This window comes from candidate division KSB1 bacterium, from assembly GCA_022566355.1.
In the GTDB taxonomy this organism is placed as follows: Bacteria; Zhuqueibacterota; JdFR-76; order JdFR-76; family DREG01; genus JADFJB01.
In genome coordinates this window covers 1-49,499 of sequence record JADFJB010000017.1, presented here as the reverse complement: position 1 = coordinate 49,499, position 49,499 = coordinate 1, and the positions used below count along the sequence as shown (strand labels likewise).

Annotated in this window: 50 protein-coding genes and 1 pseudogene; 50 read left to right on the top strand and 1 reads right to left on the bottom strand. The window is 38.9% G+C overall.

The annotated features are described in order from the left end of the window. The 48 genes and pseudogenes from IIC38_05155 to IIC38_04920 all read left to right on the top strand — a co-directional run. Positions 1-275, top strand: a 275-nt coding sequence (locus IIC38_05155) for a hypothetical protein (protein MCH8125332.1), incomplete at its 5' end; no start/stop codon positions are given. 29 nt (positions 276-304) lie between these two features. After that, the gene (locus IIC38_05150; GenBank protein ID MCH8125331.1) at positions 305-529 is read left to right on the top strand and encodes a hypothetical protein; all 225 of its coding nucleotides are present in this window, start codon (positions 305-307) and stop codon (positions 527-529) included. A 241-nt stretch (positions 530-770) separates the two neighbouring features. Further along, the gene (locus IIC38_05145; protein MCH8125330.1) at positions 771-1,049 is read left to right on the top strand and encodes a hypothetical protein; all 279 of its coding nucleotides are present in this window, start codon (positions 771-773) and stop codon (positions 1,047-1,049) included. Continuing rightward, positions 1,033-1,377 (top strand): hypothetical protein, encoded by a 345-nt coding sequence (locus IIC38_05140; protein ID MCH8125329.1) that lies wholly within the window; start codon positions 1,033-1,035, stop codon positions 1,375-1,377. The genes IIC38_05145 and IIC38_05140 overlap by 17 nt, the downstream gene beginning before the upstream one ends. 51 nt (positions 1,378-1,428) lie before the next feature. Next, on the top strand, positions 1,429-1,932 hold the full coding sequence (locus IIC38_05135; protein ID MCH8125328.1) for a hypothetical protein: 504 nt from the start codon (positions 1,429-1,431) through the stop codon (positions 1,930-1,932). Between the two features lie 397 nt (positions 1,933-2,329). Beyond that, the gene (locus tag IIC38_05130; protein ID MCH8125327.1) at positions 2,330-3,514 is read left to right on the top strand and encodes a hypothetical protein; all 1,185 of its coding nucleotides are present in this window, start codon (positions 2,330-2,332) and stop codon (positions 3,512-3,514) included. A 19-nt stretch (positions 3,515-3,533) separates the two neighbouring features. After that, positions 3,534-4,520: a hypothetical protein gene (locus tag IIC38_05125; GenBank protein ID MCH8125326.1), complete on the top strand. Its 987-nt coding sequence runs from the start codon at positions 3,534-3,536 to the stop codon at positions 4,518-4,520. Positions 4,521-5,031: 511 nt separating this feature from the next. Continuing rightward, positions 5,032-5,184 carry a hypothetical protein gene (locus IIC38_05120; GenBank protein MCH8125325.1) on the top strand — a complete coding sequence of 51 codons (153 nt, stop codon included), beginning with the start codon at positions 5,032-5,034 and terminating at the stop codon, positions 5,182-5,184. Between the two features lie 13 nt (positions 5,185-5,197). Beyond that, complete coding sequence (gene prmA, locus IIC38_05115) at positions 5,198-6,160, top strand: 50S ribosomal protein L11 methyltransferase (GenBank protein ID MCH8125324.1); 963 nt, start codon at positions 5,198-5,200, stop codon at positions 6,158-6,160. Positions 6,161-6,270: 110 nt separating this feature from the next. After that, positions 6,271-9,423, top strand: a complete 3,153-nt coding sequence (locus tag IIC38_05110; protein ID MCH8125323.1) for an isoleucine--tRNA ligase — start codon at positions 6,271-6,273, stop codon at positions 9,421-9,423. Positions 9,424-9,440: 17 nt separating this feature from the next. Then, a complete protein-coding gene (locus IIC38_05105; GenBank protein ID MCH8125322.1) occupies positions 9,441-9,818 on the top strand; it encodes a TraR/DksA C4-type zinc finger protein in 378 nt (125 codons plus the stop codon). Between the two features lie 48 nt (positions 9,819-9,866). Continuing rightward, a complete protein-coding gene (gene lspA, locus IIC38_05100; protein MCH8125321.1) occupies positions 9,867-10,346 on the top strand; it encodes a signal peptidase II in 480 nt (159 codons plus the stop codon). Positions 10,347-10,351: 5 nt separating this feature from the next. Next, positions 10,352-11,362, top strand: a complete 1,011-nt coding sequence (locus tag IIC38_05095; protein MCH8125320.1) for an RluA family pseudouridine synthase — start codon at positions 10,352-10,354, stop codon at positions 11,360-11,362. Positions 11,363-11,415: 53 nt separating this feature from the next. Next, positions 11,416-12,669 carry a BamA/TamA family outer membrane protein gene (locus IIC38_05090; protein ID MCH8125319.1) on the top strand — a complete coding sequence of 418 codons (1,254 nt, stop codon included), beginning with the start codon at positions 11,416-11,418 and terminating at the stop codon, positions 12,667-12,669. A 44-nt stretch (positions 12,670-12,713) separates the two neighbouring features. Next, complete coding sequence (locus tag IIC38_05085) at positions 12,714-13,571, top strand: hypothetical protein (GenBank protein MCH8125318.1); 858 nt, start codon at positions 12,714-12,716, stop codon at positions 13,569-13,571. A 59-nt stretch (positions 13,572-13,630) separates the two neighbouring features. After that, a complete protein-coding gene (locus IIC38_05080) occupies positions 13,631-14,647 on the top strand; it encodes a DUF4097 family beta strand repeat protein (protein ID MCH8125317.1) in 1,017 nt (338 codons plus the stop codon). Positions 14,648-14,671: 24 nt separating this feature from the next. After that, positions 14,672-14,995 carry a hypothetical protein gene (locus IIC38_05075; protein MCH8125316.1) on the top strand — a complete coding sequence of 108 codons (324 nt, stop codon included), beginning with the start codon at positions 14,672-14,674 and terminating at the stop codon, positions 14,993-14,995. A 90-nt stretch (positions 14,996-15,085) separates the two neighbouring features. Continuing rightward, positions 15,086-15,301, top strand: a complete 216-nt coding sequence (locus tag IIC38_05070) for a hypothetical protein (protein ID MCH8125315.1) — start codon at positions 15,086-15,088, stop codon at positions 15,299-15,301. Between the two features lie 85 nt (positions 15,302-15,386). Next, positions 15,387-15,752 (top strand): hypothetical protein, encoded by a 366-nt coding sequence (locus tag IIC38_05065; protein MCH8125314.1) that lies wholly within the window; start codon positions 15,387-15,389, stop codon positions 15,750-15,752. A 66-nt stretch (positions 15,753-15,818) separates the two neighbouring features. Then, a complete protein-coding gene (locus tag IIC38_05060) occupies positions 15,819-16,217 on the top strand; it encodes a hypothetical protein (GenBank protein ID MCH8125313.1) in 399 nt (132 codons plus the stop codon). A 186-nt stretch (positions 16,218-16,403) separates the two neighbouring features. Continuing rightward, positions 16,404-17,168: a ParA family protein gene (locus IIC38_05055; protein MCH8125312.1), complete on the top strand. Its 765-nt coding sequence runs from the start codon at positions 16,404-16,406 to the stop codon at positions 17,166-17,168. Beyond that, entirely contained in the window at positions 17,158-18,033 is an 876-nt protein-coding gene (locus IIC38_05050; GenBank protein MCH8125311.1) for a ParB/RepB/Spo0J family partition protein, read from the top strand. Before IIC38_05055 ends, IIC38_05050 begins: the two co-directional genes overlap by 11 nt. A 3-nt stretch (positions 18,034-18,036) precedes the next feature. Next, positions 18,037-18,948, top strand: a complete 912-nt coding sequence (locus IIC38_05045; GenBank protein MCH8125310.1) for a M23 family metallopeptidase — start codon at positions 18,037-18,039, stop codon at positions 18,946-18,948. A 34-nt stretch (positions 18,949-18,982) separates the two neighbouring features. Next, positions 18,983-19,429, top strand: coding sequence for a polymer-forming cytoskeletal protein (locus tag IIC38_05040; GenBank protein ID MCH8125309.1), 447 nt, complete (start codon positions 18,983-18,985; stop codon positions 19,427-19,429). A gap of 56 nt (positions 19,430-19,485) precedes the next feature. Then, entirely contained in the window at positions 19,486-19,734 is a 249-nt protein-coding gene (locus IIC38_05035; GenBank protein ID MCH8125308.1) for an AtpZ/AtpI family protein, read from the top strand. A gap of 410 nt (positions 19,735-20,144) precedes the next feature. Beyond that, the gene (gene atpB / locus IIC38_05030; GenBank protein MCH8125307.1) at positions 20,145-20,954 is read left to right on the top strand and encodes a F0F1 ATP synthase subunit A; all 810 of its coding nucleotides are present in this window, start codon (positions 20,145-20,147) and stop codon (positions 20,952-20,954) included. 58 nt (positions 20,955-21,012) lie between these two features. Further along, a complete protein-coding gene (gene atpE, locus IIC38_05025) occupies positions 21,013-21,264 on the top strand; it encodes an ATP synthase F0 subunit C (GenBank protein ID MCH8125306.1) in 252 nt (83 codons plus the stop codon). A gap of 51 nt (positions 21,265-21,315) precedes the next feature. Next, complete coding sequence (gene atpF, locus IIC38_05020; protein MCH8125305.1) at positions 21,316-21,828, top strand: F0F1 ATP synthase subunit B; 513 nt, start codon at positions 21,316-21,318, stop codon at positions 21,826-21,828. Next, complete coding sequence (gene atpH / locus IIC38_05015) at positions 21,825-22,385, top strand: ATP synthase F1 subunit delta (GenBank protein ID MCH8125304.1); 561 nt, start codon at positions 21,825-21,827, stop codon at positions 22,383-22,385. Before atpF ends, atpH begins: the two co-directional genes overlap by 4 nt. Positions 22,386-22,408: 23 nt before the next feature. Then, complete coding sequence (locus IIC38_05010; protein ID MCH8125303.1) at positions 22,409-23,920, top strand: F0F1 ATP synthase subunit alpha; 1,512 nt, start codon at positions 22,409-22,411, stop codon at positions 23,918-23,920. Between the two features lie 6 nt (positions 23,921-23,926). Continuing rightward, positions 23,927-24,796: an ATP synthase F1 subunit gamma gene (gene atpG, locus IIC38_05005; protein MCH8125302.1), complete on the top strand. Its 870-nt coding sequence runs from the start codon at positions 23,927-23,929 to the stop codon at positions 24,794-24,796. Between the two features lie 21 nt (positions 24,797-24,817). Beyond that, positions 24,818-26,212: a F0F1 ATP synthase subunit beta gene (atpD, locus tag IIC38_05000; GenBank protein ID MCH8125301.1), complete on the top strand. Its 1,395-nt coding sequence runs from the start codon at positions 24,818-24,820 to the stop codon at positions 26,210-26,212. A 12-nt stretch (positions 26,213-26,224) separates the two neighbouring features. Continuing rightward, the gene (locus tag IIC38_04995; protein ID MCH8125300.1) at positions 26,225-26,641 is read left to right on the top strand and encodes a F0F1 ATP synthase subunit epsilon; all 417 of its coding nucleotides are present in this window, start codon (positions 26,225-26,227) and stop codon (positions 26,639-26,641) included. A 455-nt stretch (positions 26,642-27,096) separates the two neighbouring features. After that, positions 27,097-29,925, top strand: a complete 2,829-nt coding sequence (locus tag IIC38_04990) for a hypothetical protein (GenBank protein ID MCH8125299.1) — start codon at positions 27,097-27,099, stop codon at positions 29,923-29,925. Between the two features lie 88 nt (positions 29,926-30,013). Next, positions 30,014-34,561 carry a tetratricopeptide repeat protein gene (locus IIC38_04985; protein MCH8125298.1) on the top strand — a complete coding sequence of 1,516 codons (4,548 nt, stop codon included), beginning with the start codon at positions 30,014-30,016 and terminating at the stop codon, positions 34,559-34,561. Positions 34,562-34,574: 13 nt separating this feature from the next. Continuing rightward, a complete protein-coding gene (locus IIC38_04980) occupies positions 34,575-34,934 on the top strand; it encodes a hypothetical protein (GenBank protein ID MCH8125297.1) in 360 nt (119 codons plus the stop codon). 202 nt (positions 34,935-35,136) lie between these two features. Further along, the gene (locus IIC38_04975; GenBank protein MCH8125296.1) at positions 35,137-35,796 is read left to right on the top strand and encodes a MotA/TolQ/ExbB proton channel family protein; all 660 of its coding nucleotides are present in this window, start codon (positions 35,137-35,139) and stop codon (positions 35,794-35,796) included. Beyond that, positions 35,796-36,317 (top strand): biopolymer transporter ExbD, encoded by a 522-nt coding sequence (locus IIC38_04970; GenBank protein MCH8125295.1) that lies wholly within the window; start codon positions 35,796-35,798, stop codon positions 36,315-36,317. Before IIC38_04975 ends, IIC38_04970 begins: the two co-directional genes overlap by 1 nt. A 36-nt stretch (positions 36,318-36,353) precedes the next feature. Further along, the gene (locus IIC38_04965) at positions 36,354-36,848 is read left to right on the top strand and encodes a biopolymer transporter ExbD (protein MCH8125294.1); all 495 of its coding nucleotides are present in this window, start codon (positions 36,354-36,356) and stop codon (positions 36,846-36,848) included. A gap of 54 nt (positions 36,849-36,902) precedes the next feature. Beyond that, positions 36,903-38,006: an AgmX/PglI C-terminal domain-containing protein gene (locus tag IIC38_04960; GenBank protein ID MCH8125293.1), complete on the top strand. Its 1,104-nt coding sequence runs from the start codon at positions 36,903-36,905 to the stop codon at positions 38,004-38,006. Between the two features lie 676 nt (positions 38,007-38,682). After that, entirely contained in the window at positions 38,683-40,473 is a 1,791-nt protein-coding gene (aspS, locus tag IIC38_04955; GenBank protein MCH8125292.1) for an aspartate--tRNA ligase, read from the top strand. Beyond that, the gene (locus IIC38_04950; GenBank protein MCH8125291.1) at positions 40,466-41,299 is read left to right on the top strand and encodes an inositol monophosphatase; all 834 of its coding nucleotides are present in this window, start codon (positions 40,466-40,468) and stop codon (positions 41,297-41,299) included. Before aspS ends, IIC38_04950 begins: the two co-directional genes overlap by 8 nt. Positions 41,300-41,524: 225 nt before the next feature. Continuing rightward, positions 41,525-41,842 carry a hypothetical protein gene (locus IIC38_04945; protein ID MCH8125290.1) on the top strand — a complete coding sequence of 106 codons (318 nt, stop codon included), beginning with the start codon at positions 41,525-41,527 and terminating at the stop codon, positions 41,840-41,842. Beyond that, complete coding sequence (locus tag IIC38_04940) at positions 41,839-42,135, top strand: helix-turn-helix domain-containing protein (protein ID MCH8125289.1); 297 nt, start codon at positions 41,839-41,841, stop codon at positions 42,133-42,135. The genes IIC38_04945 and IIC38_04940 overlap by 4 nt, the downstream gene beginning before the upstream one ends. 268 nt (positions 42,136-42,403) lie before the next feature. Further along, positions 42,404-42,616: a DUF2281 domain-containing protein gene (locus tag IIC38_04935; protein MCH8125288.1), complete on the top strand. Its 213-nt coding sequence runs from the start codon at positions 42,404-42,406 to the stop codon at positions 42,614-42,616. After that, positions 42,616-42,989: pseudogene (locus IIC38_04930) on the top strand (type II toxin-antitoxin system VapC family toxin). The gene IIC38_04935 and the pseudogene IIC38_04930 overlap by 1 nt, the downstream one beginning before the upstream one ends. Positions 42,990-43,096: 107 nt before the next feature. After that, positions 43,097-44,125 carry an isochorismatase gene (locus IIC38_04925; GenBank protein MCH8125287.1) on the top strand — a complete coding sequence of 343 codons (1,029 nt, stop codon included), beginning with the start codon at positions 43,097-43,099 and terminating at the stop codon, positions 44,123-44,125. Positions 44,126-44,416: 291 nt separating this feature from the next. Next, complete coding sequence (locus IIC38_04920; protein MCH8125286.1) at positions 44,417-45,973, top strand: nicotinate phosphoribosyltransferase; 1,557 nt, start codon at positions 44,417-44,419, stop codon at positions 45,971-45,973. Here IIC38_04920 and IIC38_04915 read toward each other — a convergent pair. Beyond that, entirely contained in the window at positions 45,960-46,856 is an 897-nt protein-coding gene (locus tag IIC38_04915) for an MBL fold metallo-hydrolase (GenBank protein MCH8125285.1), read from the bottom strand. The genes IIC38_04920 and IIC38_04915 overlap by 14 nt on opposite strands. Before the next feature lie 144 nt (positions 46,857-47,000). Here IIC38_04915 and IIC38_04910 point away from each other — a divergent pair, with 144 nt between their 5' ends. Both IIC38_04910 and IIC38_04905 read left to right on the top strand, forming a co-directional pair. Next, positions 47,001-48,023 carry a T9SS type A sorting domain-containing protein gene (locus IIC38_04910; GenBank protein MCH8125284.1) on the top strand — a complete coding sequence of 341 codons (1,023 nt, stop codon included), beginning with the start codon at positions 47,001-47,003 and terminating at the stop codon, positions 48,021-48,023. Positions 48,024-48,340: 317 nt separating this feature from the next. Further along, the coding region (locus IIC38_04905; GenBank protein ID MCH8125283.1) for a M24 family metallopeptidase at positions 48,341-49,499 on the top strand (1,159 nt) is incomplete at its 3' end.

Here is a 49,499-nt window from a genome sequence, read left to right as displayed (position 1 = left end):
AAATTGTTCCGAATCTCTATTTCCTAAGACAAATTAAAGAAAGTGAATCCAAACCTGGACAAGGCTGCATTAATTTACTCAATGAAGAAATACCCTTGCCAGCTGAATGGATTAACTTCTTTGTTGTCGCTAAATGGAATCTTAAAAATGAAACGTTAACTGTATTCAAAGAACAAGATAAACAACAGAAAATCCTTTATGAAAAATCTTTTCTTATTAACAAAACTACGAAAAATAAACTTAAACTAACCGGTGCACTTTCATCTTGCATTTGACCTCTAAAAACTATGTTGAACGAAGAGATTTGTGGGCAACACATATTTTTAAACAGATAAAAGATCCGGTACGTCGTTTGATTAGTATTTACATTATTCATCCAAAGATTGAACTATTAAACAAAGACGAATTAAGCGAAGAAGAAATTGCTCTATTAGAAAAATACAAGCGTCAAGAAGAATTATTATTGAAAGGGCGTGAGAAATTCCGCAAAAAAATGTTAGAAAGAGAAAAGAATAAAAAGAAAGAATGAAATGAATATTAGGCCGTAAGACGGATAAAAGGAGAAATAAGAGCGAGCTTTGCGCCGTTATGGAGAAATATCAAAGCGCCAAAGATCGGCGAGTAGATGTTTGTAAAATGAAATTAAGAATATTTACTCTGTTTTGTGTCTCATTAACATTTTCGCAGTAAATGAAGAATGGATATTGAACTAATGATAAAAAACAATAAATTAGAACCGTTTCAACGGTTTTAAATCCAAAGGAATTAATATGAATAAAAACATCAAATCTTTTTTAATTCTATCATTTCTTTTTTTAATACCAAGACCCAGTCTCGCACAAAATCTCCTCCAAACACACAAGGAATACATTGTTGTGAAAGTAGATCAAAATTCTACCACAGCAGATATTATAAAATTCAACAAACCGGCTGGCGAACTTGGCGCTCCGAAAGGACAATTTCTACTGCGCAGTGAAGAATGTGAGAAGATAATTTTTGCTAATGGTAAAGAATTGTTTTTGAAAAAACAAATTGCAAGGAGTACATAAATTTTCTCAAGATTACATAGTTATACGAGATACAAACCATCCGCGTTACCCAACTTTAATTGAACAACAAGTCTATAATATAAAGGGTGAAAAGTTGTTTTCAACGAAAGCAAAATATCTTTATCCAACCGAAGCGGGACTTTTTATAAAGCAAATTTTTAGAGACGGTCCTCATGGTCTCTATAACTTTAGTAAAGTCGATACCTCCCCTGATAGAAGTTTTTTTGTGATTAGTGCAAGGGTAAAAGAAGCTGTTTCAAGAAATGGTCATAACCGTAATAGAAATCGTGCACTAATTGCTTTTGGAGCACACGGAAATGAGCTTTGACGCATTGCTGGATTAGGAAGTCAAAGACAACTTGGTATTAGTAATGATAAAGTGGCAATTAATCCGTGGGGGAGTAGTGTTTTTGTTTTCAATCGTTCAGGTGAAGAACTCAGATCCTATCCGGTTAGTTTTTCCGGATATGGGGCAGTGACATTTAGCGAGGATGGAAGATACCTTGCAGTAATTTCAACCTCATTAAAAACAAGTGAACGACCATATAGAGAAAGTTATGTATATCTATTTGATGATGCTAAAGTAAAATTGATGGAAAATTGGCCTATCTTCTTTGATAGCCGAAAAAGCAAGAAGGGGACGCCAGTGGAAATATCTATTATCAACAATTTGGTATGTGTAACTTTTGATTTTATATCAACTAGAATTTATAGAGTATATAATTTTTCAGGGAAACTGCTTTTGGAACTTCCAATGTCAATAAATTCATATGATCATGTGAATGTTGAGAATATATACATCAAGGGTGTCTCTTTTCAAGTTCTGGGCGTTAGTAATGGGCTGTTGTATAAATTTCCCAAAAGTATAAAAGAAAAGAATTAATAATGGTTCATCGCAAAAATGTATAAGTATTTCTATCGTTTCTTGGCTTGATAGTTAAAATTGAAAGGAAGCAGATAGTTTAAAGAATTAACAGAATTCAGTTAACAGTCCCATTAGGGATAAAATATTTATAGCAACCATTCTAACAAGTAAAAATAGCAAGTCCCGTAGGGACGGAATAGAAAACACTTGCCATCTTATATCTCGTTCCTACGGGACTTTAATGGACTAAAAGAATAGAATTGCTACAAATATTGGATCCCTACGGGATAGAAAGATGTAATTGATAATTACAATGTCACTGAAATTGATTACAAAAACAATCACCTGTTTATTAATCAGCTTGGTGTAGGTGGTATTTTTCATCTAAAAAATATAAATACGAAATGAGTCTAATATGAATTTGAAAGTCAATTCGACATTAATCTTTCTAATGATAGCGTGTCTTGAATTTCATGTAGCATTCGGCTTTCAAAACCAAGAAAGCGCTAAGTCTTTCCAGGAAATTGCACGCATAGATGTGAATGAAAATACAACTCCTGAGCAAATCATGCAGTTTAATGCCAAAGCCGAAGAACTTGGCTTCGCCAAACCCACGTACTTTGAAAAAAACGCTTCAAGTTCCAAAATTATTTTCAGTAACGATGTTCAGTTAAATTTAAATTGGCCTCTCGAAAGAGTCGCGAGGATAACAAAAGATTTTGTTATCGTTAACGAGCGCGATCGCCCTGAATACCCAACAAGATTTATCAAGAGGGTATATGACAGGAATGGTACGTTCCTGTTCTCTCAACAAAATGATAGCAATTTTAGTCTTGTCCTAACCGAACTGGGTTTCGTTTTTAGGATGGCTTCCCGTAAGCCAATCACTCTTTACGATAAATTTGGCAGCCTCATCAATACTTTTTCAAACACTTATAGTATTAACGATTGGCGAATGGTTCATGCTTCACCCGACAAGAGTTATATGATAATTAATAGCGTAATTAATGATCTTTCTGGTCAACAAACTGCATTAATTGCTATAAATTCAGTTGGAAAAGAACTCTGGCGAAAGCCCGATTTGCGAAGCACGCGACAATTGGCAATCAGTAATAAAAAAGTCGCAATAGGACATGAAAGTGGCATTGTTTATGTTTTTGATCGTGAGGGAAATCAATTGAGAGAATATCCGACAAAATTTAAAGGGGATGTGGCAGTTACTTTTAGTTCAAATGGAAAATACCTGGCAGCTGCATCGACTAATAGAAGCTTAGAAGATAAGTCTAGCTATTTATATCTAATTGATGATGAGCAAGGAACTGTGATACAAAACTGGCCTGTCCATATCCATGACGAAAATTCAAGCAATCCTTACACTCCAATCCGACTTGCGATTTTAGAAAACAAATTAATTGTAACCATATCGAATGTTCTAAATAGAAAATATAGAGTTTATGATCTAACAGGGTCAGTTATTTTTGAAACCAAATTTCGCAAAAGATATCTAGACAATTCTAATGTCACTGAAATTGACTATAAAAACAATCACCTGTTTATAAATCAGCTTGGTGTAGGTAGGATTTTTAATTTAAAAAAATGAAATATAAAATGAGTCTAACATGAATTTGAAAGTCAATTCGACAGTAATGTTGTTTATGGCGCTAAGTTTAAAATTGAATGTTGTACTGGGATTTCAAAAGCAGGAAAGCGCTAAGTCTTTCCAGGAAATTGCACGTTTAGATGTGAATGAAGAAACAACTCCTGAGCAAATTATACAGTTTAATGCCAAAGCCGAACGGCTGGGGTTTTCTAAAGTTTCTTTTCTTGAAAAAAGAACATCCGGCTCTAAAATTATTTTCAGCAATGGAACCCAGCTAAATTTAAAAAAGGATCTTGAATCAGTAAATCTAATCACCAAGGATTATGTGATCATAAGAGAGATGGACAGGCCAAGGCATGGTTCAAACTTTATTAAACGAGTTTATGATCATGAAGGCGAATTTCTTTTCTCACAAAACAACGATAGAGATTTTTTCCTCATACCAACCGAAATGGGCTATTTTTTTAGGGTAGCTTCTCATAAGCCAATTTCTCTTCATAGCAAATCGGGTCAACTTATTAATACATTTTCCAATTCTTACACTGTTCATGGGATAAATGCATATGTATCACCTGATAAAAGATTTTTAATAATAAATAGTATGGTTGAGGATTATTCTGGGAGCAAAAATGGCTTAATAGCAATAGATGCGCAAGGGAAAGAACTCTGGCGGAAAAATAATATGCTCAGTACCTTACAATTAGCAATTAGCAACGACAAAGTGGCTATCGGTGAAAGGGCGGGTATAGTCTATGTTTTTGACCGTAATGGAAATCCATTGCGAGAGTATCCTACAGAATTTAAAGGTGACCTTCGGGTTACATACAGTGCGGATGGAAAGTATTTGGCTGCTGTATCGGTCAATAAAAGTGCAAGAGATAAATCAAGCTATATTTATTTATTTGATGATGAAAATGGTGTTATTATGCCGAATTGGCCCATCCACGTTGGAAAAGGAGATGTAAGGACGATTCACAGGCCAAGAAACATATTACTTAGTATATAAAAACATAATTACTGTAACGTATTAAAATTGTACTTATCAATATTATTAAACCTCCCCTACCCCCTCCTTAAACAAGGAGGGGAAATTCCTCCCCTTGATAAGGGAAGGTTAGGAGGGGTAATTGAGATAAACAAATTACTACAGCTTATAGCTCCGTTTAAAAATACGTCACCGAATTTATGAAACAGACCACTTAGCCAGAATAAATTAATCATTACTTTGTACAGTTTTAAAAGTACTAAATTCCAGGTTTATGACTTAAATGGAAAAATTGTATTCGAAAAGGTTTTACCGAATGATACTAGCAGCCGTGATCTGCCTAAAACTGAATACAAAAACGACCATCTTAAAATAAATAGTTTCAGGAAAAGCTTAATCTTCAGTTTGAAAATATAAATATGAACGAGTGAAAAAATTAATATTAGCTCGTCGAGGAGTTGAACTCCATCGCAAACAGGGCTATTTCAAAATAAGTGAAAGCCTTAAACTTTAATCCAAAAGAGAGTGGATCATGAAATCATTCAAGTATTTACAAATCACTATTTTGCTTCTTGTTTTTATTTTTCCGATGAAAGGATTTGCACAAGAGAAAAAACTAATTGAGATAACAAGTTTTTCAGTCAGTGATACGGAGAACCTCTCTAAGTATGATTCTGCAAAATGATTAGCACCTATTAGTGAAACGTGAGACGGAAAAAAGAAGAACCGAGAAATGGACAAATAGGAGAAGCGGAGAAGATAGGCAATATGTTATGAACAACCCCCAACCCACCTCCAAATTCTGGCATAAACTCACCATTGCAGTCAAACCACCCCTCACCGAAATCATTGCTAGTACTTTGTTCGAATTTGGAGCTGAAGGCATCGAGGAAGTATCTGATGTCATTATTGCATATTTCTCAACAGAAAAAGACATCGAGCACATTCGTAGAAAATGTCAAAAGCAACTGGAATTTGCCAATCAAGCTCTTGCAATCAATGAAGGTTTTAACATTCAAATTGATAAAGTGTATCCGGAAGATTGGCAGGAAAACTGGAAAGAATTTTTTAAGTCCATCATTATTGGCTCACGAATGGTAATCACACCTTCCTGGGAGACCATTCAACCGAAACCAGGGCAGATCGTCATCACTATCGATCCTCAACAAGCCTTTGGTACCGGCGGTCACGAGACTACCAGGTTAATGCTGAACGCAATGCTGGAGTTCCTAAGGCCGGGCATGCGGGTTTTGGATGCAGGTACAGGTTCCGGCATTTTAGCTATCGCAGCTGCAAAACTAGGCGCTTCATTCACAACAGGTTTTGACATTGACGAGGTTGCGGTTCAAACAGCAAAAACCAATGCGGTACTGAATGAAGTTAAAAGCATTCTATTTTTTGTGAGCGATCAGGCTAATTTTAAAATCGGAATGAAAACGTTCGATTTGATACTTGCCAATATGCTTTCCAGCAAATTACTGTTATTAATTCCGCAATTAGTACCTTTTCTAGAACCCAATAGAGGCCGGTTTATTCTATCGGGTTTTCTTATTGAAGAAAAGACAGAAGTGACTGGAATTTTAAAGCAGAATGGGCTTTTAGTGATTCAGGGAAAAAGTAAAAATGAATGGCTCTCGTTCATTTGCCGAGTAGAAAAATAAGTTATTCATACATCTTCTTTTGTAAATCCATTTCGATTGAAATTAAGGGGTGATTATATTATATTATTCATCTTTTTAATTTTTTTTAACCGGAAAAAATAAGGCGATCTGTGTTTAAAGAACTTCCATCACCCCATGAATTTCCGCAGTTGGAACTGGAAATTCTCGCTTTTTGGGAAAAGAACGATATTTTCCACAAAAGTGTGAATTCCCGTGATCCGGAAAAACTTTTTGTCTTCTACGAAGGGCCGCCTACCGCCAATGGCAAACCAGGTATTCATCATGTAATCTCTCGAGCAGTAAAAGATTTTGTCTGCCGGCTACGAACCATGCAGGGATACCGCGTGGAACGAAAAGCAGGTTGGGATACCCATGGTCTCCCGGTTGAAATTGAAGTTGAAAAAGAATTGGGTATCGAGGGGAAAGAGCAGATCATCGAGTACGGAATCGCTAAATTCAACGAAAAATGTAAAGAGAATGTTTTCCGCTATAAAGCAGAATGGGACGAACTCACCCGGCGAATTGCTTTCTGGGTTGATTTGGACGATCCGTATATCACTTACAGTAATGAATATATTGAATCAGTTTGGTGGATATTAAAAGAGTTCTGGCAAAAAGGCTTGTTGTACGAAGGCCACAAGGTCCTCCCGTATTGTCCTCGTTGTGAAACCGCGTTGTCTAGCCATGAGGTTTCCCTGGGCTATAAAGATGTTCCTGATCCTTCGATCTTCGTAAAAATGAAATTGAAAGAAGCCCCCGACACCTATTTCCTGATCTGGACCACAACGCCATGGACTCTCATTTCAAACGCGGCTTTGGCGGTTCATCCCGATGAGACCTATGTTAAGATTCGCCTCAATGGTGAAAAGCTCATCCTCGTAAAGCAAAGACTTTCGGTAATTGAAGGCGACTATGAGATCATTGAAGAAATAAAAGGCCGTAAGCTTGAAAACATTGAGTATGATCCTTTATTCAGTTTTATAAAGCCGGATAAAAAAGCCTGGTATGTTATTTTAGGTGATTTTGTCACTACCGAAGAAGGAACCGGGATTGTACATACTGCACCGGCATTTGGTGAGGATGATTACCGCATGGGTCAAAAATATAATTTACCGTTTTTGCAGCCCGTAGATAAATCTGGTCGTTTTACTGAAGAGATCACCGATTTTAAACAACAATTTGTTAAAGATGCAGATAAAGACATCATTAAAAATATAAAGCAGCGCGGGTTATTATATCATGCAGAGATTTGTCATCATAGCTACCCTTTTTGTTGGCGCTGCGATTCACCGCTTTTGTATTACGCTAAAGAATCCTGGTTTATTCGAACCACAAAATTAAAAGAAAACTTGCTGGCCAATAATAAGAAGATTCAATGGATTCCAAAAGAAGTTGGAGAAGGCAGGTTTGGCGAATGGCTTAGGAATAATGTAGACTGGACCCTTTCCCGCGACCGGTTTTGGGGAACGCCTCTGAATATTTGGAAATGTACTAATTGTGATTTTCAATTGATGATTGGCAGTATGGAAGAGTTATCGCAAAAATCCAATCTAAAAGAGATTCCTGATTTGCATAAACCTTATATTGACGATGTGGAAATACCATGTGAAAAATGTCAAACCAAAATGAAACGTGTGCCTGAGGTGATCGATGTTTGGTTTGATTCCGGCGCGATGCCATATGCCCAATGGCACTATCCCTTTGAAAACCAGGATATTTTCAAACGAAATTTTCCAGCGGATTTCATTTCCGAAGGGATCGACCAAACAAGAGGTTGGTTTTATTCTTTATTGGCAATTTCGACATTGCTGTTTGACGAACCGGCTTATAAAGCTTGTGTGTCTCTCGAGTTGATTTTGGATCAGAATGGTCAAAAGATGAGCAAATCAAAAGGCAATACGGTTGATCCATTTGAGATCATCGAACAGTTTGGCGTCGATCCGTTGCGCTGGTATTTCTTTACCGTTAGCCCACCGTGGACACCCACAAAATTCGATCCTGAAGGAATTAAAGAAGTTCAGCGTAAATTTTTTGGCACGCTCATAAACACCTATTCATTCTTCGTAATGTATGCAAATATTGATGGATTCCAATACACGGAAGATGGACCTGCAATCGAGAATCGTCCGGAAATGGATCTTTGGATTTTGTCTGCTCGTAATCGGTTGGTTGGGGAAGTCAATGAATTCTTACAACGTTATGATTTAACCAAAGCGGCGCGTGCAATTAGCGATTTCACGATTGAAGAGCTATCAAACTGGTATGTGAGAAGGTCACGTCGAAGGTTTTGGAAAAATGAGATGGGTGATGATAAAATCTCTGCATATAAGACGTTGTATGAAGTTTTACTCACCTTGTCGAAATTGATTGCGCCATTTGCTCCCTTCATCGCTGATGCTTTATATAGAAATCTAAATACAAACCAAACCGAACCTTATGAAAGCGTTCATTTGGCTTTTTATCCCGACCAAACTCAACGTGAGTTTTCAGCTTCCGATGAGGAATTGTTAAGTAGAATGGAGATAACCCGAAACGTTGTAAGTGTCGCAAGGGCTTTACGCAGCGCTGCGGGAATGAAGGTTAGACAACCGCTAAAGAAAATTGTGATTGCGGTTCAATCAGAAAAACAAAGAAACGCCTTATGCAAAATGCAAGGCTTAATTTTAGAAGAGATTAATGTCAAAACCATTGAATTTTTGGACAACCCGGACGACCTGGCCATTCTGAAAGCAAAAGGGAATTTCAAATCCCTGGGGCCAAAGTTTGGAAAAGATGTAAATAAAGTAGTTGGACAAATAGAGAAGTTAAAACATCACGAGATATTAGCCTTACAAGAAAATAACGAGTACGATCTTTCATTGGGTAATGGAAATGCCGATATCACTTTAGAAGATGTGATCATCTCAACGGAAAATCCGCCTGATATGGTCGTTCAAATCCAAAACAACATGGCTGTTGGGTTGAATTTGAAAATTAGCGAATCACTAAAACAGGAAGGATTCGCCCGTGAATTTGTCAACCGGGTTCAGAATATGAGAAAAGAACATGGACTCGAAGTTGTAGATAGAATTAATATCAATGTGGATGCTCCTGAAGAATTTATTGGTGCTTTAAGCAATTGGGAAAGTTATATTAAGAACGAAACACTTGCTGAGAACCTAGATTTCAAGATCCAAAACCTGGATTATTCAAAAGACTGGAAGATAGATGGCCAGGATATTAAGATTTCAATATCAGGTTTGAAATTCCAAGGGATCAGTTAAATAGCGGGAGTGAAAAAATGGAAAAGAACAAGTTAAAGCAATACCAGAAACTGTTGTTAATAAATCGAAAGGAGATGGAGGATCAAATGGAATATATCCGTGAGAATTCTTTCAAAGATACAATGAAAGATGCAAGCGGTGATAATTCCTCCTATTCTTCTCATATGGCAGACCAGGGTTCGGATGCCCAGGAAAGAGAAAAGGCGTTCATGATGGAGTACAGGGAAGGCCGGTTGATCTACCACATCGAAGAGGCACTTGACAGAATAGCCAACGGAGATTATGGAAAATGTATTGAATGCAAGGGTGACATATCTGATGCAAGATTGGAAGCGGTTCCTCATGCCCGGCTATGTATTACTTGTAAATCTAAAGAAGAAATCAGTAAGGTTTAACATTATTGAATGGCAAACATGCTTAAGAACATTTCGCTGAAATATTTTATGATTAGTACTGTTGTAATCGCTATTGATCAAATTACTAAGATTCTTACAAAAAAAAATATGTTTCTTGGTCAATCTGAAGAGATCCTGGGAGATTTCTTACGTTATACCTATATTCAAAATCCGGGGATGGCATTTGGTATTCAGATTGGAAATAAAACCCTATTCACTATTTTTTCGATTCTTGCAAGTATTGTAGTTTTTGTCTATTTAATTCGTACCAGGGGAGACAAGGTGTTTGTAAAATTGGCACTTGCTTTGATTTTAGGCGGTGCTATTGGCAACTTAATCGACAGAGTACTTTATGGTGCGGTAGTGGATTTTATCGATGTTGGCATTGGTCAAATGCGCTGGCCAGTGTTTAATATCGCTGATTCTGCCGTGTCTGTGGGAATGGTTATTCTTGTGGGAATTATTTTATTTGAACCCAAAGAACAAGCTGAATTAAAGGAAGCCAGCCAGCCTGATTCCTCTGTATAAAATTCATGTCTGGTCAACATCTCGAACTCATCGTATCATCAACTGTAATGCCGGAGCGTATCGATAAGTTTCTGGCTACTCAATTCAATCAAATATCTCGCACACGAATCCACCAATTGCTTGAAGAAAATAGAATCCTGGTCAATGGCAAAAAAATCAAACCAAGCCATAACGTCATTCCCGGGGAGCGAATTGAAATACATATCCCCAAACCGCGAAAAGTAGAAATTCTACAAGAAGATATTCCTTTGGATATTTTGTATGAAGATGAACAACTATTGATTATTAACAAACCAGCCGGAATGGTTGTGCATCCGGCGTTTGGGCATTCAAACGGAACTTTGGTGAACGCCTTACTCTACCATTGTGATAATCTTTCCGGTATCAATGGGGAATTACGGCCGGGTATTGTTCATCGCCTGGATAAGGATACTTCTGGCCTTCTCGTTGTGGCTAAGGATGATTACACCCACCGTCATTTATCAGAACAGTTTTCACAAAGAACAGCACAAAGAAGCTATATCTCCATTTTGTGGGGTGCGTTTAAAAAAAGCGAAGGACGTATAGAAACAAAGTTTGGCCGTAGTCCGAATAGTCGTAAGAAAATGGCTGTTTTGTCGGAAGGTAAAACCGCGATCACAAACTATAAAGTCTTAGAGCAGTTACCCTTAATTAGCTTTGTAGAATTAAAATTAGAAACAGGAAGAACACACCAGATCAGGGTGCACATGACACATATTGGCCATCCTGTATTTTCAGATTATGATTATGGTGGGAGACAGAACGGAGCTAAGGCCCTATCAAAATCCGATCGAAAAATAGCGGAAGAATATTTTAATTGTTTAAGAAGACAAGCGCTTCATGCCCAAAATTTGGGGTTTGAACATCCAAGAACTGGACAAAAGGTTTATTATACCAGTCCGGTTCCAAATGATATTGATGGATTGTTAACACTTGCTCGCCAGGTATCCGATCCACAAATTTCTACTGAAACCCAGATGACATCGAAACTTTGAAGGCTCCACCTCGTATTTTGGCCATATATTTACTGACCTAAACAGGAGATTTCATGATGACTAATAAACTAAAGCACCCTTTGTTGAAAATTAGTTTTGGACTATTTTTTACTCTCATATTGCCGGCTGTTTTGTTTTCAGGAGAACATAATAAAAATAATCAAACTTTATTGCATAAATCCTGGGAAAGGTTCTCTCCTATATCTCAGTGGGGATCGACCTATTTCAGCAACGGTAATAATGGTTTTGACGACGATTGGTTTGTGTTTCGCTATAATCGGGTGGATGGTGTGTTTTTGGGCTTCAGAAAAAAGAGAGAAACTTTTCGAAGACGTGGGGGAATGCAATTGTATGGTGGTGCAGGTATTGGTTTAAAAAGTGAACGATTTCAATTTCAAGCTACTTTAGAGCGAAGTTTTTTTCCAGCAGGCAGTCAATTTTCTATTGGCGGAGAAATTTATGATCTTACTTATACCGAGGATGAATGGATTATTCCTTCCTGGGAAAACACCCTTGGAGCCATTTTGATTCGGGAGGATTTTCAAGATTTTTATCGCCGAGAAGGCGCGGGTGTTTATATTTCTCAAAATTTTTCACGCCGGGCAAAATTAAAAATAGGTTGGCTGGAAGAGAACCACAGGAGCCTGGATTCCGTGACGAATTGGTCTGTTTTCGGAGGAAATAAAAGATTCAGAGATAATCCCGTTGTTGATAACCTGGAGTTGAAAGGCTTTTATGGGGAATTCCAATTGGATACACGGGGTCGCAAGTATAGTTCTCGCCGAGGTTGGTTGTTTGCAGGTTCCGCAGAATATTTTACCAGGGAATATAAAGGGGATACCGATTTTCAGCGTTATATATTTGAAATAAGACGTTATCAGCCTATTTCGAGAGGGGAAAATATTAATATTCGATTGCGAGCCGGAGAAACAGTTGGTATCGTGCCCGTACAAAAACTATTTGATCTGGGCGGAATTAGTACTCTCAGGGGATATGATTACAAAGCATTCACCGGGGATCGGATGTTATTGGGAAATATCGAATACCAGATTGACTGGGACCGCTTAGACTGGGTTCCTTATATCCCGATTTTGGGTGAATTTAATTTAATACTATTCGCCGATGCCGGCCTTGCCTGGTATAAGGATGAAAAAGATTTTAGTAAATTGAAAGTCGATGATCTCTTTTCAGATATTGGTATTGCGTTTGCAAACTATGACGGCTCATTTCGATTGAATATCGCAAAACGAACAGATCGCGCAACAGATGCTGTCAAAATCACTTTTCGTATTTCCCGACCGTTCTGATAAGCTAGCTTCTATAGAAATCAATTAAAAAAGCTGAGAAAAAAATGAAATATAAAATTTCAGGACTCTGGATACTTTATTTGTTGTTGCCTTCTTGTTTAATTGCAGATGATATCGTCCGCAAGGAATACAGTTTTGATGTTTCTAGAAGAAAGCCTTTGCGTATCCGGCTTGAAATCGATGCAGGTAAGTTAGAAATTGAACCCAGCAGGGATGCCAGGAAGATTTCACTCAATTTTCGGTTTGATGATGATAGACATGAATTGAGCGTGGATTTTGATGAAGATGATAATTACTTGCGAGTTTATTTTGATGTGGATAAATGGTTTATGGATCATGATGATGGCGATGGTTTGTCTGCAAGGATTATTGTGAAATTACCAACGGAAGTTCCGATATTAATCGAATGCAAAACCAAAGCAAGTCAATGTGATATTGAGCTTGGCGGACTGAAGATCCGTGAATTTGAACTCCACGTACTTGCCGGTGAAACTTCAGTTACTTTTTCCCAGCCAAACAGAGACAAAATTGAGGAATTAGAAATTGACATTAAATTAGGTGAAATAAGAATCGAAAAATTAGGCAATGCAAATTTTAAGTATGCGAATATTAATGGTGTGGTGGGCTCTTTGATTGTTGATTTGACATCCGACATGGATATTATGAATGATCGGGAAATTGACATTGACTTAAATATTGGTGAGACTCGCCTGTACCTCCCTGAAAATGAAGCGATTAGATTTTCTGTCTCAAAATTTCTGTTTTTCTCTTCACTGGATATCCCATCTGATTTCTATAAGAGAGGAAAATATTATTATTCGGATAATTACGATAACTCCAAATATAAAACCAAATTATCAATATCTCTAGGGATTGGCACACTTGATATCCGTATTCGATGAGTTCGAGTTTTCTGATTATAAACATTGTAAATATTTTTTTCTAATCATCCGGAATTTTAATGCGTAGAAATGATGGTTTATTTATAGGAATTAAAGCGGCAATAATTCTTTTCTTTTTACTGCCTTGTTTTCTTTTTGCTTCGGATTATGAAATTACTGAAACCGAAACACACCACTTTGAAATTTCTCCAAATACTCTATTGGAACTCAGGTTAGGATCCGGAAATCTGAATATAGCCACATGGGGAAAACCAACTATTCAGATTTTGGTAAGGAAGTGGGCAAAGGCTAATAATCGTGAAAAAGCAGAGTCTAAACTTAAAGAACTCAAAATTGAATTTACGCTGGGCAATAATAAACTCTTCGTACATCAGCTCAGCCGAGGTAGTAATAATCCGTTTTCCAGTCTTCTCAAATTCACAGGGATAAAGAAAACCCCATCAACAAAAATTGATTTTGAACTTACTGTCCCCAAATCGATTCGATTAAAAATTGACAAGAAGGATGGGAGCGCTATAATTGAAGGAATCCGTGGTAATATTACGATTGAACAAAAAAAAGGAATTCTGGAAATCACAAACATTTTGGCTCAAAACCTGGAACTAAAACTGGATGAAGTCCAGACAAAAATATCCAATCTAAATGGACAAAATGGGGTTGATCCACACTTGAGTATATCCATTAAACAAGGCGAAATTGTCCTGGATAATTCAAAACTCATTCGTTTGGTTATAAAATCAAAAGATGCAGATATTTATCTGGTTGGCAACGAAATTAGATCAGGCGAAATTGAAACAAAATCCGGAGATTTCTTTTTCAATCCAAATTTGAAACTAAAAGCAAAAATTCGAGTGAGGTCGGATTCGGGCGATATGTTTTTAATCCTGCCTGATTTTCCGGAATCAAAAATAATTGCGGAAACAGCATTAGGTGTGATTCGTTCAGCGCACCAATGGGAAATCAAAAAATCAGGTGGAATTTCTATTTTAGAATATAATGGGAATAAAAAGAACAATGAGGTTTGCGAATTCTTTTCGGATATAGGTGATATTTTTATTCAACGAAAATGGCAATAAATGAGATTTCCTTCGAAGATAAGTTTGTTAAATTGGCGTTCTATAATCTTAGTGCTTTTTCCTATTTTAAATGCCGGCTGTTTTGAATATGATGAGATGATATTTATGAAGGTTGATGGATCAGGCGAATTGATGATACATTATCAAGCCGAAAAGGATATGAAGTTTGAAAATTTATACTTTCCAACGGACCTTTACGATGTGAAAGATAATATTAAGAGAAATTATCTTTCCGGAGGCTTGACGGAAAAGTTTCATGAGATTCGTCAAAAAGAGGATCTCACGCATGTTTATATGGAGTTTGAGTTTGATAGCCTGGCTTTGTTAAATGTCACACCAAGCTTTTAAAACGAACGGTTTGAAACCGTACGGACCGAAAACAATATTACACTAAAGCGATTCATCTACCTTGACGAAGACAAACTGGATCGTACCAAAATGTTTCTAAAATCAGGTCTTCGTTCACTTTTTTCTAAAATCAAGTTCCGCTTTCAATGGATTGTTCCCGGGTTGATCACGGATACGAATGCAAATATTCTGGGTGATAAAAACCGGGCCATTTGGAATATCACGTTAGAAGAAATATTAGTAAAAAGGTCGGTTGAGTTTTTCGTTGAATATGAGCCAGTGAATATGATGAACAAGAATGATTGAGATTATAGTTGAGGTCGATGGCAGATAACACACAAAAAATTAGAAATATTTTCTTAAATTTAGCTTTAGATGGAGGATATTTATCATGAAAAAGCTTCGGCAACAATTACTACTAGGTTCAGGACTGGGGCTTCTTTCTTTGCTTTGGCTGATAAGCCAGGTTATAGCCGGAACTGCTAGAAAAGAAATCAATCAGACTTTCGACCTGCGGCAAGGCGGTGAAATCTCTTTAAAAAATACCAGAGGTCGGATAGAAATTACTTCCTGGGATAATGAGCAAGTTAAACTGAGAGCAGTGATCACTGTAAAACATCGTAACCGGCGAATTGCGGATGAATACATGGAAGAAGTTCATTTGGATATTAATGACGGAAGAGATTATTTGGAAATAGATGTTGATTATCCCCATAAACGAAGCTCGAATGGCGGCATCTCATCTTTGTTCTCATAGTTGTTCGGAAGAGGCAAGCCATCAGTAAATGTAAATTTTTATTTAGTCGTTCCTAAAGAGGTAAATTTGGATATTGATAATGTGAATGGCGGGATCGATATAACCGGCATCACAGGTAAAATTGAAACGAATACAACCAATGGAAGAATCAAAATTACTCAAAGCAGCGGCGAAGTTTCTTGTAAAACGGTAAATGGCAGCATATCAGTAAATCTGGAAGGAATTTATCGATTCGATGAAATGATTTTTAAAACCGTTAACGGCGGGATTCGATTAGCAATTCCGGCAGACATAAAGGCCAATCTGGAAGCCAGCACAGTAAATGGAAGTATAAATAGTGAATTGTCCATAAGGGTTAAGGGCAAACTTAGCAGAAGAAGATTAAAAGGTCAGATCAATGGCGGCGGTGGAAGCCTTGTTTTGAAAACAGTCAATGGCAGCATTTCGATACTTAAATCCGATTGATGAAATCCAAACGATGAAGAAATTTTGTTTCAATTCACAAAAATAATACGCTGTATTTAATCTAAAGAGTATATTCCCTTAATTTTTTAAGATTTTACACTCCCATTTGCTTTTTGTTTTGGGGTTGCTTTTCAGATGCTTCACCTATATATTAGTTAGTCAATTTAATTCAGATTTGAGGAGAGAATGGGTAAAATTATTGCTATTGCGAATCAAAAAGGTGGTGTAGGGAAAACTACAACTGCTATCAATCTAGCCAGTTGTATTGCGGTTGCGGAGATCGAAACACTTTTGATTGACATCGATCCTCAAGCAAATGCTACGAGTGGACTTGGGATTAATTCCAATGAAATTGATCACACAATTTATGATGTATTGATTGATGAAATGGACATCAATGAAGCTATTATTGACAGCCAAATTGAATATTTGGATATCTTGCCATCAAGTATCCGGCTCGTTGGCGCTGAGGTTGAGCTCGTTAGCGCTATTGCCAGAGAAAAGATAATGCGGGATCGTACTGCAAAAATCAAAAAAGAGTATGAGTATGTTTTCATCGATTGCCCGCCGTCGCTTGGCCTCTTAACTATCAACAGCCTGACGGCAGCCAATTCGGTATTGATTCCAATTCAATGTGAATATTATGCTTTGGAAGGATTGAGCCAATTGCTAAACACAATTCGATTGGTTCAGAAGCATTTAAATCCTAGTTTGGAAATTGAAGGTGTAGTATTAACAATGTATGATAGCCGACTGAATCTATCCAAACAGGTTGCGGAAGAAGTTCGGAAATATTTTAGTGATAAAGTCTATAAAACAATTGTTTATCGAAATGTGAGACTAAGTGAAGCGCCGAGTTATGGTAAACCGATTATTCTCTATGATGCTGTATCGAGTGGTTCTGAGAATTATATAAAACTTGCGGAGGAGGTTTTGGTGAATGGCAAATAAGCATAGATTGGGACGTGGTTTATCCGCATTAATTCCGGATTTATCTGAAACTGCACAATATGAATCCGCTAAATTTGCTGAAATCGAAGTGTCGGGAATTTCAGCCAATCCATTTCAACCCAGGGATAATTTCGATAGTGTTACTTTAAATGAATTAAAAGATTCAATTAAGGAAAACGGTATCATTCAGCCCATTACCGTTCGTTCTTTTGAAGGTGGTTTTCAACTCATTTCCGGTGAACGACGTTTTCGTGCTGTCAAACAACTTGGATACGATACGATTCCGGCATATTTGTTAGACATCGAGTCTGATGAAGAAATGCTGCAACTGGCATTGATAGAAAATATACAACGAGAAAATCTAAATCCAATCGATATTGCGAAAGCTTTTGATAGGCTCATAGCTGATTGCAATCTAACTCAAGAGCAAGTGGCACAGAAAATCGGTAAAGATCGATCATCAGTTACAAATTTCTTACGATTGTTGAAGCTTCCACAAGATATTCAACAGAGTTTATTGGAAAACAAAATTTCCATGGGACATGCCCGAGCCCTTTTGGCTATTCAAGATCGCAGCGACCAAATTTCTTTGTGGAAGAAAACCATAAAAAATAATTATTCGGTCAGAAAAGTAGAAGAGTTGGTTAAAACATTTAGTAATGGCGGCAAAGAGATCCAGGCTAAGCCAGTACCTAAAAAGTCGGTTTTTATTATCGACATGGAAGACCAGTTGCGGGAGATATTAGGTACTCAAGTCCTTATATCGCCAAAATCGGAGGGAGGAAAAATTGAAATTCAGTATTATTCCGATGATGATTTAAATCGAATTCACGGGATTTTAAAGCAAGAAGAGAATCCGTATTAAAGAATGGCGAAAAATAAATTAAAGAAAAAAAAGCAGTTTATTTCTTTCTTAATTATTGCCGACAATCAATCTGAACCGCTTGGATTTAAATTAAGAGTGGTTACCTTGAGGATATTAGGTGGGATTGCTGTTTTACTATTGCTAAGTGTGATAGCCGGAGCGGTTTTCTTTGTCAAATATCTCCAGGTGAATAATGAAAATGTTGCACTGAAGGTCGAAAATTCCAAACTGGAACGTGAAAACAGCCGGGTAGCTTTGATTGCTGGTAAATTCGAGGAGTTGAAAATATTTTCGAGTAAATTGAAAATATCATTGGGAATAGAAGAAGCCCAGGAGTTTGATGAAGGTATAGTGGGAGCATCGATTTCAAATGAAACCAATATCTCCTTTAACAACGGATCTAAAAACAAAAATGATCAAAAAGTATCAGCGCGGAATTTTGAGAATATCCTTAGACGAGTGGGTTCCATCACAACAAGTTATCACATGATGTATGAAAGGCTTCCTACTTTGTTACCGGTGGAAGGATTGATCTCTCTTGGGTTTGATGATATAAATTTAGCCGAACCACAAATCCGGGACAAACATTTTGGGATTGATATCGTTGCAAAGCGAGGATCGGTAATTAAAGCATCCGGAGAAGGTACGATTGTTTTTGCCGATTGGACGCCGGATTTGGGGAATCTCATTATTATTTATCATGGCAGCGATATTTTTACATTCTATGCCCACAACATGCGTCTGCTCAGGACGGTCGGGATGGTAAGAAAAGGAGACCCGATCGCACTGTTAGGGAATTCGGGTGAAACCAGTTCAGGGCCCCATCTTCATTTTGAAATTTGGCGTGATTCAAAACCTGTGGATCCGAAGGAATACTTGTTTTCTTTGCAGACTGATCAACAACAGGAATTATAAATATGGATTTAAAAGTTCGTAAAGGAGAAAAGACATGTTTAGAGAAAAAGACAGCAATGGTTATGACAGGATGGGTGATTTAAATACTTTAATAGGAAAAGGCACAATAATAGAAGGAAATATGACAGTTCAACATAGTCTTCGGATAGACGGAAAACTGGTTGGGAATCTAAAATCTTCAGATTCTATTATTCTCGGTAAAGAGGGTGTCATCCATGGAGAAATTGAAGTCAAAAATGCTGTCATTGGTGGAACTGTAAAAGGTAAAATCTCTGCCACCGGAAAAGTAACTTTAGAGTCCACCGCAGTTTTGGTTGGAAAATTGAATGCGGTTAGATTAGTCATTGCCGAAGGTGCGGTGTTTGATGGCCACTCTCAAATGAAAGGAACCAAGTTGGAACCGGCTTTGAATTTCACCCCGGAGAAGGCAAGCGCCAAACCAGTTAAAAATTCCGTTCAGGAGGCAGACAAGCAACCATGATGGAACTTTGAAAGAGTATTCATCTCAAGGATGGCTCCACGGATTTTGGAATTGCAATGAATGACAAAAACAAAAATTCAAGTAGTAAAGATTCAATTCGGGAAATTGGTCCATATTTCGATTTAGGGATGCGTTTTGCAATTTCAATTGTAATTTTTGCAGCGCTTGGCTTTTGGATAGATAAAACACTGAACACTATTCCTGTTTTTTTAATGGCAGGTTTTTTATTAGGCGCAATCGCCGGGTTTTGGACGATTTATAAAGCTGTTTATTTAAACGATAAAACAAATAACAAGCGTGATTAAGGAATTTATTAGACGCTCTTTTTTATTGCCATTTTTGGGGATAGGTATTGTTTTTGGACTAGCAGGTTTGTTGGTCCTTTTTTTATTTGGAGAACAAGAGAAAACGGCAGAAGTGTTGGTTTCCTGGATTTTAAGTTTTATTTTAATTTTGTTTGGCTATTTGGTAAATTATTGGGGTTTTTCAAAATCCAATAAAGCTTTTCTCTCAGTTTTATTGGGCGGGATGATTGTGAGAATGATAATTTTTATTGGGGTTATTTTTTGGATATACCAGGCAAAATATTTACACATGTTAACGTTTTTAATAATTTTGACGATCTACTATTTTTTGTTTCAAACAGTTGAAATTTTCCTTATCAAACGACAACTTAAATTGAGTGACAAAAAAATTAGGTAGGATTGAAAAATAAATGTTTTTATATAATTTTTTAAGCCTCGCACTTTTTGACCCGGAACAAACAGGCCATAAAGAGGAAGGCGCCGGTTTTATCTTGGAGCATGTTCAAGATTATGTGATCTTTGAGATTCCACCCATATTAGGGATTGATATATCCATCACGTTTCATGTGGTGATGATGTGGATTGCCTCTATCTTTTTGATCCTTCTATTTTCGTTGTCAAAGCGCCAGATGGGAATGGTGCCCCGCGGGATGGGTAATTTACTAGAAGCAATTGTCCTTTTTATCAAAACGGATATCTTGGATCCTTACCTGGGAAAGGATGGAATGCGGTTCGCTCCATACCTGCTAACAGCATTTTTTTTCGTTCTGGTTTGTAATTTATTGGGATTAATACCTGGAGCTGGGACCGCCACCTCAAATCTTGCGGTTACCTCTACGTTAGCTGTTATGACATTCTTCATCGGTCAATCAGCAGGAATAATGAAAAAGGGGTTTGGCGGGTATATGAAGAGCTTTTTACCCCCTGGTGTACCCGGCTTTGTTGCGCCTTTGGTGTTTTTAATTGAATTTATCGGCGTGTTCACCAAGCATTTTGCCTTGGCCATTCGTCTTTTTGCCAACATGATGGCGGATCACTTGATTGTTTTTACTTTCCTGGGACTCATCATCATTTTTAAGAGCTTTTTGGTTGCCCTGCTTGCAGTTCCAGGCGCTGTAGCTTTAGAATTATTGGCTGTTTTGATTGCATTGATCCAGGCATATATTTTCACAATGCTCTCCGCAGTGTTTATTGGCATAGCCTTATCAGAAGAACATTAAAACATTAACTGATTTTTTCATAAAATAAAACCACTAATAGAAATAAGGAGATTAACGGATGATAGATTTTTCACTAGCATTTGCGTACCTGGGTGCAGGAATTGGTGTTGCCGGAGCAACGATTGGTTGTGGTATAGGTATCGGCAAATTAGCAAGCGGAGCCATGGAAGGTGTTTCTCGTCAACCTGAAGCGGTTGGTGATATACGCGGTATGATGATCTTAACTGCAGCGATGATCGAAGGTGTTGCGCTGTTCTCCGTTCTCGTATGCGTCTTGTTAATCTTTGCCACTAAAACGATCGGATCGTAGTTGTTGATCAGCTTAGAATCCAATTAATATCATAACTTCGGAATGAATTCTATGTTATTTATAATATTGGAATCGAATCTATTAGCAGTCGAGCCAGGTCTGTTTTTTTGGTCATTTGTGACATTTTTGATTCTTTTTTTAGTTCTCCGCAAAATTGCCTGGAAACCGATACTTGCTATGCTCGAGAAAAGAGAAAATCATATACGTGAGTCGCTTGAGCGTGCTGAAAATGCTCAAAAGAAGGCTGACGAGAGCCTGAAATCCTACGAAAAAATGATGGAAGAATCTAGAAAAGAAAGCCTGGAAATTATTGAGAATGGCAGGAAAACAGCGAAAATAATGCGTGAAGAGCTTCTAGCAAAAGCGAATGAAGAATCATCTCGATTGATTGATAGAGCTAAAAAAGAGATCGGCCTTGAAAAGGAAAAAGCAGTGGATGAAATTAAAAACCTGGCTGTTGATCTAACTATTTCAGTTGCATCAAAGCTGGTTGAGCGTTCTCTAAAAGATAAAGACCATGAAAAGATTGTGGAGTCATATATTAAGGAGATGAAAGTATCATGAAACATGCCGGTGTCTTACCTCATCGATATGCCAAGGCATTGTTTCTAGTTGGCCGGGAACGGGACATCTTAAACAAGATACAGGAAGATATGTCTGTATTTATATCGGTATTAAAAGACAATCAGGAATTTCATCATTTCTTTTTATCTCCTGAAGTAGGTCGCAAGCAAAAAGAAGCTAAGTTAGATGAATTGTTTGGCGACTTATTTTCGAAAGTATTCTATAATTTTTTGATTGTGTTATTAAACAAAAAACGCCAGGATTTGATTTTAGATATATCAGAAGCATTCCTTAAAGAAGTAGACCTGTTTTACAATCGTACCAATGCACATGTTATTTCTGCGGTAGAATTAACGCCGGAGTTAAAATCCGAGATTCGTCAACAATTGTCAAAACAATTGAATAAAGAAATCAATTTGATCTCTCAGGTTGATTCAACACTTCTAGGCGGAATTTGCATTCATGTAGACGGTAAAATAATCGATGGGACGATTAAAGGTAAACTTCACAAAATGCGAAGCGTTTTGATGGAAAAATCAGAAGAAATATTAAACTAAATTAATATTGGAGGTAGGGTTATATGGAGATCAGGCCGGAAGAGATCACATCGATTATACGGCAGAAAATAGAAGCTTTTGAACATCCCTTTGAAGTTGAAGAGGTTGGTGAAATTATTTATGTTGGGGATGGCATAGCCAGGGTTTATGGTCTGGAAAAAGTTATGGCCGGAGAGCTAGTGGAATTTCCTAATGATGTTTTTGGTATGGCACTTAATCTCGAAGAAGGTAATGTAGGCTGTATCCTCTTTGGTAGTGATACCTTGATCAAAGAAGGTGATACTGCAAAAAGGACTGGACGCATTATGGAAGTGCCGACTGGTGAAGAACTGCTAGGTAGAGTTGTCAATCCATTAGGTCAGCCCATCGATGGTAAAGGCCCGATTAACACTACGCATTTTAGCTTTTTAGAACGGAAGGCATTGGGTGTGCTTGCCCGGCAACCTGTTAAAGAACCACTTCAAACGGGAATTAAGGCCATAGATTCGATGATACCCATCGGTCGAGGTCAGCGAGAGTTAATCATTGGCGACCGTCAAACAGGCAAAACTGCAATCGCTATTGATACAATCATTAATCAAAAAGATACGGATGTGTTTTGTATTTATGTCGCTATTGGCCAGAAAGCTTCAACTGTTGTGAGGGTTGTAAAAATTTTGGAAGACTATGGAGCATTGGACCATACTATTATCGTTTCGGCAACGGCAGATCAACCGGCGCCATTAAACTATATTGCACCTTACGCTGGTTGCGCGATGGGTGAATATTTTAGAGATAATAAAAAGCATGCGCTCATAGTTTATGACGATTTATCCAAACATGCGGTAGCCTACAGACAAATTTCGTTGTTGCTCCGCCGTCCTCCGGGCCGCGAAGCTTACCCGGGAGATGTCTTCTATCTTCATTCCAGGCTATTGGAAAGAGCCTCAAAATTAAATGATGATTTAGGCGGCGGTTCTTTAACAGCCTTGCCTATAATAGAAACTCAGGCAGGCGATGTTTCCGCATACATTCCCACTAACGTCATTTCGATTACCGATGGCCAAATCTATCTTGAGCCGGATTTATTTTATGCGGGTCAACGACCGGCAATTAATGTAGGGCTTTCCGTCTCCCGTGTTGGTGGAAATGCCCAGATTAAAGGAATGAAAAAGATTGCAGGGAGTCTGCGATTGGATTTGGCACAGTATCGCGAATTAGCGGCGTTCGCCAAATTTGGTTCGGATCTCGATAAAGCGACCCTAAGCCAGTTGACCAGGGGCCAGAGGATGGAAGGAATTCTGAAACAAGGCCAATATGAACCTTTGGCTATCGAAAAACAGATTGCAGTTATTTTTCTCGGGACCAAAGGATATTTAGACGAAGTTCCTTTGGATAAAGTCTCGGATACTGAAAATCAGTTTCATGTCTATATGGAATCAAATCATCCGGCTATATTGTCAGAAATTAAGGATAAAAAAGAACTTTCTGTTGATTTGAATAATGAATTAGCTGAAGCCTGTAAAGAATTCATGAAGTCTGTTTCTGTAGGTTAATCATTTATGGCGACTTTACGTGACATACGCCGGCGGATTAGCAGTGTAAAAAGTACACAGCAAATTACCAGAGCCATGAAGATGGTTGCCGCAGCTAAGTTGCGCCGGGCTCAAGAAAAAATCTTAAAAGCTCGTCCCTATGCTTATGAATTGCGAAATGTGATCGGTCATCTTGCCAATATTGTAGATCATGATGCTCATCCTTTGCTTTCCGTTCGAGAAGTTCAATCAGTTGGATTTGTGGTTGTTACCTCAGATCGCGGATTGTGCGGAGCATTTAATATAAACATCATTCGCCGGGCAACAGAACAAATTAAGGCTGCGCAAGCTGAAGGGAAATCCGCTAAGCTTATCTTGGTGGGTAAAAAAGCACGAGATTATTTTCGACGCAGGGATTACGAGATCATTGCCGAACATATAGATCTTTTCAACAAGTTAGACTTTTCACATGCACAGGCGCTTGCCGGTGATATTACGCGTTTTTATACCCAGGGTGAAGTTGATCTTGTATCTGTTATTTACAATGAATTTAAATCAGCCGTTCAGCAAAATCTTACTGTTGAACAATTATTACCGATAGAACCAAAATCAATTGAAGGCTCTACTTTAAAATTTAACTATATCTATGAGCCTTCACCCGATACAATAATTAATGTTTTGCTACCCAGGCAGATCAATATACAAACCTGGCGGATTTTACTCGAGACCAGTTCCGCTGAACATGGCGCTCGAATGACTGCTATGGAAGTAGCCACGGAAAACGCGCAAGAAATGATCACCGATTTAACGCTTCATTATAATAGAGTTCGTCAGGCTAGCATTACCAAAGAAATTCTTGAGATAATTGGTGGTGCCGAAGCCTTGAAGACACAGTAAAACCATGAAGGATTTATACAGATGAACGAAGGAAAAGTTAGTCAAATAATTGGACCTGTTGTGGACGTGAGTTTCGAAGATAGTGGACTCCCAGCCATTTATAATGCACTAAACATTGACCGATCAGATGGATCTAGGCTGGTTTTGGAAGTTGCTCAACATTTGGGTGAAAAAGTTATCAGAGCTGTGGCTATGGATACTACGGATGGTTTGGTACGCGGCGATGTTGTCACTGACACCGGAGAAGCGATTTCAATTCCGGTTGGTAAAGAAACGTTGGGTCGTTTGTTGAATGTGATTGGCGAACCTATTGATGGCAAAGGTGCAATCGAAACAGAAAAGCGTTATTCCATCCATCGTAATGCTCCGCCTTTAGAAGACCTAAGTACCAGTACTGAAATTTTAGAGACCGGGATTAAAGTAATTGATTTGTTGGAACCCTATTCTAAGGGAGGGAAAACCGGACTTTTCGGTGGCGCAGGTGTCGGCAAAACTGTGATCATCATGGAGCTTATCCGAAGTATTGCTACCGAGCATGGCGGTTACTCCGTGTTTTCAGGCGTCGGCGAACGAACCCGTGAGGGTAATGATCTCTACCTTGAAATGACTGAGTCCGGTGTTATCGATAAGACCTGCATGGTATTCGGACAGATGAACGAACCGCCGGGCGCACGTCTCAGGGTTGGTTTAACGGGTCTAACGGTCGCAGAATATTTTAGAGATGAAGAGGGCAAAGACGTTTTATTGTTTATCGATAATATATTCCGATTTGTGCAAGCTGGATCAGAGGTTTCTGCGTTACTGGGACGTATGCCTTCCGCAGTAGGATATCAACCCAATCTTGCGACTGAGATGGGTGCGTTGCAGGAAAGGATTACATCCACCAAACGTGGTTCCATTACATCAGTTCAGGCAATATATGTTCCTGCGGACGATCTTACGGATCCTGCGCCAGCGACGACGTTTTCGCATTTAGATGCAACCACAGTATTATCCCGCAGAATCTCAGAGCTTGGAATTTATCCGGCGGTGGATCCATTGGATTCAACTTCCAGGATATTAGATCCGAATATTATTGGTCTTGAACACTATGAAGTAGCCCAAGCCGTGCAGAGAACGCTACAGACATATAAGGATTTACAGGATATCATAGCCATTCTTGGAATGGAAGAACTTTCCGAGGATGACAAGATCGTTGTAAATAGAGCCAGAAGGATCGAAAAATTTCTATCGCAGCCATTCTTCGTAGCAGAGCAGTTTACAGGCCGCGAAGGGCGTTATGTCCGGCTTGAAGATACGATACGAAGCTTTAAAGCAATCGTTGAGGGTGAGCATGATGATCTACCCGAACAAGCATTTTATATGGCCGGTTCAATTGATGAAGTAGTAGAAAACGCCAAAAAAATGGAATTTTAAACTAGAGAAAAGATGGAAGAAGCGAATAGTAGAACATTTTCCCTGGATATCATAACCCCGGACAAGAAGGCATTTAGCGGTGAGGTGAATTATATTAAAGCTCCGGGGATAGAAGGATACTTAGGGATTTTAACCAACCATGCGCCGTTACTTTCAGCGCTAAAAATCGGTGAATTAGAAGTATTAAATGGAGATCAACGGCAGTTTTATGCCATCAGTGGCGGCTTTATGGAAGTACTAAAAAACCAGGTTAGAGTGTTAGCTGAAACGGCTGAACAAGCGGATGTAATCGATTTGGAAAGAGCAGTGACGTCAAAAGAACGTGCCGAAAACAGACTAAGCTCCGAAGATAAAAAGACAGATATTGACCGAGCCCGTATCGCTTTGTATCGGGCGATAAACAGGATTAAGATTGCGGGGAAGAAGTGAAAAAAGCAGATAAATCGTCTCAAGTTGAAAGTGCCTAATAAGTAAGACGGCATACGTGAAATGGAAAAAGGCTGGGGGAAAGAGATGGAGAGACAAAGTACAAAGGCGCATACACAAAATTACTTAAATCAACCTCTAACCTTGTCTTGAGCAAAAGCCGAAAGGTTGAAATTTCAAAATTAGAATTTAGAATTTGTCTGGAAATTCGGATTTCTGATTTTAGTTCTAAGATTCCTGGTTTGGCAGGAATGACAATATGTAGAGATGTAGTTGTCTAACCTCTAGCCTCCATTCCCTAGATCCTACCTTCCAACCTTTTAATAAAAGTTTTCCTAAATCAAAAAGGGGGCTAATTAATTATTTCTAATTCGCCGATAAATGAACAGTTATAAATCCATTGTCTATGGCTAATAGTATGAAAAAGCCCGGAACAAATAAAAATATGGAAATGATTTATGAGTACTAAATTAATTTGCTGTTCAAGACTGACGGCAAAATATACGTTTTTACCATTGTTGATGTTGTTTCTTTTTTCTTCAGGGTATGCTCAATTAAAATCGAAAAATCACCTGGAAAAGGAAATGAAATCCCGCCTGGAACAAATTAAAAAAGACGAAACCAGGCCTTTCCTCGAGTACCTCACGACACAAAGATTTTATCTTACCCTTGTTTCGAATAATGTTCAACGAGAATTATTATTCCGGGAGAAAGAAGGGGCTGATATTTTCAAAGATGATTTGAAACAAAGTAAAGATCTCAGCAGCTATTTAAATTCCGATTTTAATAAAGTGATTGCAAATGCCGTTAAGCTTTATGACGAGATCACAAGGCTTGAACAGATTACAAAATCAAATCCGGACGAATCAACGGAAAAGAGGATTGCCGAGCTAAAGGATCAATTTCGTTCTATGGTTGGAAAAACCGTTACTACATCACGATCGGCCGACCAACTGGTTGAAGGCTATAGCGGGGAAATCGATGCTTTAATACAAGTTGCCAAGGAGGCCCAAAAACTAAGATCAAAATCCAAATCTTCTGAATTAAATGATAAAGCGGATCGATTACGAAAAAATATTTTTGATGTTCTTGACGGAAAATCAATTGAGGATCCTCTCACGGGAAGTTACATAAGGGAGATCGCACAAGTTGTTATTGTCTTGAATAAATTAGATGTTCTGGATAGAAAAATCGATTTTGAGGATACAAATTTTCGTTTGCAAACTCGAAGGATTAAACAACGGCTTCTGGATGTCGTTCCGTTTGAAACCCTCCTGGCGTTTGGTTATAAGGGTGCTCAATTTCGCCATGATAGTGAAAAATTGGATAGCAATTTTAAGCGCTGGTTAGCCAACCAGTCCTTTCGGATTCAGAACTATAAAACTAATCTGGAATTGCTACGGAAAAAATTGATTGGCTCCGGTTCTCAGGAGCAAGTGAAACGCATGTTTGATCAAGATGTTCTTTCAGCGGTCGCCCAATATAACAATGAAGATTTCGCAGTATCTGAGATTCTGTTTAAAACGATATTGGATGACTATCCTTATAGCAATATGGCTGACATGAGGTATTATTATGCCGAAAGCCTGTGGATGCAGCGGCTATATTCGAGAGCGAAAGCAGAATACCAAAAAGTAGCAGAAAAGGGATCGGATGTTGATTATGTAAAACGAGCATATTACCGTTTGGTTTTGATCAACAATCTTCTGAACAACCAACGAAGACTTTTTCAATATGCGGACAAACTCCGGGAATTACCCGCTTCTTCGGAAGATGAGCTGATGGCCAAAGCCATGTTAACCGCAGGTTATTCTGCCTACAAATCAAATGATATTGCCAAAACCAGGCAGTATGTCGAGAGTATAAATCAAAATTCCAAATATTATTTTGCCGGCCAATATGTACAGGCAGCCGCCTACCTTAGCAAGGATCAGGTTGAAAAAGCCAAACCCATTTTTTATTCTCTGGGGAATTTGTCCAAATCACCAACGGATAAATTGTTAAATAGCATTATCAATCATTCCTTACTAAAAAGTGGTTTGCTGCTTTACACCGAAGGGGATTTTGAAAACGCGTTGGCCAATTTTGGAAAAATAGAAAAGGACATTCCCAATTATGATGTTGTTTTAATTTCCAAAGCCTGGGCAAAATTTAGGTTGGGTGAATTTGCGTCAGCTCAAAAAGAATTGGACCAGGTTTTCTGGGGATACATAGATTCAAATTATATTTACGAAGCCATGATGCTTTCGGCACATTGCAGTAGTTTACTTGGTGATGATCATTCATCCGCGAGAAAAGTGCGTTATGTCGAAAATGCAGGAAATTCAGTGTCCTTAAGCAATGAGTTTAACTCCGAACGTAATCGTATCATTCGAATAATATCTAAGTTGGATGAATTGGAACCAGATGCGATTGCACAGGGAGATTTGGTTGTTTATGAACGGATTAGGAATCTAAGAGATGATCTCACTTTCAGGGTGAAGTCCCTTTCCTATCAAGGTAAACCGGGATTGCAGTTGGTTGAAGAGATTAATTCTGAAGAAGCAAGAATACGAGCGTTAATCCAACAGGCTCGCTCAAGTGAGCAATTAGCTTCGCAAATGGGGATGATGAGAACCAGTAAATCCTTGAATAAAATTGCCAATGATTTAGGTGTAAGTTTGCTAAGGGTGTGGGAATTACAAACTGAAAGAAATGTAGATATCAGATCCGATTATCCCCTGGCATTGAAGGAAAGCAGCACTAGTTATCAGAAAAATCGATTCAAATCCATGCAAAATAAAATTGCAATCGAAGAACAGAAGGTAAAGAAGAACTTCCGTGAGGCCAACATTTTAAAAGAAAAAGCCAAACAATCCAATAATCTTGAAGCATTGAGTCAATTGGATTACCATTCCATGGAGTTCGATGATTATGCCAGAAGGCTGGAATCCTTAAAAATCTCTTTAGTGGAAAACCAGCCAAAACAGGTAGAAACAGATTATTCAAGATGGTCGGATTTCTCCGGTTTGGGGATGAGCGAAAAAGATTTTGATCACAGAAATATTTTAAGAAGCCAGGTGAAAGAAAACACCAACAATGTCAATGCCATTACTAAAATATTCAGGAACAAACAAGGTCAACTGGTCTATGAAATTGCTGTGATGGATCAACGAATCAGAGAATTGGAAAACCAGGAAATTAAGGACAAGATTGCCCAGCTGGATGAAGAAAGAAAACGATATTTTGACCAAGATTATTTTGTCAACAGTATTGTTCAGGGCGATAATGGAGCTCAAATAAAATAAGAAGAACTTTTGAATACCCAGAAACCCGGGGAAAAATAATAAACAGCAAATATGTCTGGTATTATTTAAAAAGACTAATGGTAGGATTATGATACAAATTATTAAACAGAAATTTAAAACGATTTTTTGGGCTCTATTATTAGCTCTGTTTCTTCCTGTTCATCTAATTGCCCAGGACGATTTGGAAGAGCATATTTTAGAACTCGCGGCTGATTCACTTTTAAATGGCTTTTCTTTGGATGAGTTGACAAAATTTCGTGAATTTTACCAGGGTGAAATCCAAAATGTAATTCAAGAAAGTAACTTGTTACAAGAGAAGATTTTGCAGGATGGTGAGAAGCTCTTTTCAATAAACCCTGATCATGATTTTATGGATCGTATTTTGTACCGAATGGGAGATTTCTATTTCAGAAAAACAAAGGACGAATTCTTCAAAGAAATGGAAAAGTATGAAGAAGCATTCACTCAATTTGAGGAAGGAAAGACTACAGAGCTCCCTGAAGAACCTAAACCGGATTACAGCGCGTCCCTTAAGATGTATAAAATAATCCTTGAAAAAAGCCCCGACAGCAAACTGACAGATGGCACTCTTTACCATTATGCTTTTGCCCTGGAGAAAAGTTACAGATCAGAAGAAGCTGTTCCATATTATATGCAGTTAACGAATCAATATTCGAGTAGCCGATACGCTCCGGAAGCATTGATCCGGCTTGGTGAATTCCATTTCAGTCCGATTCATCGTGATCTGGATAAGGCAATTGAATACTACACTAAAGCCTTAGACTATCGTGATACTCATAGGTATAATGAAGCATTGTATAAGTTGGGTTGGTCTTATTATTTAATTGAACGATACAGTGATGCAGTCTATTCTTTTACGGTTCTGGTGCAAGATATTGAAGAATATGAGCATGAGCCCGGATCCAAGAAGTTCGTTAATCCTACTTTAAAAAATGAAGCTTTGGAATACATCGGAGTTTGTTTCCGCTATTTTGGCGGTTTGGATAAAGTGCTTACCTATGTCGACTCCCTGGGTCGGCCCGGTTATGGCGCTGAAGTCCTTAAAAAATTAGGGGATATCTATCGCGAGAATGAAGAAAAGTATATACAAGCGAAATTTGTTTACATGGCATTGTTGGAGCGCTATCCCTATTACCTCGAATCGCCCAAAATTCAAGAAAAAATTGTTCTGTGTGCCAAAGGTATTGAGGACGATGACGAAGTATTCTTAGCTCAGCAGCGCTTGTTTGATGTATATCGACCGGAAAGCGAATGGCAAATTCAAGTTCAACAATTAGATATTGATCCATATCAAAAGCTTAAAGTCTTACAGAATGCTTCGCAAAAAGCAGAACTTGCACAACGGGCAAACATCAATTTGTTGATAAGCCTGGGTGAGAAAAAAAAGGATGCCGGTTACTATCAATTGGTTGTTGAGGAAGCAAAAAAATATTTGACCACCTTTCAATTTGACACAAGCGCCTATATAATTCATTGGAATATGGCGCTTATTTTGGATACCAAGCTCAACCAGAAGGAAGAAGCATATCAAGAGTACTTAAGAATCTGTAATGATTATTTATCCGATGAGTACAAGAGAAATGCTGCTGAAAATGCGATTGTTTTGGCGCGAGAGTTCTCCGAACAAGATAAAGTTCAAGATGAATTAGAAACACTGCAAATAGCCGCACAGGTAGATTCTTCCGAACAAGTGGTTAGCCAGGCCTCAACACAAATTGCCTCAACGGAAAAATTAATCGAGGCCTACAACAATTTTATTATGCACTACCCGGAAGATGAAATAACCGCCGAAGTATTGCGCAACGTTGGCACAATGTATTATAACAATGACGATTTTGATTTATCGTTACGCTATTTCAGTACTTTAGCACAAAACTTTCCGGCCAGTCCGTTTGCTTCCCAAGCTCAGTTCTCGATACTGGAAAGCTATTTCGGCATGAAAGACTTTAACAATGCGGAGATCATCGCTAAGAAAATTCAAAATGACGAAAGACTTTCTCCGGAACTACGAGATAAAATAAAAACTCGATTGGCTGAATCTATCTACTTAGATGCAGAAGCATTGGTCGGTGAAAACAAACATTTGGAAGCGGCCCAACGATTCAGGGAGCTATACGTCGAAGTTCCTGATGCCGAATTTGCCGATAAATCCATATTTCAGGCAGGAGTTCAATTCGATTTGGCAAAAGCCTTTCCCGAAGCAATTGAAGCATACAAAGAGCTAATCGATAATTTTGAGAGTTCTGATCATTATTTGGATGCGGTTAACAACCTGGCCATCGACTATGGTGAAATCGAAGATTTTACATTGGCGGCTTCAACATATGAAAAATTGTCATCGAGCCAGCCTGATCTGGAAAAGGCAAAGGATGCATTATATAATTCGAGTTATTTCTACACCAAACAAACGGCCTGGAGTGATGCCATTCGTGTTAATCGAGCTTATGTAGACCGTTTTCCGGATGCAGAAGATACTGAAGATATTTTTTACGATTTGGCAGAACTATATCTCAAGTTCGATGATTTTGAAAATGCCAATTCCGTTTATGGAGAATTTGCTTCGCGCTTTCCGGATTCTCCCCGGGGTGTGGAAACACATTTCAAGCGCGGTGCATATTACCTGAATAGAAACCAGGTTGACAGTGCTTTGCAAGAATTTGATTTGGCTGTAAAGCGGAACGATGAGTTAAAAAGCAAGAGTTTGGAAACCAACGATTTTTATGCTGCCGAAGCGCTGTTCCTGAAAACCGAAGAGCAGTACAAGTACTACGATGGCATTCAATTTAATCTAGCGCACTTAGAATCCGCCCAAAAAGAGAAGAGAGATCTCCTGAAGAAATTAGTGAATCAATATACTCGGGTTGCGGCTTACGGAACCAACCGCTTGTACGAAGCCACTTTCAACGTCGGGAAGGCCTATGAAGATTTTGCGGTTACCTGGAGTGAGAAAGAACTACCTGACATGAATGAGATGGAAAAGGTGGTTTACCTCAAGAAACAAAATAAAACTTCAGTGCAATTATATGAAAAAGCCTTCGAATCTTATAAAACAAGTTTCCTGGCATTGCAAAAGCTCGTTGACAATTATAGTTCTAATCAGCCGCAAGAAGAAAAGCAAAATACAGGGCGTGCCGTGGAAGAGGATAGCACCCTGCAAGTTGCCGGTCGATGGATCAAGGTTTCGGGAGAAAAAGTATCACACATGCTTTTTAATATGGCGGAACTAAACGTAGGATCCATAGATCCTTTATTGAACGCGCCAATTCCCACAGGTTTAGATGAAGTGACTTCTTTGGAATATCGCAACCAGGTTCTGGCCAAAGCTGTCTACCCGGTAGTTGAGGAAGTTACTAAAGCATATATTCGGGGTTTGGAAGAGGCAGGTCAACACGGGTTAGAAAATAACTGGGTAGCAAAATCCAGAACCGGTCTTTTTAACGTAATGACTGTTCTCACAAATCAATATAAGAAGCTTTTCCTGGACGCTTTCGCCACCTATGAGAAAAAATATGATCGATATGTAAATCTTATGAATAACGGCACAGAAGAAGAACAAGAGAACACGTTGGATCTGGCGGGAAGTCTGGTGAACCTGATCGAGCTTGGTAACAATTACGCGGGAACGATGAATACCAGTTACAAACTATCCATTGACAATGTTATCCAACAGCCCTTTGGCAATACTATTGCCAATTCCATTTTTTCAGATTTGATCCAAACGACGGTCCAATTATCCGCAAAACTGGAAGAATCCTCCAAGCATGCAGCAGCAATGAAGGATAAATTTACAGTTCAAAATCAACAGACCCCGAAGATGGCTTACGAGGATGCAATTTTTACATTTTCGGATTTAGAGTCATATTTGCATGACAATGCTCTTGAATTAGGTGAGAACACTTACGCTTTAAGTAAGGAATATGGTTTTAATTCTCCCAATTTAAACAAGCTAACAGTACTTTTGGTGAATTTAAATCCGCAAACCTATGCGGCTGAGTTTGAAGTGCCAACAGATGGCATAGTGATTTCTCCTGATGAATCCTGGGTTTACACCACTGAAATCCAAGACTCTACTTGGATGATGCCTGAGTTTAGTGATGAAACCTGGCAACCTGCCGATGTATTGGAAGATTTCTCAAATGGCGGTGAACCCATCTTGTTGTCCAGATTGCCGGAACCTGTTGAATTAGACTCTTCCGCAACCAATTCTACTCAAGATACGCAAATTGTTTTGGCACCACAATCCTACTATTTGCGGAAAGCGTTTGAGTTAGATAATAAACCTTTATCTGCGAAACTTAAGTTAAATGCCGATGACAATGTAAAAGTTTATGTGAATGGGATTAGCGTATTCGAAGAGCAAGATGAGTCTCTCGGCTGGGGCAATGTCTTCGAAACCGATTTATCGCCATTCCTTAAAGTCGGAAAAAATCTTATCGCCATTAAATTAGATGACACTGACGGTAGCGGCCATGGCGTTCAACCCATCATAGAATTACAAACCCTAAATCTAGCCGCATTTGAAGAACAGCAAAAAAGCAATACACAGTTAGATTCAGGTAAAATAACCACAATGGATGAACAGATTTATATTCGAAATTTTGTCCCGGAAAAATAAGAGGTAAAATGTAATGAGAACCATATCCATATTTTTAGTTTGTTTTATTTTAATGACTGTTTCAGCGTTTGCACAGGAAAGCCAGAAAAATGAAAATAAAGCTAACAAAAGATCTGTTGAGCAATCAACCGCTTCGGATATTAAGGAAATTCAACTTGATGAATTACACCTGGATGCCCAGATTGAAAAACCCAGCGTTTCAATACTTCCCACACGCCTTGAACCTCAACTTGAGAATGTGGAATATATTATTCGCTATTTTGATCAGGAATTGAAGATGGTTTCGGATAAAATTTATGGATTTCATTCTGACAGGCGAAAATTTACAAAAATTGAGAATCTAAAAAAACTGTTAGCCAAAGAGCGTAAATAGTTTGGGCAATAAAAAAAAGAATGTTTGGTATTCCATTAGATAAAAGAGACCAATAAGAAGTATATAATTATAATATTATCATCTAGTTAGCAAGTTTAAAAAAAGGTCAATTTATCGTTAAATTAAAACAAGTGATTGCCGATAATAGAGAAAGTAATAGTAATTTATAATACAAAAAATAAGACAGAAATAGGAGGTTTATATGGCTAGTATATTGCAAATATTTCAGGGATTTAAAATTGGTGCCCCTGGATGGTTTTTTATGTGGTTGTTATTGATATCTGCGGTATTTATGATCGCAATATCAATAGAGAGGATTTATTTTATTGCTATTCGTGCAAATATCAATGCGTCTAAATTTATGGCGGATATTCGTGGATTACTAACTGCCGGTAAATTTAAAGACGCTCTCGGCTTATCTGCAAGTGTCAAAACCAAAGCCTTGCCTTATGTTGTTTATACATGTCTTTCGAGACTTGGACAAAAAGGTCAGGTGGATTTCAGAACTGCACAGAATGCAGTCGATGAAGGTACTTTGGAGACCATCCCGAAATTGCAAGAAAGAACCAATTATCTTGCAATGATTGGTAATGTTGCCACGTTGTTGGGATTAATGGGAACCATCTACGGTCTCATTTTAGCTTTTAATTCAGTCTCTGCTCCGGGTATTGATGCAGCAGAAAAATCGCGCTTGCTTGCTGCCGGTATTTCAACAGCTATGAATACAACTCTGGTTGGTCTGTCTGTAGCTATTCCTGCGATCCTGGTTTACAATTATGTTCATAGTAAAACTATGAAGATTATTGATGAGATTGACGAGCATTCCGTAAAATTAATCAACTTTTTAACCGGGAATAGCTAATGGCTTTTAGACCTTCTCAACGCAGTCTGCGGCCGAGAGTTGAGACAGAGCCGGATTTAACACCCATTATGAACTTAATGGTCGTATTAATTCCACTGCTTTTAACATCGGCGCAATTCATAAAGCTTGGAATGATTGAGATCAATCTTCCACCGGCCATTAGCGCGAGTGAGATGCAAAATAGGCCGAAAGAAATAGATAAGAGACTAGATCTGACAGTTACCATCACGGACAAAGGGTTTTATCTTGCCAGCAGCTTTACCGGAACCGGAGATGAGCCAACCATTCCAATATTACAAGATGGAGGCTATAATTTTGAAGAGTTAAACAAGAACCTAGTTGAAATCAAGAAACAAGCGGCGGGAGTTTATAAAGATTCGGATAGAATAATTATTGTCGCAGAGCCGGATATTGACTATCAAACTGTTGTAAGTACTATGGATGCAGCTCGGATGTATAAATCGGACAGAGAGGTTCTACCGCTCTTTCCAGCGGTGTCTCTAAGTGCAACAGTATTGTAAACAAAATGAAACAGATGTAATCATTGGAGATTAATTATGGCATTTATTCCGTCAAGAGCTAAAAGACATACCACAAATCCGGGTGAAATGAAATTGAATTTAAATTCCATGATGGACATGTTTACCATTATTCTTTTATTCCTATTGAAAGTATATGCTACCGATGGCCAAATGATAACCCCATCGGACGATCTTACGTTGCCAAATTCAAGTGTTGAAAAATTATCAAACGTTTCTTTAGATTTAGCAATTTCAAAGGAATGGCTGATACTGAATGATAAGCCAATTATGAAGGTGTCGGAATTGCTGTCTTCTGAACAAATTATTATTCCGAAACTTCAAAAAGAATTAAGGCGATATGCCAAGGAAGCGGAACGCATGCAAGAAAAGTATGGCCAAAAATTTTCAGGTTCAATTACGATTCAAGGGGATAAGCAATTACCTTATAAAGCGCTCATTAAAGTGATGGCAACGTGTGGTAAATCCAAATATCCGAATATGAAATTTCTTGTATATCAAAAAGAGACTTAATAGTAGCATTTATCAAATGACTAGGTGTATGGTTAAGAAAAACTGAAATTATCAATGGATAACAGAAACATGCAATTAAAAGAAGAAAGCACAAAAGATCCAGGCACTTTAGATGTAACATCTAGTGCCAAAAAATATGGAGAAAACTTCAAATTTGTCATCGATCCGTCCAAATATAAGCGACGGTTCGCAGATAAATTTGACCATCGCTTCGCATCCATATTCATGGTGAGTTTGTTCTTCAATACGATTATAATTTTTTGGGTGTCAAACATACCTTATGAAATTAAAATAGGAGAGTTCAGAAAATATCAAGAGCATTATGCAAATTTTATTTATGAAAGAGTTCCCGAACCGGAACCTCCTCCGCAGGTTGAATCAACGTCCGATGAAAAGCCTGAAGAAGTGAAACCTGAAGAGGTTAAGAATGAAGAAGAAGTTGCCCAGAATGAGGAAACAAACACTGAAACTGCTCCTCCCGTAGAGACCACGGCTCGAGAACGCCGGGAATCAAATACAAGATCCACAGCTGATATTGCCCAACAAGCCAGTAGTATGGGATTATTGGCTTTGCTCAGTGGTGGCGAAAATGCACAAGGCGAAGCTGTAGTGGATTTACTTGGCGAAATAGGAAATGGAAATTCAAATAATCTGGATGAAGTGATTTCCGGATTAGATGGAATTAAGAGTTCCGGAACTGTTTCGGGTAAAAACAAAAGCGCACGGGGTTCCAGGGCTACCGATCATGGCGGAGGCATCAATGTCGGCGCCCGGACCAAAGCGAGTGCTTCCAAATTTGGCAAAAAGAGTGGTGAATTAGTCGTTTCCAAATCGGAAGTAAAAGCCGAACAGGGAAAATCTGCCGGCCGTAGTCCGGAAGAAGTGATGAAGGTTGTGAATTCCCATGCATCCGCAATTGAATATTGTTACCAAAGAGCGTTAAGAAAAAATCCGAGCTTGAAGGGTAAAGTTTCCGTTCGATTCATCATTCAAGCCAATGGTAGTGTTGTGAGTATTAAAATTTTAGGGTCAACATTGGGTGATCCGTCTGTCGAAAGATGTATAAAAACCAAAATGAAATCCTGGCGAGATTTTGGCGCAATTGATCCAGCAAAAGGGGACGCGGTATTCCGACAAGATTACATCTTTGGTTATTGATTATCTAATTAATTTGTCATACATTCAAGGCCTCTGAAACAAGTATTTAGCTTGTTTCAGAGGCTTTTTTATGTACAAAAGACTTATGCTCGCACCCATCGATATGCAATTTACAATGCAACCAATTAGGAGCTCTGATTATTATCGCTACTCAGAATGCTCGCTTTTTTGGATGGTAAGTTTCTAAAACCCACCAATTTATTAGTGGGATTTGATATCAATAAAAAACCATAAATCCTGCTAAGGATGAATAATAACATATGATTAAATCCTGTCATTTCTCTGGTCATAGTCAAATAGTTTTGGATCTTTTTTCATCATTCGTCCCGACGGGGACTATGATATTTTAAGAGGTTCAAAAACTCCAACGATGAATCGCTGGGCTAAAATCGTACCTTTATATTAAGATCAAAACGTTAACACTATTGCAATAATAGTTTCAAACTGTCAAAAATCGTTGTAGATAATCTGTTTTTAGATAGATATTTTAAAATAATGCGAACAACGGGTTAGATTATGAAGAATCAGAATGGATAGAATACAATCTTAGATTGATGAGAAATCATAAAGGCATCGTAACGAATAGTTTAACAGATTCTTGTCAACCAATCTAGTGGATCGAAAAAAATGACTATTTTACTGAACCCAAAACAAAATATCATATTTGAGGCATTAAATGAGTGAGTCTTTGGGAGATTGGAAAAGAACACATACTTGCGGCGAACTGAATTCGAAGGTTTCCGGAAACCAGGTAACTTTAATGGGTTGGGTCGATCGCAGGCGAGATCATGGCAGCTTAATTTTTGTCGATATTCGGGATCGCTATGGTAAGACCCAATTGGTTTTTAATCCTCAGCACAATGACAAAACCTACGAACAGGCCAAGGCTTTAAAATCTGAATTCGTGATTGCCGTTAAGGGTGTTGTCAACACTCGACCGAGTGATGCGATTAACCGGAATTTAACAACGGGCGAAATAGAAGTAGAAATATCCGATCTTCGCATTCTCAACGAAGCCGAGGTAACGCCATTCTTGATTACAGATCCCAGGGAAGGCTCCGAAGAATTGCGCCTTAAATATCGATACCTTGATCTCCGCCATCCCGATATGCAAAAGAATATTATTTTGAGGCATCAATTAACCCAGGTAGTGCGGAAGTATTTTGATCAAAATAATTTTATTGAAATTGAAACGCCGGTTCTCATGCGTAGTACACCAGAAGGAGCACGTGACTTCCTGGTTCCCAGCAGGTTATACAATGGTAAATTTTTTGCGCTGCCCCAGTCACCACAGATCTACAAACAAATCCTTATGGTGTCCGGATTTGACCGCTATTACCAGATTGTTCGCTGTTTCAGGGATGAGGATTTACGTGCAGACCGCCAGCCGGAATTTACACAAATTGATGTCGAAATGTCATTTGTTGATGAGGAAGATGTATTCTCGGTAATGGAGAAATTGATGGTTTCGATATACCGGGAATTGATGGGTCAGGAAATCAAAACTCCATTTCTGAGACTTAGTTACCAGGAGTGCATCGAAAGATTTGGCGTTGACAAGCCAGATATGCGCTTCGGGATGGAAATTCAAACGGTTACGGATCTTCTCCGAGAAACAGATTTCCGGGTTTTCAACGATAGCATTACAGCAAATGGAGTAATCGCCGGAATAAACATTCCGGATGGAGCAAGCTATTCCCGTTCTCAAATTGATGAATTGAATAAATTGGTGCAAAGCTATGGCGCTAAAGGTGTGCTTGCTCAAAAAATATTGGAAGGCGTTCTGCAAGGAGGTTGTACTAAATTTCTTTCTACGGAACAGCAAAATCAATTGATCCAACAGTTTCAGGCTTCAGACAACGATTTAATCCTCCTTCTGGCTGATCAGCCAAATATAACCTATAAAGTTCTTGGAGCGCTTCGGCTTCATTTCGGTGAAAAACTGAAATTAATCGATAAAACACGCAATGATTTATTATGGGTGGTTGATTTTCCGCTGGTGGAGTTTGATGAAGATGAACAGCGCTACGATGTGATGCATCATCCGTTTACGTCACCAAAAGAGGCGGATATTGAATTGATGGAAAGTGATCCCGGCAAGGTGCGAGCCCGGGCATATGATTTGGTTTTGAATGGCACAGAAATCGCCGGCGGCAGTATTCGAATTCACCGGCCTGAATTACAACAAAAAATGTTCAGGTTGCTAGGTATCGGTCCGGAAGAAGCACAAGACAAGTTTGGATTCCTGTTGGAAGCTTTCAAATATGGCGCACCTCCGCATGGCGGTATTGCTTTCGGTTTCGATCGATTGGCTATGATCTTAGTTAATGGCAACTCTATCAGAGATGTCATCGCCTTTCCGAAAACCGCAAGCGCTTTGTCCCTAATGGACGGATCGCCAAGCCATGTTGATGAAAAGCAGTTAAATGAGCTAGGATTGAAAATTATTGAAAATGATAGTGAATAAGGAAAATAGTGCCACGATCCCGATCGATCTTGATGAAGTTCTGCAGCATTCGGTTGAAGCTGTAAAACGAGCCGCACGGATCTTGCAAGAGAATTATGGGAAATTGAAGCCGGAGGATATCAAAAAGAAACATGCCTTTGATTTTGTTACCGAAGTCGACAAAGCCGCAGAGTTCGAAATAATCAATTATCTGCAGGAGTTTTACCCGGATCATCGCATCTTTGCGGAGGAGTCCGGAAAAAACCAGGCGGAATCTGATTTTCAATGGCTCATCGATCCCCTCGATGGCACCAAAAATTACATCCATTGCATTCCCAATTACGGTGTTTCCATTGCCTTGCGTTACCGGGATGAAATCATTACCGGTGTGATTAATGTTCCACCCTGGCAGGAATTGTTCACGGCAAAAAAAGAGGGTGGCGCTTTTCTCAATGACGAGCCGATCCATGTTTCCACGACCAACGACTTCGCCGTATGCATGCTCGCGACCGGTTTTCCACATGATGCAAAACAATACCTGGATGTCTATCTTGACTGCTTTAAGCATTTATTTTTGCAGGTGAGCGCTATTCGGCGTCCGGGAGCAGCAGCAGTCGACCTTGCCAATGTTGCCTGTGGCCGGTTTGACGGATTCTGGGAATTTAAACTGAATCCCTGGGATATCGGGGCTGGCTTGTTGCTGATTAAAGAAGCCGGCGGCATCGTTTCCGATCCCCTGGGAGGGCAGAACCACTTATCAAGTGGTGATTTGGCTGCCGGCAACCCGGCCATTTACGAAAAGATCATCAAAATCATTAAACCGATTTGTGAGGGAAGGTTGGGGTGAAAGCAAATAGCGATTTGGTTAATTGGCGTTCCTTACAAACCAGCATATGTTTGAGTGAGGGGTATGCTACGTAACAAGTAGGGAGGAAAATCCCTACACAAGATGTTTAGCGAATAGCTCTATTTCGATTGGTAGATAACAATAATCTCCTTGATATCTATCGTTCATTGGCGTATGTTTAGTAATTGAAACAGATTTGAGAAATTGCCAAGTTGAACAAGTTAAATGATATTTATTGAAACTCCAGTATTCACAGAAGAAATATTGCAGCACTTAACGGATGAAGAATATAAAGAGCTTCAAAGCATTCTGTTAGTTCACCCTGAATCTGGTAGTATCATTCCAGGAAGCAATGGATTAAGAAAGCTGCGATGGAAAATTAAAGGAATTGGCAAGCGTGGAGGATTGAGAATTATTTATTATTGTGATGTCCCTCATGACACAATTTATATGCTTTTACCTTATCGTAAGAGTGTTCAAGAGGATCTGAGCAAAAAGAAAGTTAAGTTTCTTGCTAATTTAGTAAAGGAGTATTTAGAATGAGACAAGAAGATTTTGATAAACTAGTCAAAAGTATCAAACAAGCGGGCGCCATTAAAAAAGGGGAAATGGCTTCCAGCCGTCGTTTTGAGTTTGATCCTGTCGATATTAAAGTAATTCGTGAGAGATTGCACCAATCTCAATCTGAATTTGCCATGATGATCGGTGTGAGTGTCTCGACCTTACAGAACTGGGAACAAGGACGACGAAAACCAGAAGGACCTGCCAGAGCATTACTTCAAGTGGTTTCTCAAAATCCTCAAGCTGTTATGGAAGCGTTATTAAAATCGGCTTAATACCATGAACCAAAAAAATTAGCCAACAAAACCAAGAAGTTGAATTGGATAAATTAGGTTCAAAACTTTATAATTACGTAGCCACTAATAGATTATTTCTCATCGTCGCGATGCCAGTGTTGTGGAGAAGAGGTGTCGTGAGGCACCCCCTTATCCCGATTATAGTTATATCATTCAGAGATAAAAATCTTGTGATTTAAGTTAATCTATGTTTAATTTATAGTGTAAAATGAATAAGGATATAAAATAAGTATTTTGGAGTTTTTAAATGAATACGAAGAAAATTGAAACTAAAATAAAAAAATTACCAGATTATATTATTCCGGAAGTCATGGATTATATTGATAACTTATTGAATAAATATAGCAAAACAAAAAATAAAAAAGGGAAGTTTAAATTCGATTGGGAAGGTGGATTAAGTAAGTTGAAATCGGATTATACCTCCGTCGAGTTACAACACAAATCTTTGAATTGGCGATAATGTATTTAATCGACACCAATATATTGAGATATTCCTTCAGCAAGAAAAAAGTGAAACATGTAAAATATTCCTTGAAAATAATATAGGATCACTAAATATATCTGATTTTAGCCTCCATTCAATCGGCATCATATTATTTAGACAAGTGGAAGAAAAAATATTTCAAAAATTCATCGAAGATATGTTACCACGAATCAATATAAAAACTCTACCAAAAGAAAAATACAAAAAATTAATTGAAGCAAAAATAAACCAAAATTTAGATTTTGATGATGCTTACCAATATTCAGTCGCAAAAACTAATGATTTAACAATTGTAACACTGGATCAAGATTTTAAAAATATCCAAGATATTGATATCCAATTGTTATAACTACTGCAAGAAATCACTTCGTTTAAGTCATCTAATAAAATGATTAGAAGATCTCTTCTAAACACGCTGACTATCCTGAATGGCATAATTCCATCGGAGTTTGTAAAATGATTTCAAATAACTTACCAATTCCCTCTCACTTTGACCCCGGAAAAATAGGGAAGATTTGGAAAGTATCTTACGAAGAAACTGCTGAAAAAGCGCTAAAATGGGCACAAGATTTTAAGATTCAGCCTGCTGCCAAAGACACCAAAAAGATCTGTTTGGTTGCTGTCGATGTGCAAAATACATTTTGTTTACCTGAATTTGAATTGTATGTTGGCGGACGCTCGGGTACCGGCGCTGTGGATGACAACAATCGATTGTGCGAGTTCATTTATCGCAATCTGTCAAATATTACGCAAATCGTGCCAACCATGGACACGCACCAGGCGATGCAAATTTTTCACAGTATTTTTTTCACCAATGACAGTGGCGAACACCCTGCTCCGTTTACAATGATAACAGAGGATGACATAGCACAAGGTCGTTGGGGTTTCAACGAGTCTCTGGCGCAGAATCTACAATACGGCGAAGAATTTGTGCAGCAACATATTAAACATTATACGAACCAACTCAACAAGAGCGGAAAGTATGCATTAACCATCTGGCCTTACCATGCCATGCTTGGTGGCATTGGCCATGCGCTGGTGCCATCTATCGAAGAAGCGATCTTTTTCCATACGGTTTGTCGCTACAGCCAACCGGATTTCCAGATAAAAGGAAGCCATCCCTTAACGGAACATTATTCAGTCTTTGGTCCGGAAGTAGCAACGGGTCCGGATGGTAAAACTTTGGTTGATAAAAATGAAGCGCTGTTTCAAAAATTGGTTAAATACGACGCCATCATCGTTGCAGGCCAGGCCAAGAGCCACTGCGTCGCCTGGACCATTGCAGATTTGTTGGACAGCATTACCGTGCTAGATCGAAGACTTGCTGAAAAAGTTTATCTTCTGGAGGATTGTTCATCCCCGGTCGTTATTCCCGGTGTTATCGATTACACAGATGATGCAAATGCAGCTTTTCAAAAATTCAAAGAAGCCGGCATGCATGTAGTGCAGTCGACTGAGGCGATGCATGAATGGCCGGGGATGTAGGAGAAAGTGCCTAAAGTAAAAAGTGCCTAAAATGCCTAAAGTTGGGAAGAAGATATAAAGGAGCAAAGGGGCAAAGTGACAAAGGCACAAAGGCACAAAGAAAAGACGTAAGATGTGAAACCCTTCGACGGAGTTTATCTTGAGCAGAGACGAAAGGTTCAGGACAGGGCGGCAAACGTGAGACGGTAAAAATTAAAGAGATGTAAAAATAAAGATTTAAAAGAAAAAAGAAAAATACACAACTAATCTGTCATTCCTGCATGTTTTTAGCAGGAATCTATTTTCAAAACCATGAAACAAAACCAGCGCAAAACAGCCGAAGGGATCCTGTTCACGGATCAATATCAACTGACCATGGCCCAGCTGTATTTTCGTATGGGGATGCATGAGCAGACCGTTCAGTTTGATCATTTTTTCCGACAATATCCTGATTATGGCGAACACAAGGCCGGATTTTGTATTAATGCAGGTCTGGAATGGCTATTGGATTGGATGACAGAATCTTCTTTCCGAGATGAGGATATTGATTTGCTCCGCAGCCAAAATGGTCGCATGGGTAAACCGGTTTTTCAGGAAGATTTTTTGGCATGGCTGCGAGAAAATGGGAATTTTGCCCGTATTTCTTTAAAGGCAATTCCGGAGGGTCGGGTGATCCATCCTAATGAGCCCATAACTGTTGTGGAAGGGCCGTTGGCGATCGCCCAATTGCTTGAAACTCCCTTGCTCAATCATCTTAATTATCCCATCTTGATAGCAACCAAGGCTGCCCGGATTCGCTTAAGCGGACAGGGACAACCGTTGCTGGAATTCGGATTACGCAGGGGACATGGCACCGGCGCGAATGCCGGGGCGAGGGCGGCATTAATCGGTGGTGCGGATTTTACTTCAAATGTGGGTATTTCACACGTTTTGGGTTTCCCGCCAAAAGGAACCCATGGCCATTCCATGGTGCAGGCTTTTATGGCAATAGGAATGGGTGAGTTGGAAGCATTTCGAGCTTATGCGGATTGCTATCCGGATGATTGCTTGCTTCTGGTCGATACAATCGATACGATAAACAGCGGTATCCCCAATGCTATCACGGTTTTCGAAGAGCTGCAAAAAAAAGGGCATCAAGCGGTAGGAATTCGCCTGGACTCCGGCGATTTTGCTGCTTTGAGTGTCCGGGCAATTAAAATGCTGAATCAAGCTGGTTTTTCGGAAACGATTATTGTGCTTTCCGACAATTTGGATGAACTTAGAATTATTGAGATATTGGAAAAAATAACCGAAGTGGCGCCACGAAACGGTCTCGATGCAGATGAGATTATCAAACGGCTTTCTTATGGGGTTGGCACTCATTTGATTACTTCCCAGGGCGCGTCTGCTTTGGGGGGAATTTACAAGTTAACGGCTGTTAAAAAGCAAGGTCAATGGTTGCCCTCATACAAAATATCCGAATCTTCTCAAAAGATCCACAACCCGGGTGTAAAAAATGTTTGGCGATTGTATGATCAAAAAAACAAAGCAATGGCGGATATGTTGTGCCTGAATGAAGAAAATCCCAATGAACAGCAATCGATTGATCTTTATGAAGTTGACAGTGCTGAAAAGAAAAGTATAAATCACGCCGAGTTAAGTAAAATCGAACCTCTTCTTGTTGATATCATCAGAAAAGGTAAATTGGTTTATGAATTGCCAACCATTGAAGAAATGCGCGATGTTCGTCAAATGGATTTAGCTCGACTGGAAGCCGGAATAAAAGATTTGATCAAACCTGATCATTACCCCGTTTTGCTTTCCCATAAATTATATGAATTGAGGACTAATTTGATTCAATCGGGTAGAAATAATCTTACTGCCGGTTAAATAGATCTCTTTTTGTTGTATTCACCATTGCAAGTGTGTTTAATCTGAAAGCCTCGACCGGTTGTTCAACCTGGTATTTTTGATAATCTTCATCAATTATTTTTTGTGTTACCGCGTCGACTGCATAATCCAAATCTAACAAATAGCTTGTGATTCTTTCCCGTAATGAAATTGTTTGATCAATTGATTTTTGTAGAAATTCCTGGGCAGCAGTTGCACCTTTGATCACACCCCCATGCGGCAAGCAGAGAAATTCGATTTCCAGATTTTGCAGCTCCAACAAAGAATTTAAGTATTGGTTGTAATCGGACAAAAAGGCTGTCTGAATAAAGCCGGTCGGTGTGGGCGCTCCGAGAACATCACTGCCATATAGCGCTTTATCCGGTAAAATGTAAAATGAAACACAGCCTCTGGTATGACCCGGAGTGTACATCACTTGAATGGATACATTTCCCAGGTCGATTATTTCGTTATGTTTTGTGAAATGGTCAATAGAAAAAGCTGAAAATTCAATGTCAGATTTCATTTTCCTGAGCGTTTCATATTCGGCATTCAATCTTTGCATCAGTTTGATAGCGGAGGGTTTACTTAATATTTCATCCACATGGGGATGAGCAGCAGTTTTTATTTGTGGAAATTGTTTAATTAGAAAAGGCGTTCCGCCCAAATGATCGTAATGGGAATGCGATAGTAAAATCCATCTAAGCCGGTCAGTATCTTGCAAATGTTCGCGAATTTGCATGCAGAGATCCCCGGCGTCTAAAGCCATTCCTGTATCCAAAAGGGCTGATTCCTGATCTCCATTCACCAGGTAGTTACAAATTTTACTTGAACCTAAAAAATCGATATGAGGTGTAATTTTACCGATCGTTGTTACATTCATAGGGTTTGATATAAAATAGGTTAATTAGATTTTGATTTAAAATACGGATTTTTCGATTGCTTGATAATAATATCTTAATAAATTATGATGAGTATCCAATATAAACCATAAACTGTGTTTTTTTCATTTACCATGGAGGTGAAAATGAAATGGTTACAAACTTTCTGGACACAAACTTTATTTTTATTCTTAACCTTTATTTTAATCTTAAACTCAACTGCTATCGCCCAAAATGAAAAAACACTTTTTCCTGCAAAAGACAATACTCTTTACGAAAGTGCATCAGGTGATCTTAGCAATGGCGCCGGGATGCATTTTTTCGCGGGAAATTCAGGTGCTAACCTGATCAGACGTGGTTTAGTGTCATTCGCAATTGGCGATAGTATTCCGGCTGGTTCAAATATCGACAGTGTCAAGCTTACATTACATATGTCGAAAACCAATGCATTGGGTGGAACAACCGTGTCTTTGCGTCGAGTGGAGGCGGACTGGGGTGAAGGTTCGTCTATAGCAATTGGAGTTGGGGGTGGTGGCGAGGGTGTAGGTATCACGCCGTCTACTGGAGATGTTACCTGGATACATACATTTTTTAATACGACTAATTGGGTTAGTCCAGGTGGTGATTTTTCTGCAACTGAAAGCAGTAATCAGACGGTTATTAATATTGGCGATTATACCTGGGAATCAACTGCTGAAATGGTGGCTGATGTGCAGGATTGGTTGGATAACCCGGCGAATAATTTTGGTTGGATTGTATTAGGTGATGAAAGTAGCAGTGGAACTGCAAAACGGTTTGATTCTCGTGAAAATTCCACCGAAGGGAATCGTCCACAATTAACTGTTATCTACACGCCAACCACTTCTGTTTCCAATGAAATATTGGCGCCATCGGATTTTGTGCTCCACCAAAATTATCCCAATCCATTCAATCCATCTACAACCATCAACTTTAGATTAGCAAAGAGCGGTTTGGTTACTTTGAAGATTTTTGATTTGAGCGGGCGGGGAATTAAATCTTTGGTCGAAGGACCTCGTGACGCCGGAGTTCACACGGTAACCTGGGATGGCACAAATCAGTCAGGTCAGCCAATAGCCAGTGGAATTTATGTCTATCGACTCCAGGCCGATGAATTTTCCCAAGCTGCAAAAATGATGTTTATTCAATAGGATTGTTTGACCATCAAATTTGAACCGCGAAGGTCGCGAGGAAAACACAAAGCAGCACATAGGTTTCATATATGTGCTTGTGGTTGAAAAAAGGGTTAAAGACAGCCGTTACAACGGTTACAAAAGAAAACTCTTCATTTTAGATTTGTTCATCTTGTTGATCCAATTTTTGATAAATAATTCACACATTACCTGGATGAACTTTTTTTATCTTGTATATCAAGTAAATCCTGTCTGGTTTGATTTGAATTCTTATCAAACTTTAAGCGAAATTTTTTAAAAAAATAGGATCATTCATATCGTAAAAGGATAAATCGATGTCATTCGTAAAATTCAACAGGTTTTTATTATTCATTCTGTTCATTTCAGCCAATACAATCCCCTCCCTGGCTCAGCCTAAAATGCCGGTGGTTTTACCTCTAAAAGAACGAGCCAAGGTAATCAATCGATGGCTGCAAGTGCGATTGAAAACAGTACTGCCGGAATTGATGCGCAGAGAAGGCATCGATATGTGGATCGTGATTGCCCGGGAATATAATGAAGATCCTGTGATTAAAACCATGCTGCCGGCGAATTGGATGGCTGCACGGCGCAGGACGATCCTGTTAATGTATGACTCCGGCAAAGAGGGTGACGTAGAGCGTTTGGCTGTTGCAAGATATGATATCGGAGAATTTTTTAAGCGTGCCTGGGATAAAGAGAAACAACCTGACCAGTGGAAAAGATTGGCTGAAATCATCGTAGACAAAAATCCTAAAAAAATTGCGATCAATTGGTCTAACACCTTTGCTTTAGCCGATGGGATTTCGCATGCAGAATTTGAAAGTTTTACAAGAGCTATTCCCGATAAATATAAAAAGCGCATAGTACCTGGAGAAAACCTGGCAATCGGATGGCTTGAGACTCGCACTCCGGAAGAAATGCAAGTATACCCGATGGTTTGTAAAATTGCCCATGAAATCATTGTCGAGGGATTGTCAGAGCGTGTTATTCAGCCCGGGGTAACCAGTACTGACGATGTCGAATGGTGGTATCGAGAACGTATTGCCGGATTAAAGCTGCAAACCTGGTTTCATCCCAGTGTTTCTATTCAAAGAGCCGGGGAACCGGAGAAGAGAGGCTCTTTTGCCTCCAGACCGGATTCGGACATCATTTTGCCAGGCGATCTGCTCCATATCGATTTTGGTATTACCTACCTGCGGCTCAATACGGATACACAGCAACATGCCTATGTTTTAAAACCGGGAGAAAAAGAAGCACCGGCAGGATTAAGGAAAGCGTTAAAAACCGGAAACCGTCTTCAAGATATTTTAACAGCCAATTTCAAAAAGGGTAGAACGGGAAATGAAATTCTTAGCAAATCTCTGGAACAAGCAAAAGCGGAAGGAATCAAACCTTCCATCTACACTCATCCGATTGGTTTCCATCGTCACCCAGCCGGACCAACGATTGGAATGTGGGATCAACAGGGAGGAG

Bases quoted from the DNA above. Each gene is read 5' to 3' on its own strand.
- IIC38_05145 (MCH8125330.1), top strand. From the start codon at position 771: ATGAATAAAAACATCAAATCTTTTTTAATTCTATCATTTCTTTTTTTA.
- IIC38_05130 (MCH8125327.1), top strand. From the start codon at position 2,330: ATGAATTTGAAAGTCAATTCGACATTAATCTTTCTAATGATAGCGTGT.
- IIC38_05125 (MCH8125326.1), top strand. From the start codon at position 3,534: ATGAATTTGAAAGTCAATTCGACAGTAATGTTGTTTATGGCGCTAAGT.
- IIC38_05120 (MCH8125325.1), top strand. From the start codon at position 5,032: ATGAAATCATTCAAGTATTTACAAATCACTATTTTGCTTCTTGTTTTT.
- IIC38_05105 (MCH8125322.1), top strand. From the start codon at position 9,441: ATGGAAAAGAACAAGTTAAAGCAATACCAGAAACTGTTGTTAATAAAT.
- lspA (MCH8125321.1), top strand. From the start codon at position 9,867: ATGATTAGTACTGTTGTAATCGCTATTGATCAAATTACTAAGATTCTT.
- IIC38_05095 (MCH8125320.1), top strand. From the start codon at position 10,352: ATGTCTGGTCAACATCTCGAACTCATCGTATCATCAACTGTAATGCCG.
- IIC38_05090 (MCH8125319.1), top strand. From the start codon at position 11,416: ATGATGACTAATAAACTAAAGCACCCTTTGTTGAAAATTAGTTTTGGA.
- IIC38_05085 (MCH8125318.1), top strand. From the start codon at position 12,714: ATGAAATATAAAATTTCAGGACTCTGGATACTTTATTTGTTGTTGCCT.
- IIC38_05080 (MCH8125317.1), top strand. From the start codon at position 13,631: ATGCGTAGAAATGATGGTTTATTTATAGGAATTAAAGCGGCAATAATT.
- IIC38_05070 (MCH8125315.1), top strand. From the start codon at position 15,086: ATGTTTCTAAAATCAGGTCTTCGTTCACTTTTTTCTAAAATCAAGTTC.
- IIC38_05065 (MCH8125314.1), top strand. From the start codon at position 15,387: ATGAAAAAGCTTCGGCAACAATTACTACTAGGTTCAGGACTGGGGCTT.
- IIC38_05055 (MCH8125312.1), top strand. From the start codon at position 16,404: ATGGGTAAAATTATTGCTATTGCGAATCAAAAAGGTGGTGTAGGGAAA.
- IIC38_05050 (MCH8125311.1), top strand. From the start codon at position 17,158: ATGGCAAATAAGCATAGATTGGGACGTGGTTTATCCGCATTAATTCCG.
- IIC38_05045 (MCH8125310.1), top strand. From the start codon at position 18,037: ATGGCGAAAAATAAATTAAAGAAAAAAAAGCAGTTTATTTCTTTCTTA.
- IIC38_05040 (MCH8125309.1), top strand. From the start codon at position 18,983: ATGTTTAGAGAAAAAGACAGCAATGGTTATGACAGGATGGGTGATTTA.
- IIC38_05035 (MCH8125308.1), top strand. From the start codon at position 19,486: ATGAATGACAAAAACAAAAATTCAAGTAGTAAAGATTCAATTCGGGAA.
- atpB (MCH8125307.1), top strand. From the start codon at position 20,145: ATGTTTTTATATAATTTTTTAAGCCTCGCACTTTTTGACCCGGAACAA.
- atpE (MCH8125306.1), top strand. From the start codon at position 21,013: ATGATAGATTTTTCACTAGCATTTGCGTACCTGGGTGCAGGAATTGGT.
- atpF (MCH8125305.1), top strand. From the start codon at position 21,316: ATGTTATTTATAATATTGGAATCGAATCTATTAGCAGTCGAGCCAGGT.
- atpH (MCH8125304.1), top strand. From the start codon at position 21,825: ATGAAACATGCCGGTGTCTTACCTCATCGATATGCCAAGGCATTGTTT.
- IIC38_05010 (MCH8125303.1), top strand. From the start codon at position 22,409: ATGGAGATCAGGCCGGAAGAGATCACATCGATTATACGGCAGAAAATA.
- atpG (MCH8125302.1), top strand. From the start codon at position 23,927: ATGGCGACTTTACGTGACATACGCCGGCGGATTAGCAGTGTAAAAAGT.
- atpD (MCH8125301.1), top strand. From the start codon at position 24,818: ATGAACGAAGGAAAAGTTAGTCAAATAATTGGACCTGTTGTGGACGTG.
- IIC38_04995 (MCH8125300.1), top strand. From the start codon at position 26,225: ATGGAAGAAGCGAATAGTAGAACATTTTCCCTGGATATCATAACCCCG.
- IIC38_04990 (MCH8125299.1), top strand. From the start codon at position 27,097: ATGAGTACTAAATTAATTTGCTGTTCAAGACTGACGGCAAAATATACG.
- IIC38_04985 (MCH8125298.1), top strand. From the start codon at position 30,014: ATGATACAAATTATTAAACAGAAATTTAAAACGATTTTTTGGGCTCTA.
- IIC38_04980 (MCH8125297.1), top strand. From the start codon at position 34,575: ATGAGAACCATATCCATATTTTTAGTTTGTTTTATTTTAATGACTGTT.
- IIC38_04975 (MCH8125296.1), top strand. From the start codon at position 35,137: ATGGCTAGTATATTGCAAATATTTCAGGGATTTAAAATTGGTGCCCCT.
- IIC38_04970 (MCH8125295.1), top strand. From the start codon at position 35,796: ATGGCTTTTAGACCTTCTCAACGCAGTCTGCGGCCGAGAGTTGAGACA.
- IIC38_04965 (MCH8125294.1), top strand. From the start codon at position 36,354: ATGGCATTTATTCCGTCAAGAGCTAAAAGACATACCACAAATCCGGGT.
- IIC38_04960 (MCH8125293.1), top strand. From the start codon at position 36,903: ATGGATAACAGAAACATGCAATTAAAAGAAGAAAGCACAAAAGATCCA.
- aspS (MCH8125292.1), top strand. From the start codon at position 38,683: ATGAGTGAGTCTTTGGGAGATTGGAAAAGAACACATACTTGCGGCGAA.
- IIC38_04945 (MCH8125290.1), top strand. From the start codon at position 41,525: ATGATATTTATTGAAACTCCAGTATTCACAGAAGAAATATTGCAGCAC.
- IIC38_04940 (MCH8125289.1), top strand. From the start codon at position 41,839: ATGAGACAAGAAGATTTTGATAAACTAGTCAAAAGTATCAAACAAGCG.
- IIC38_04935 (MCH8125288.1), top strand. From the start codon at position 42,404: ATGAATACGAAGAAAATTGAAACTAAAATAAAAAAATTACCAGATTAT.
- IIC38_04925 (MCH8125287.1), top strand. From the start codon at position 43,097: ATGATTTCAAATAACTTACCAATTCCCTCTCACTTTGACCCCGGAAAA.
- IIC38_04920 (MCH8125286.1), top strand. From the start codon at position 44,417: ATGAAACAAAACCAGCGCAAAACAGCCGAAGGGATCCTGTTCACGGAT.
- IIC38_04915 (MCH8125285.1), bottom strand. From the start codon at position 46,856: ATGAATGTAACAACGATCGGTAAAATTACACCTCATATCGATTTTTTA.
- IIC38_04910 (MCH8125284.1), top strand. From the start codon at position 47,001: ATGAAATGGTTACAAACTTTCTGGACACAAACTTTATTTTTATTCTTA.